Source organism: Nonomuraea spiralis, assembly GCF_014648435.1.
Classification (GTDB): domain Bacteria; phylum Actinomycetota; class Actinomycetes; order Streptosporangiales; family Streptosporangiaceae; genus Nonomuraea; species Nonomuraea spiralis.
Genome location: NZ_BMRC01000010.1, coordinates 1 through 57,671 on the forward strand (window position 1 = coordinate 1; position 57,671 = coordinate 57,671).

The following is a 57,671-nucleotide window of genomic DNA, read 5'->3' on the forward strand; positions in this document are numbered from 1 at the left end:
GTCGGACAGCAGGCCGAAGACGTCGGCCGTGTCGGCCAGGTCCTCGGCGGCGGGCATGCGCTCGTGCACGGCGGCGACCCGGTCGGCGTCGACCACCTTGACGGTACAACCGTCGACGGCCAACACATTCTCGCCTGAAGAGCTGTTCATATGTGTATTGTGTCGTTGATGTGGCAAATGTCAATGAGCGCGCCGGGCGGACGGCACGGTCGCGCCGGACATGGCCGTGCCCATGCCGTGCCGAGGGGCCTCGATCCGGCCGCCGAGGCTGCCGCGCAGGCGCTGTAGCAGGTCGGGCGAGGAGACCACCGTCCAGCGCACGCCCACCAGGTAGGTTCCGCCGTACATCTGGGCGTAGTCGAGCCAGTCGCGGGTGCCCTTGTCGGTGACGAAGGTGACGATGACGTAGCGGCCGGTGGAGGCCGTACAGGCGGCCTGCCGCAGTTCCGCTGCGTCCACCTGGATGGCCGGCGGACAGCCGATCGTCGTCGCGATCTCCTCCAGGCTCAGCGCGCGCGTCGCGGGCACGGGCGGGGCGCCCGCCGGGGCCCCGTGATGGGCCGCCGGGCCGTTCCGGGACGCGCCGCAGCCTGTCAGCGCGACGGCGGCCAGTACGACCACGGCCCACCGCCAGGCCGAGGTCTTCCGGAACACGATGAAGCCGTCCATTGCCAACCTGCCCGACGAAGAGGATTCGCTGCCCTGTCGTGGCGAGGTACGCACGCCGGACGAACAAGGTTCGACGCACGCGGGCAGACCCATCTGAACATATGTACAGATGTTTGAGTCGTTGCGTGGTCGGGGAGTACCAATCTGTCGCCTCTTCAGGAGGTCTCGATGAATCCCAGATTTCTGCGCGCGATCGTGCTGGTCGCCGCCCTTGTCACGATCTCGCCTCCCGCCGCGCCGCCCGCCCCCGCCCTGGCCCGGCGAACCGTCCCCGTCCCGGCCGTCTCCGTGCCGGTCGTCCCCGTGCCGGTTGTCTCCGTGCCGGTCGTCTCCGTGCCGGTCGCCGCCAGGACGCACGCGCAGGGGCGGGTGACGGCCGGTCGTGCCGCGCTGGCCGTACGGGTCGGGCCCGGGGCCGGATTCGCCGTCATCCGCCGATGCCCGCCCGGCAGCCTCGTGGACCTCGCCCGCGAGGTGCGCGGCGGCCGCATCCACGGCGATCCGCGCTGGTACCGCCTCGCCGACGGGCCCGGGTTCGTCCCGGCCTATTACGTTCTCAGCGGTACCCGCCTCCCCGGGGCGCGTACGGACGCCGTCCCCGCGAAGGCCGTCACCGCCGGGAAGACCTCATGGCGCCGCTGAGCCGCCGCGACGCGCTGCGGCTCGGCGCGACCGCCGCGCTCGCCGCCGCGATGCCCCTCTCGCCATCACCCGCCGTGGCGGTGTCGTCCGGGACCGACGCCCAGAGCCTGGACACCGCCGGACGCGTCCTGCTCCGGGGCGGACGCCTCCTGCACAGCACCGTTTTGCAGTCCTTCGCCTTCGACGAGCGGAACGGGCACCTGTACGCGCTGCAACTCATGCAGGGCGGCGTACGCCTGGACGCCGAACGCGGCGCCCGCACCCACGCCCAACGGGCCCGGCGCGGCGACCTGTGCCTGAACCGGCTGACCCTGGACGGCGTCCTCACCGGCACGATGTACCTGCTGGGCTTCGGCCACGGCGGCGCCCTGGGCGTGCAGCGGACCACGGGCGGCGACACCGTGGTGTGGACCGAGTGGGACGCCAGCCCGGCCTCGGGTTACGGCCGCGGCATCTGCCGTTTCCCCTTCGTCGACGGCGCCGTCCTGACCTCCGCCACCCGCGGCCTGACCGTCTACCGGCCGCTGCCGGGGTCGACCAGCAACGCCCCCACCGTCGATCCCGGCACCGGCCGGTTGCTGCTGCGCTACAAGCTCGCGGGCACGCCCCGCTTCCGGCTCCTGGACACGGGCCGCCTGGCCGCCGGCGACCTCCGCCCGCTCGCCGACCTGCCGCAGCCGGGCGCCGGCCTCGGGCTGCCGTTCCAGGGCATGGCCCTGCGCGGGGACCACGCCTACCAGCTCCTCGGCAGCGCGTACGGGCCCGCCAACCCCAGGAGTTCGCGCGGGAACATCCGCCTGTACCGCCTGCACCTGCCCAGCGGGAAGGTGGAGCAGCACTTCCTGGACGCCACCGCCAGGGATCTCGTGCCCCGCGAACCCGAAGGGCTCGCCGTGCTCGTGTCGCCCGGCGCCGGTCCCCTGTTGTGCATGGGCCTGACCCGGGGGCCCGTACGCGACAAGTCCTTCTCCCTCTACGCCCGGCCCGTCGCCTGAGCGCCCGGTCCGGCGTCCGCGTCAGGCGATCCAGCGGGCGGCGAGCAGGCCGGAGGCGGCGGTGAGGACGGCGGCGGCGACGACCGTGGCGTCGAGGCCGAGCGCGTCGGCGAGGACGCCGGCGACGAGGGCCCCGGCGGCGTAGCCGATGTCGCGCCAGAAGCGGTAGGCGCCCAGCGCGTTGGCCCGCCAGGCGGGGTGGGCGTGGTCGGAGACGGCGGCGATGAGGGCGGGGTAGACCATGGCGGTGCCGAGCCCGAGGGCTACGGCGGACAGGATCCCGGCGAGCAAGGGGTTGTCCAGCAGGACGAGGGCGAGGACGAGTCCGGCGGCCTGGACGAGCATGCCGGTGACGATGAGCGGTTTGCGGCCGAGGCGGTCGGCGAGGTGGCCTGCCGGGATCTGGCCGATGCCCCACAGGAGCGGGTACAGGCCCTTGATCAGGCCGACGGCGGCCAGGCCGAGGCCGTGGTCGGTGAACAGGAGGGGGAAGACTCCCCAGGTGAGGCCGTCGTTGAGGTTGTTGACGAGCCCCGCCTGGCTGACGCCGCGCAGCGACCGGTCGCGCCAGGACGTACGGGCGAACGCGGCCGCCAACCCGACACGCTCGCCGGCGGGCGGCGGGTGCCGTTCGAGCTCCAGGGCCACGTGGGCGGCGGTGTCGCGGACCACCAGGGCCAGGGCCAGTCCGGCCGCGACGAAGACGACGCCGACGAGTTCGGGGACGGGACGCAGCCCGTAGCCGGTGGCGAGGTAGCCGGTGAGCAGGGCGGTGGCGCCGACGGCGGTGTACCCGGCGGCCTCGTTGAGACCGGTGGCCAGGCCGCGCCGGGCGGGCCCGACGAGGTCGATCTTCATGTTGACGGTCATCGACCAGGTCAGGCCCTGGTTGAGGCCGAGCAGCACGTTGGCCGCCACGATCCACCCCCAGGAGGGCGCCCAGGCCAGGGCGAACGGGACGGGGACGCCGATCAGCCAGCCGGCGACGAGGAGCTGCCTGCGGCGGAAGCGGGCGGTCAGGGCTCCGGCGGCCAGGTTGGTGAGCGCCTTGGTGAGGCCGAAGGCGACGATGAAGGAGAAGACGGCGAGGTCGCTGGTCAGGCCGAAGGTCTCGGTGCCGATGAGCGGGACCGTGGTGCGTTCCAGGCCGACCAGGCCGCCGACGGCGACGTTGACGACGACCAGCAGGGAGAACTGGAGCCGGTTCTCCCGGAGCCCGAGGCGTACGGGCGGGGCGGACGCGGGGGTGGTCTTCACGGGCGGGTGTTCCTTCGTGCCTGAAGCGAGGTCGAGGGGTGTCCTGAGCGGAGGCGACGTATGACCAGGTCACCATACCCCCCCAGGTATTCTGGTGGGGAACCACGGGATACCTGGGGGGGTATTTGACAGGTTCCTCCAGAACAACCTACTGTCGGGTACGTAGATACCCGAGGGGGTATCACGGCCGGGGCCGCCCACGGCGCGCCGTCCGTATCCGGGCCCCTCTCGCCCCTCCGGGGGGCGCGTTTCCGCACGAAGGAAAGGGACTGCTGTGTTCTTCACCCAGTACTACCTGGACTGTCTCTCGCAGGCGTCGTACATGATCGCCGACGAGCGGACCGGCCGGGCGGTGGTCGTCGACCCCCGCCGGGACGTCTCCGAGTACCTGGCCGACGCCCGCGCGCACGGCTTCACCGTCGTGGGCGTCGTCAACACCCACTTCCACGCCGACTTCGTCGCCGGCCACCTGGAGATGGCCGACAACACCGGCGCCTGGATCGGCTACGGCCGGCGCGCCGAGACCGAGTACCCGACCCGCAAGCTCGCCGAGGGTGAGCGGATCTCCCTCGGGGACGTCACCCTGGAGATCATGGAGACGCCCGGGCACACCCCGGAGTCGATCAGCGTCCTGGTCTACGAACGGGCCGGGGACCCGGTCCCGTACGGGGTGCTGACCGGCGACGCGCTGTTCATCGGGGACGTCGGCCGCCCCGACCTGCTCGCCTCCGTCGGCGTGACCTCCGGGGAACTGGGCGCGATGTTGTACGACAGCGTGCAGAACAAGCTCATGGGCCTGGCCGACGAGGTGCGGGTCTTCCCCGCGCACGGCGCCGGCTCCGCCTGCGGCAAGAACCTCTCGACCGAGCGGCAGTCGACCATCGGCGAGCAGCGGGCCACCAACTACGCCTGCGCGCCGATGGACCAGGACACGTTCGTCGCGCTCGTCACCGCCGGACAGCCGGCCGCGCCCGGCTACTTCGCCTACGACGCCGAGCTCAACCGCAAGGACCGGGCCCGCTACGACGCCTCGGCGGCCCCGCGCCCGCTGGCCCTCGCCGAGTTCACCGGGCTGCGGGCCACCGGGACGGTCGTGGTGGACGCCCGCGACCCGCAGGACTTCGCCGCCGGGCACCTGCGTGGCGCGGTGAACGTGCCCGCCGACGGGCGCTTCGCCGAACAGGCGGGCACCGTGCTCGACCCGGCCGCCGAGCTGGTCGTCCTGGCGCCGCAGGACCGGGAGGAGGAGGTCGTCACCCGCCTCGCCCGGATCGGCTTCGACCGCGTCGCGGGCTACCTGCGCAACCCCGAGGACGCGCTGCGGAGGCTCGCCGACGAGGTCGCCCCGGCCAGCCGCCTGACCGCCGCGCAACTGCGCGCCGCCCTCGCCGGCGACACCCCGCCCGTCGTCGTGGACGTCCGCACCGACGGCGAGCGCGAGGCGAACGGGTTCATCGGCTCGGCCGTGCACATCCCCCTGAGCGAGCTGCCCGCGCGCAGCAGTGAACTGCCCGCCGACCGGCCGCTGGTCCTGCACTGCGCGGGCGGCCACCGGTCCTCCATCGCGGCGAGCCTGCTGCGCCACCGCGGCTTCCGGGACGTCTCCGACGTCCTCGGCGGTTACGCCGCCTGGGCCCTGTCGGCGGCCCCGGCCGCCGCCTGACCGACTCCCACTCCTGGCCCCGCCCTGCCCTGCCCTGCCCGCAGGGGCTTCGCACGATACCCCCCTGGGTATTTTCGTACCATCGAAATGGAATCTCGCATGAGCACCACTCCCTCCCTGTCCCTCTCCCCCGCCGTGCTGCATCGGCTCGTCCAGGAGGGGCGGGCGCCGCGCCTGCTCGACGTGCGCACGCCCGCCGAGTTCCGTACGGCGCACATCCCGGGCTCGTACAACGTGCCGCTGGCGACCCTGCGCGAGCACCGGGCCGAGCTGACGGCCCACCTCGACGAGGACGTCGTGCTCGTCTGCCGTTCCGGAGCCCGCGCCGCCCAGGCCGAGCAGGCCCTCGCCGAGGCCGGCCTGCCGAACCTGCGTGTCCTGGAGGGCGGCGTCGTCGCCTGGGAGGCCGCCGGCGCGCCGGTCGAGCGGGGGCCCGAGCGGTGGGACATGGAACGCCAGGTCCGGCTCGTGGCGGGCTCGATCGTCCTGGTCACCGGCCTCGTCGGGGTGTTCGTGCCCGGCGCGCACCTGATCGGCACCGCGATCGGCGCCGGCCTGACGTACGCGGCCGTCAGCAACTCCTGTGCCATGGGCGTCCTGCTGTCGAGGCTGCCGTACAACCGCGGGCCGCGTCCCGACATCCGCACGGTGATCGCGGAGCTGCGGAGCACCTCGTGACCGCTCTGGTCGTCGCGGCGTCCCTGCTCGTCGGCGTCAGCCTGGGCGTGCTCGGCGGCGGCGGCTCGATCCTGACGGTGCCGATCCTGGTCTACCTGGCCGGGCAGGGCACCAAGGAGGCCATCGCCACCTCGCTGTTCGTGGTCGGCGTCACCAGCCTGGCCGCGCTGGTCCCGCACGCGCGGGCCCGGCGGATCCGCTGGCGCACCGGGCTGCTGTTCGGCGCGTTCAGCATGGCCGGGGCATACGGCGGCGGCCGGCTGGCCGAGTACGTCCCCGGCACGGTCCTGCTCATCGCCTTCGCCCTGATGATGCTGGCCACGGCGGTCGCGATGCTCCGCGGGCCCCGGCGCGCCCGCGAGCGGGCACGGCCCGCCGACCTGCCCCTGAAGCACATCGCGGTGGAGGGCCTGGTCGTCGGCGCGGTGACCGGGCTGGTCGGCTCGGGCGGCGGTTTCCTCGTCGTCCCGGCCCTGGCCCTGCTCGGCGGGCTGCCGATGGGCGTCGCGGTCGGCACCTCGCTGCTCGTCATCGCGATGAAGTCCTTCGCCGGGCTCGCCGGGCACCTGGCGGGCGTCGCGATCGACTGGCCTCTCGCCCTGACCGTGACGGCCGCCGCGGTGGTCGGCAGCCTGGCCGGCGGCCGGCTCGCGGGCCGCATCCCCCAGGACGCGCTGCGCACGGCGTTCGGCTGGTTCGTCGTCGTCATGGGCGTCTTCGTGCTCGTCCAGCAGCTCGACGCCGCCGTCTGGACGCATCCGGTCACGTGGGCGGGGGTGGGGGCCGTACTGGCCGCGGCGGTCGCCGCCCGGTGGCGGGCCGCGAGATCGGCCCGCGCGCACGCGCCGACGACGACACCGGGCTCGCCATGCGGATAGACGACGACTCGACGCGACCTGTCCTGAACCGCCTGCGACGGGCCCAGGGGCAACTCGCCGCCGTGATCGCGATGGTGGAGTCGGGCCGCGACTGCAAGGACGTCGTGACCCAGCTCGCCGCCGTCTCCCGGGCGCTGGACCGGGCCGGGTTCACGATCGTGGCGAGCGGGATGCGTCAGTGCCTCACAGGCGGCCCGGACGGCCCGCCGATGACACAGGAGGAGCTGGAGAAGCTCTTCCTGACCCTCGCCTGATCCGTGCTCATGGAACGACGTCCGGCCGCAACGCCGCCGCGCCGCGCAGGTAGACGTGCCGGATCGCGGAACGCGGGCGTCCGGTCTCGACGTGGGCCGGCAGCCGGACCACCCGGGGCAGCGCCCCCGGCACGGCGATCTCGGTCGCGCAGAGCAGCGGCACGTCGTGGAAGCCGAGCTTGCGCGCCGCCACAGCGGGGAACTCGGCGGTGAGGTCGGCGCGGGCGGCGGCCGGGCCGGACCGCTCCCGTCCGGCGAGCGGGTGGCCGGGGACGTAGGAGGTCAGGTCGCAGCCGAGCCGCCGCGCGTCGGCGATCGGATCGACCTTGACGCTGGCCACGTCGGTGTACGCCCGCGCGGCCCCCCGCCGCTGCAACTCGGCCAGCCGCTCCCCCACGACGTGCGGCGGTACGGCGATCAACGCCAGGTCCACGCCCTGGCCGGTCCGCTCCTGGCCCGCGCCGAGCTCCCGCGCCAGCCGTACGGCATGCGCGTCGACGTCGGAGAGGTGGACCGCGACCCCCTTCTCGCGGAGGGCCGGCGCGACCGAGGTGCCGATCAGTCCGGTGCCGACGACGAGCGCCGTCTCCATGGTCACCGCTCTTTCCTACGCCCGCCCGCCGGGCGATGTCCAGGCGCGGGAGTTGGGCGCCGGGGCCGGCCCCCGGGTCACAGCTGGCCGCCGTTCTCCAGGATGTAGCCGATGCCGGGGTGGGGGCGCCGTGGTGGCGGCGTGCCGCAGGCGTCGGGGCGGTACTCGAAGTGCCACCACTCGTTGTCGTACATGCGGTAGAGGTCGTAGCGGGCGCCGTGCTCCTCCAGCCAGCGCGCCCCCTCGTGCGGGCGGACGTCCAGCGCGATGCCCCTGACGTGGCTGGACTCCGCCGGCGGCAGCACGAGCATCCGTGCCGTGGCCGGGGAGCCGGTGCGGCGCACCTCCTCGTCGAACATGCGCTGCTGGACGACGGCGTCGCGGTACCCCGAGGTGAGGCCGAGGAGCTGGCCGTGACCCCAGAGCGCCTCGGTGCGCGCCGCTTCGAAGGCCGTCCTGGCGCCCGCGTCGAGCCCTCTCAGGTCCTCGGCGGGGAACCGCATCCATAACGCCCAGCGGCAGGCCCGTTCCCTGGCGCGGCCGGGACCGCGGACGAACGCCGCGGGCAGCAGGAGCACGGCGAGCACCAGCGTGAGCGCGGCGTACAGCCGGTCCCTGGGCCGTGGTGGGATGGTCCGTGGTCCGTTCATGCCGACAACGATTGGCGCCGAATGTGCGCGCGTTGTCCCCCGCATGTCATGGTTTGTCGACGGCGAGCACCGTCGGCCGCAACCGTGACACGACCATGACACGGCGCGGACAGTGCGCGGACACAGCGGGCCGACAGTGGATCTGACCAGCGGTGACCTATGGAGCGTGCGGTGAAACTCGGCGGCGTGTCGCGAGTGTTGTTGATCGAGGACGACCCGGCCGTACGGGAGGGCCTCGACCTGGCCCTGACCCGGCACGGCCACCGGGTGCGCACTGCGGAGTCCGGCGAGCTGGGGCTCGACCTGATCCGTATGGACCTGCCCGACGTCGTCGTGCTCGACCTGATGTTGCCCGGCATGGACGGGTTCGAGGTCTGCCGCCGCATCCGGGTCATCGGCGAGGTGCCGATCATCATGCTGACCGCGCGCGGCGACGACATGGACGTCGTGGCCGGGTTGGAGGCGGGCGCCGACGACTACGTGGTCAAACCGGTGCAGCCCAGGGTGCTGGACGCCCGCATCCGCGCGGTGCTCCGGCGGATCGGCCGGGATCAGGCGGAGCTGGAGCGCTACGGGGACCTGACCATCGACCGGGCCGGACTGGTGGTCGCCAACCGCGGCGAGCCGGTCAACCTCGCCCCGACCGAGCTGCGCCTGCTGCTGGAGCTCTCCGGCACGCCGGGCCGGGTGCACAGCCGCCAGCAACTGCTGGAGTCGGTCTGGGAGCACGGATACTTCGGCGACTCGCGGCTCGTGGACGCCTGCGTGCAGCGGTTGCGCGCGAAGATCGAGGACGACTCGACCGCGCCCGTCTACGTGCAGACGGTACGCGGGTTCGGGTACCGGTTCGGGCCGGTGTGAGCCTCCGGTGACGTCTCGGCCGACTCTGGGACTGCGGGCCCGGCTGCTGTTCGCGTTCGCGCTGCTGTCCGTCGTCACCGCGGCGGCGGTGGCCGGCGGGATCTACGTCAAGGCCCGCAACGCCATCCTCCAGGCGACCCAGGACACCGCGGTGCAGGCGATGACGAACCGCCTGGACGCGGTCTTCCCGTTGCGGAGCGCGACGCCGGACCCGGCCGAGCTCGGCGAGATCGCCCGGACCGTGACCGACAGGAACAGCTCCGCGGTCGCCGTCTTCGGCGCGGCGCGCTCACCGGGCGGCCTGGACCTCGCCCTGGTCCCCCGGCAGGTACGGCGGGCCGTGGCCGACGGCGAGGTCGCCTGGCAGCGCGTGATCTGGCAGAACGCGCCCATCCTGATCATCGGCACGCCGCTGCTGATCGTGGAGGGGGACCGGCCGACGCGCCTGTCCGGCATCGAGGTCTACACCGCGCGCAGCCTGCTCGGCGAAGAGCGCAGCGTCGACGGGCTCGCCGCGTCCGCCTGGCTGATCGGCGGGGCGGCCCTGGCGTTCGCGGTCGTCCTCGCGCTGCTGGCCACCCGTGGCGTGCTGCGTCCGGTACGCGAGCTCGGCCGGGCGGCCCGCCTGCTGGGCGAGGGCGAGCTGCGTACCAGGATCGCGGTCACCGGCTCCGACGAGCTGGCCGAGCTGGCACGCACGTTCAACAACACCGCCGCCGAGCTGGAACGGCACGTCAGGCAGCTGCGCGAGATGGAGGCCGACGCCCGGCGGTTCGTGGCCGACGTCTCCCACGAGCTGCGCACCCCGCTGGCCGCGCTCACCGCGGTCGCCGACGTCCTCGACGAGGACTCGACGCGGCTGCCCGAGCCAGCCGGACGGGCCGCCCGGCTGGTCAGCCAGGAGACGCTCGCCCTGACCGGCCTGGTGAACGACCTCATCGAGATCAGCCGGTTCGACTCCGGCGTCGCGGCCCTCGCGCTGAACGAGGTCGACGTCGCCGAGCTGGTCCACGCGACCCTGCGGGCCCGGGGCTGGTCGGACTCGGTCCAGACGGAGCTGCCGCCCGAGGTGACGGCACGGCTGGACCCGCGCCGCATGGACGTCATCCTCGCCAACCTGGTCGGCAACGCCCTGCGGCACGGCGAGCCGCCGGTGTCCGTACGTCTTTCCTCCGGCCCGCGATGGATCGAGCTTGAGGTCCGCGACCATGGCCCCGGCCTGGAGGAGGCGGTTTTGCCGCACGTGTTCGACCGGTTCTACAAGGCCAGCGCGGCCAGGGCCAGGTCCGAGGGCAGCGGCCTCGGCCTGGCCATCGCGCGGGAGAACGCCCGCCTGCACCGGGGCGACCTCACCGTCGCCAACGCCCCGGACGGCGGCGCCAGGTTCACGTTGCGCCTGCCCCGCGTGGCCCAGGAGCCGGACGGGGAACCCGCGTGAGGGCCGGGCTCGCCCGCCGCCTGCTCGCCGCGGGCCTCGTGCCGCTCGCCGTCCTGACCGGCTGCGGCGTACGGCCGAGCGGCGTCATCACCGGCGGCGCCCCTCCGAAGGGGGCCGTCGTGCCGACCTCGACGGTCACCCTCTTCCTGGTGAAGAACGGCCGGGTCAGCGCGGTGACGCGGCTCGGCGGCCGGCTGTCGCAGGCGGACCGGCTCACGCTGCTGGCGGCCGGGGCCACCGACAGGGAGCGGGCGCACGGGCTCACCACCGACGTGCCGCCCGAGGCGGGCCCGTTCTCGGTGTCCTCCGACCCGGCCGGTCAGTTGGTGGTGACCCTGGCGACCCCGGCCGGCGAACTGTCCACGCTGGCCGTCGAGCAGATCGTGTGCACGGCCTCCGTGCCGGCGCCGGAAGGCCCTGTCAGGGTCACCGTCGCCGGCGGCGGCCAGAAGGTCGGCCCCCGGCAGTGCCGGAGCATGGGCCGTCCGGGAGAGCCGGGATGACCAGAAAGTGGACAGCGAATGGGCTGGGAACCGATCAGGCCGAGCATTCAGACTCATCGGGTCCATCGAGGCGGCCGTACCGGCGCCGCCGGCGAACTCCAGGGCAGGAAGGGCTGATCGCGATCATGACAGAACGGCTGCGCGTGGCCGTGCTGGCCGGCGGGCCGTCCCCCGAGCACGAGGTGTCGCTCCAGTCGGCGCAGGCGGTGCTCGACGCCCTGCCGAAGGACCGGTACGCGCCGTTCCTCGTCGTCGTCGACCGGCAGGGCAGATGGCCGCTCGACCTGTCCGCCGACGTGGCCGACGTGGTCTTCCCCGTGATGCACGGCCCGTACGGCGAGGACGGCGTCATCCAGGGGCACCTGGAGGTGCTCGGCCTGCCGTACGTGGGCTGCGGGGTGCTGGCCTCGGCCGTGGCGATGGACAAGGTCGCGATGCGGCGCTCGTTCCTGGCCGAGGACGTCCCCGTCACCCCGCACGTCTGGTTCACCGAGCACGACTGGCGCGGCACGACCGACCCGTGGAGCCTGGTGAAGTCACTGGAATGGCCGATGTACGTCAAACCGGCCAACATGGGCTCCTCCATCGGCATCTCCCGCGTCACCTCCGTCGAGGAGCTGCGCGCGGGCGTCGAGCTGGCCCTCACCTACGACCGGGTGGTGCTCGTCGAGCAGGGCGTGCGGGCCCGCGAGCTGATCTGCGGCGTGCTCGGCGACCACGACGAGCCGGAGGCGTCGGTGGTGGGAGAGCTGCTGGTGAGCGGCGACTGGCTCGACTACGAGACCAAGTACCTCAGCCGGGCCGAGATCGCCACGATCCCGGTGGCGCTGCCCGAACGGGTCGCCGACGAGGTGCGCGAGTTGTCGTTGCGCGCCTACCGGGCGATCGGCGGCTACGGCCTGTCCCGCGTGGACTTCCTCTACCAGGAGGAGACCGGCCGCCTGTACGTGCTGGAGATCAACACCATGCCCGGTTTCACCCCTCGTTCCGTCTATGCCAGGGCCTGGGGGGCGGGCGGCGTCCCGTACCCGGACCTGCTGGGCCGGCTCATCGACCTGGCGCTGGCCAGAAGCGGCGCATGAGCCGCCCCTGCGACCCGGCGCCGACCAGGAGTACTCCATGATCCCCATGACGCTGGCCGAGATCGCGCGTGTCGTCGACGCCGGCCTGCACGACGTGACCGCCCCCGAGGCGCTGGTGACCGCGCCCGCGGCGGTGGACTCCCGCGAGGTGAGGCCGGGCGGCCTGTTCGCCGCCACCGCCGGCGCCCGCGTGGACGGCCACGACTACGCGGGCAGAGCCGTGGCCGACGGCGCCACGGCCGTGCTGGCCACCCGTCCCGTGGGCGTGCCCGCGCTGGTGGTCGAGGACGTGCAGCGGGCGCTGGGCCTGCTGGCCGGGCACGTGCTCGCCCGGCTCGACCCGACCGTGATCGCGCTGACCGGTTCCGTCGGCAAGACCACGACCAAGGACCTGCTGGCCCAGATCCTCGAACCGGACGCCCCGACGATCGCGACCGACCGCTCGTTCAACAACGAGCTGGGGCTGCCGCTCACCGTGCTGCGCGCCGATCCGGCGACCCGCTACCTGGTGCTGGAGATGGGCGCGGGCCGGAAGGGCGACCTGACGTACCTGACGGGGATCGCGCCGCCGCACCTGAGCCTGGTGCTCAACGTCGGCGCCGCGCACATCTCGCGGATGGGCGGCGGGCTGGCCGACGTGGCCGCCGCCAAGGGCGAACTGGTCGAGGCGCTGACCCCCGACGGGTACGCGCTGCTCAACGCCGACGATCCGTACGTCCTGGGCATGGCCGAGCGCACCCGGGCCCGGATCGTGTTGTACGGCACGGCGGCCGACGCCCACGTACGGGCCGAGAACGCGTCGATGGGCGAGCTGGCCAGGCCCGCCTTCGACCTGGTGACACCCTCCGGACGCGCCCGGGTCGAGCTGGGCCTCATCGGCGAGCACCAGGTCGCCAACGCGCTGGCCGCCGCCGCGGCCGCGTACGCGCTGGGGTTGTCCGCCGAGCGGATCGCCGCCAGGCTCACGGCGGCCGGGCCGCGCTCCTCGGGCCGCTTCGAGGTGTTCGACCGGCCGGACGGCGTCACCGTGATCAACGACGCCTACAACGCCAACCCGGAGTCCATGCGGGCCGGGTTACGCGCGTTCAGGGCGCTGGCCGGCGACCGCCGTACCGTCGCCGTGCTCGGCGGGATGGGACAGCAGGCGGACGCCTCGCGGGACCGGCACGCGCAGGTGGGGCGGCTGGTGGCCGAGCTGGGCATCGACGTGCTGATCGCGGTCGGCGACGACGACCCGCGGGCCACGGCCGCGGCGGCCGGGGACGCCGGCCTGGGCGTGAGCGTGTACACGGCGGACGACGTGGCCGAGGCCGTCACCCTGGCCACAGGGTTGATCGAACCAGGTGATCTGGTGTTCGTGAAGGCGTCCAGTGAATACGGCCTGAGTGCTTGTGCGATTGCGCTGGCCGGTTCTTGATCGGACAGCTTGACCCTGTATTGACGGTTGATATATGCCGTTGCAATGGCGCGGGAATCGCCGTACGGGTTAACACCGCATTCGGTGATCTTCTATCGCGACGTGCACCGATACCACGCTTCTCTGATTTATTGCGATTTGCAGCATGACACAGGGAATCTCGCGACTTTCCGGCGCTAGAGTCATCGGTATGCCACCTACCATTGATTCCGGGTCGGGGTTACCGGAATGGCCTCTGGGCTGCCTGGTATGAGATCCGCAGTGATCTGCGAGGTCGGTGAAGAGGGACAACCCGCCGGGCGCTTGGAAGGGCGTCTCCAGGCGGCCAGGCAGCGCGCCTTCGTCGGGCGGAAGGCGGAACTCGCGGCCTTCGACGAGGCGCTGCACAGCGGCGGCAGGGTGCTGTTCGTGCACGGTCCCGGCGGCATCGGCAAGTCGGCGCTGCTGAGACGCTACGCCCAGCGGGCCGCCGAGGCCGGCCGCAATGTGATGACGCTGGACGGGCGGCTGCTCGACCCCTCCCCCGCGGCCTTCCTGGCCGAGACCGGGCCGATGCTCGCCGACGAGCGCGCCGTGCTGCTGGTCGACACCTTCGAACGCCTCCAGGGCCTGGAGGGCTGGCTGCGCGAGCGGTTCCTGCCGGGGCTGCCGGTCGGCGCGCTGGTCGTGGTGACCGGACGGGTGCCCCCGGACATGGTGTGGCAGGCCGATCCCGGCTGGGCCGACCTCCTCCAGGTCATCGCGCTGGGCGAACTGGAGCCCGAGGACGCCGCCGCGCTCCTGGACTCCCGCGGCGTGGCCGGCGACCTGCTCGACCCGCTGCTCGCCTTCGCCGGCGGGCACCCGCTCGCCCTGTCGCTCGGGGCCGCGGTGGCGGTCAGGGACAGCGCCGCCGGGTCCCGCTGGGCGCCCACCCACGACGTGGTCGCGACCCTGCTCGACCAGCTCGTCGGCGAGGTGCCCGGTCCCGCGCACCGGCTCGCCCTGGAGGTGTGCGCGCACACGTACATGACCACGCAGGACGTGCTGCGCACGGTCCTGCCCGACGAGGACGCGGCCGAGCTGTTCTCCTGGCTGCGGCGGCTGCCGTTCGTCGAGTCGAGCCCGCTCGGGCTCTATCCGCACGACGTCGTACGCGAGATCCTCGAGGCCGACCTGCGCTGGCGCGACCCGCAGGGCTACGCCCGCATGCACCGGCTCATCAAGGACCGCCTCACCCGGCAGATCCGCGCCGCCGACGACGCGGACGTGCTCGGAGCCGTCGGCTCGCTGTTCTACCTGCACCGCGGCGAGGGCAGGACCCCCGAGCCGCATTTCTGGCACGGCGAGGACGAGGTGTACGAGACCGTCCTGCACCCCGAGGACGCCGACGACCTGCTGCGCCTGGCCGCCGAGTGGGACCCCGCGACGGTGTCGGCCGTCTCCCACTGGACGTCCGGGCAACCTCAGGCGTTCCGCCTCTACCGGCGCACCGCGACCGGCGAGCTGGCCGGCGCCAGTGCCTGGCTCTGCGTGGACGATCTCTCGAAGACGGACGCGCGGGCGGACCCGGTCGTCGCCGCCGCCTGGGACACCGCCCGCGCCACCGCGCCGCTGCGGCCCGGCGAGCACCTGGCCGTCAACCGGAGCTGGGTGCGCAGGCGCGACCGGGGCGCCTCGCCGGTGACGGACCTCATCCGATGGCGGGCCGTGGGCTGGTGCCTGCGCTCGGAACGCATGGCCTGGTCGTTCATGGCCGTCCGCGGCGACGACCCCTTGAACGGGCACTCCGGGTACTACAACATGCACGACCTCGGCGACCACGCGCGCGAGGGGGACGTCGAGTACGTCCTGCTCGCCCACGACTGGCGGGCCGTACCGGCGCAGGTCTGGCTGGAACGGCTGCTGCCGGCCGGCACGCACGAGGTTCCGGCCAGGCCCGAGCCGGAGCTGGCGGTGATGTCGGAGGCGGAGTTCACCGACGCCGTCCGCAAGGCCCTCCGCCACCTGTCGAAACACCGGGAGCTGGCGGCCAACCCGCTCACCCGCACCAGGCTGCTCGCCGGCCGGGCCGACCCCGTCAGAGCCCTGCGCGAACTGCTCGAAGAGGGCATTCACGACCTGGGCCGGGACCCGCGGGCCGGCAAGCTGCACCGCGCCCTCGACGTCACCTACCTGCGCGGCGCCCCCACCCAGGAGGCCGCCGCCGAACGCCTCGGCCTGTCCTTCACCACCTACCGCCGTCACCTGCTCGCGGGCATCGGCCGCCTGTGCGAGGAGTTGTGGCGCCGCGAACTGCACGGTTCGGCCTGAACGCGGTCGACCCGGCCTGAACGCGGTCGACCGGTCAGCCGATCAACCGGGTCAGCCCGGTCAGCCGATCAACCGGTCAGCCGGTCAGCCGGTCAGGGCGAAACCGGCCGCCGCCTCCGCGTGCAGCCGGGCGCTCGGCAGCAGCGGGATCGCGGTGTCCTTGTCGCTGATCAGCAGCTCGATCTCGGTGCAGCCGAGTATGACGGCCTCGGCGCCCCGGTCGGCCAGACCGGCGATCGTCCGTACGTAGGCGTCCCTGGACGAGGGCCGCAGCACGCCGCGTATCAGCTCCTCGAAGATCACCCGGTGGACCAGCTCGCGCTCCGCGCGCTCCGGTACGAGCACCTCGAAGCCGTGCCCGGCCAGCCGGTCCCGGTAGAAGGGCTCCTCCATGGTGAAACGGGTGCCGAGCAGGCCCACCTTGCGCATGCCCCGCGCGCGGACCTCGGCCCCCACGGCGTCGGCGATGTGCAGCACGGGGACGTGCGTCGCCAGTTCCACCTCGTCGTTCACCCGGCTGAAGGTGTTGCTGCAGATGAGCAGCATCTCGGCCCCCATGGCCTCCAGCCGGACGCCCGCCTCCGCGAGCATCTCACCCACCTCTTTCCACCGGCCGGCGAAGATGAGGTCTTCGACGATCGTGTAGTCGACCGACCAGATCAGGCTGTTGGCGGAGTGACTGCCGCCGAGGCGCTCACGTACGCGCTGGTTGATGATCTGGTAGTAGATGACGGTCGATTCCCAGCTCAACCCGCCGATCAGTCCGATAGTACGCATGGTTCTCCGTCCGTTACCGTCCCGGCAGGCTAGACGGACCCCTTGCTCACTTCGCAGTCCAAAAACTGTCCATTCGTCCGACTTCCCGGGCATTTTGCAACCGCCCAGCGCCCGATCCGCCCGCCGCACCCGTCGCGGGCCGGCCGGACGGCTCGGCGGCTCGGCGGCTCGGCGGACCCGCCATACCGTCGGGGACGATCCGGCGCAACCAGAAGCAGGGGTTCGATGCGCGGGACGCGCCCCGGCACGCCCGGCGGCGAACACACCGGCGGCCACCCGCCCGGCGGACGAAGGACCGGCCGCGATCACCGGCCACGGCTCCCCGTCCCAGGCGGAGCTGTGACAACGGCATCCCCACACGCCCCCCGCGCACGCCCCCTTCACACCCCCGGGGCGCCGGAACGATCTGTCCGGCCATCGTGCCGAGTTACAAAGAAGTAACCATAGAGATACACGGAAGCCGACCCCCGAGAGACCTGATGCACAAATCCTCATATGTCATGAAATATCCCCGGCGTCACGGCGTCCTTCTACCGCGAAGCCGACAACAAGCACGCGCTTCTTAAGCTTTGTCGGGTTACCGTGGATTTCGGGCGGATTAAGCCAGTTAGCTGGCTCCATGTTTCCTGGCAGACAAAGACTCGCCCGTCCTCGGGCCATCCGCCAGGCATATAGTCTGCACCCGTAACCACCGCAGAAAGGCGACAGGCATGAACGACGCGGCCCTTGATCGAGTAAAGCTCATCTTCACCCTGTTCGACGTCAGAGGCGCCGGTTATCTTGAGGCCGACGACTTCGACCTCATGGCCAACCGCGTCGTAGCCGCCTCCCCGCGTTCCACCGAAGCCGCCAAAGGCGCGATCAGAGACGCTTTCCGTCGTTACTGGACGACCCTTGCCTCGGAGCTCGACTCCAACAACGACGGCCGCATCACCTTCGAGGAGTACTGCGCCTGCGTCCTGTCCCCCGAGCGGTTCGACGACGCGCTCGAGGACTTCGCCGAGGCGCTGGCCGAGCTGGGCGACCCCGACGGCGACGGCCTCATCCACCGCACCGACTTCATGGCGCTCATGACCGCCATCGGCTTCAAGCGGCGCAACGTCGACACCCTCTTCGACGCGTTCGGCCCCACCCCCGACGACCAGGTCAAGGTCCCGGTCTGGGCCGAGGGCATCAAGGAGTACTACAGCCCCGAGAAGGCGGAGATCGTGGGCGACCTCCTGGTCGAGGAACCCGACAACTGACGGCCCCGCAGCAGCCGTCGCGTCCGCCTTTCTACGTCATGGGAGCAGCAGCAGTGGAACCAGCCATCGGACTCGCCGTCGGCCGGGGCACCGGCCCCGAGCTCGCGGCCGTCTTCGAGCGAGTGCTGGCCGGGATCTCCGGCGCCTACGGCACGACCGTTGACCTCATCCGGTCGGACCGCACCTACCACTCCTACGTGTCGTTGAAGACCGACGCCGAGGCCGAGAGCGTCCGCGAGATCACCCAGGACGACGCCGACCACTACACGCGGTTCTGCCGCACGCTGGCCGTCGCGGGCGTCCCGGCCGTCTTCCGCACGGCGATCAACGCCCAGTCGCTCTACCTGGTCCGCCGGCGGCTGCAGGCGGCGAAGGTCGACGCCATCCCCACCCCCGAAGGCTCGTTGCTGCTGGTCAGGGATCAGGCCCAGGGCTTCTACACGGGCGAGAACACCCACGTTCCGGGTGCGCTCGTCCGTACGATGGCGTTCAGCAGGGAGATCACCGAGAAGGTCATCACCCTGGCCCTGCGGCGGGCGCGGCAGGAGTGGCCCGACGGCCGGATCGACGAGATCGTCATGGCCTACAAGTTCCACCTGCTCGACGGGGCTCTTGAGGAGTGGGTGTCCGAGAGCGCCGCGCGCCACGGCGTGCACATCGGCCTGTACCAGCCGGACACGGTCAACCGTAACCTCATCGAACGCGGCCCCCGCCCGCGTACGGTGATCATCGCGGGCAACGAGTGGGCCGACATCATGCACGTGGTCCTGCTCGACCGCTTCGGCTCCGAGCGGCAGGAGAACCGCTGCACCGAGAACGTCTACCTCCACCCCGACGCCAACGGCCTGATCGAGTACCAGACCGTCCACGGCTCCGCCGACGACCTGGCCGGGGCCGACAAGGTCAACCCGGTGGCGACCATCCGGGCCGCGGCGGTCATCGCGGAACGGCACGCGGGGTGCGCGGGGGCGGCGCTGATGGTCGAGCGCGGCCTGAGGGCGCTCGGCCGCCACGGCGTCGCCACCCCTGACGCCGGCGGGGCCCATTCCACCACCGCCGTGGTCGACGCCCTGCTCGACGTGCTGGAGCCGGAGAGCAGACCGGTCCTGATGGCGGACTCGTGACCGACGTGCAACACCCGCGGGACCGCGCCGCCCTGGTCGTCGTGGATCTCCAGAACGACTTCTGCGTCGGCCCGACCGCCCGTGCCCGCTACCAGGGTGACCTGGCGACCCTCGACACCGTCGTGGCGAACACCGTCCGAGCCGTCGAGGCGGCGCGGGCGGGCGGCATCGAGGTGGTCTTCGTCCGGTTCACCGGTGACGCCGTGCATCAGGGGGTGAGCTGGCGGCGGCGCGACCTCGCGCTGGGCAAGCCGTCCAAGTGCCTGGAGGGCACGTGGGGCGCCCAGTTCCACGGGGTCGCGCCCGCGCCGGGAGAGGCGGTCTTCACCAAGCGGGCCTGCTTCGACGCCTTCCTCAGCGAGGGGTTCGAGTGGCACCTGCGCGGGCGCGGCATCGACCGCCTGGTGCTCGCCGGTCTGTACACCGACGTCTGTCTCGACTCGACCGCCCGCACCGCGTTCCAGAAAGGGTTCCACATCACGGTGCTGACCGACTGCACCACCAGCCGTCACCTGCCCGACGGCGAGATCCTGCGTTTCATGGCCGCCCTCTACGGCGCCCACCTCACCACCCACGACGCCCCCGCCTCGTGGGTGCCGGAGCAGGCCCGCGTACCCGCCGAGACCACAGCCGGCGAAGGCGCCGCCACCCCGTGAGTCATCCTCACGCAAAGCCCCCGCGAACGGCCGTCCAAACGGCCCCGCGGGCGGCCTTCTAGAACGACCCTGCAGGCGGGCCTTCGGAACGACCCTGCGAACTCCCCTCGAAACAACCCTGCGGACGACCCTCGGACGGTCCTTCGAACCGTCCGGCGTGTCGCCCGCTGTAAGGCTGCAGAAGTGAGCGGACAGGAGAGCAGATGACGCAGACGCGGGACCTCGGTGTCGAAAGCGGGGTCGGCGTGACGGCCCTGATGGTCGCCGCCGCGAGGGCGATCGAGACCCACCGATCCGACTCGCTGGCCGCCGACCCCTACGCCGAGCACTTCGTACGTGCCGCCGCGGCGTCGGTCGCCTGGCCGACCCGTCCGTGGGAGGTGCCCGGCGGCGACGCCGACCCGCTGTGGGGCCGGTTGGGACGGTACTTCGGGCTGCGTACCCGGGTGCTCGACGACTTCCTGCTGCACGCGGCGGCGACCGGCGTCCGGCAGGTGGTCCTGCTCGGCGCGGGGCTCGACACGCGGGCCTACCGCCTGCCCTGGCCCGCCGGGCAGGTCGTGCACGAGGTCGATCGCGGGGGCGTGCTGGAGTTCAAGGATCAGGTGCTCGGCGCGCTCGCCGGCGATCCCTGCGCCCCGGTCCCGATGGCCCCGGCGCCGCGGCGCCGGGTGGTCGCGGCCGATGTGGGCCATGACTGGGCCGGGCCGCTGCTGGCCTCGGGCTTCGACCCGGCCGCGCCGACCGCCTGGCTGGCGGAGGGGCTTCTGCTCTACCTGCCGCCGGAGGTCGAGCTGCGGTTGCTCCGGACGATCGACGACCTGAGCGCCGCAGGAAGTGTCCTGGCCTACGAGGTCAAGTTCGGGTTGGGAACGTTCCAATCCCGCGCCAATCCCGTCTACGCGGCGGCCAGGGAGCAGATCGGCGTCGATCTGCTGGCGTTGTTCGACAGGCGGCCGCGTCCCGACTCCATCGGCCTGCTGGGGAAACTGCGCTGGCATGTCACGGTCCGCACGCCCTACGACTTCGCCCGCTGTCACGGCCGGGGCCCGCGCCCCGAGCCCGACGACGCCCTGGCCACCAACCGCTGGGTATTCGCCGCCAAACCGTAATTCCCCTCCATTTTCACCTTATATCAGACATGCGTCCCTCATGAGGCATCGAAAAGTGCCCCATACTTGCCCGTTGCGAACCGGTCCGACGAACGAGGGAGCGATGGAATTGCGCCACGTCATGGGATTCCAGCAGATCGACTCGACGAACATCGCCGACGTCGGCGGCAAGGGCGTGCATCTGGGCGAGTTGTCGCGGATCGACGGCGTCCGCGTGCCGGACGGCTTCTGCGTCACGACGGACGCCTTTCGCCAGGTCGTGGCCGCGGCGCCGTCGATCGACGCCCGGCTCGACCTGCTGGCGCGGGTCGAACCGGACGACCGCGCCGCGATCGGCACGATCAGCGCCGACGTCCGCCGTGCCATTGAGGGCGTCGAGGTGCCCGGCGAACTGGTGGCGGCGATCGGCGAATCGCTCGCCCGGCTCGGGGAGCACGCCGCCTACGCGGTGCGTTCCAGCGCGACGGCCGAGGACCTGCCGACCGCGTCCTTCGCCGGTCAGCAGGATTCCTACCTGAACGTCACGGGCCTGGAGGCGATCCTGCGGCACGTACGGCTGTGCTGGGCCTCGTTGTTCACCGAGCGGGCGGTGACCTACCGGCGCCGCAACGGCTTCGACGACCGGAAGGTACGGATGGCGGTCGTCGTCCAGCGGATGGTGTTCCCGGACGCGGCCGGGATGCTCTTCACCGCGGACCCGGTGACCTCGAACCGGAAGATCACCACCGTGGAGGCGGGCTGGGGGCTCGGCGAGGCGCTGGTCGCGGGCCTGGCCGCCGGGGACGTCTACACGGTCCGCGACGACCGGGTCAGCACCTCGACGATCGCCACCAAGCCGCATTCCGTCCTGGCCGCGCCGGGCGGCGGCACGCGGGAGGAGCCGGTCGAGCCGGAGCGGCAGAAGAGGCCGGCTCTGACGGACGCGCAGGTCGTGCGCCTGGCGCGGCTGGGCCGGCGGATCGAAGCGTACTTCGGACGGCCCCAGGACATCGAATGGTGCCTGGTCGGCGACGACTTCCACATCGTCCAGAGCAGGCCGATCACCACCCTGTTCCCCGTGCCCGGCACCGATGACGACGACAACCACGTCTACGTCTCGGTCGGGCACCAGCAGATGATGACCGACGCGATGAAGCCGCTCGGGCTCTCCCTGTGGCAGCTGACGACGCCGCGGCCGATGCACGAGGCGGGCGGCCGGCTGTTCGTCGACGTGGCCCCCGTCCTGGCGACGCCGTCGGGTCGCGCGCAGCTCGTCGGGACGCTGGGCAGGTCCGACCCGCTCATCCGGGACGCGCTGCAGACCGTGCTCGACCGCGGCGACTTCGTCCCCTCGCTGCCGGACGACGGTCCGGCCGCCGTACCCGGCGGGAGCCCGGCCGCGCCGATCGAGACCGATCCGGCCGTCGTCACGGAGCTGATCGAACGCGGTCAGGCGTCCCTCGCGACCCTGCGGCGCGAGATCCGGGGCCTGCACGGTACGGCGCTGCTCGACTTCGTCCTGTCCGACATCGGGGAGCTGAAGCGGGTCCTGTTCGAGCCGCGGACCCTCCAGGTGATCATGGCGGGGATGGAGGCGGCCTGGTGGATCAACGATCACATCGAGACCTGGCTGGGCGAGAAGAACGTGGCCGACGTGCTCACGCAGTCCGTCCCGCACAACGTCACCTCGGAGATGGGGCTCGCGCTGCTCGACGTCGCGGACACGATCCGGCCGTACGCGGACGTCGTGGCGTTCCTGCGGCGCGTCGCGGACGAGGGCCGGGAGGGTGACGGCTTCCTCGACGAGCTCGCCGGGCTGCCCGGCGGACCGGCGGCGCGTGACGCCATCCGCGGCTACCTCGACACGTACGGCATGCGCTGCGCGGGCGAGATCGACATCACCAGGACCCGCTGGAGCGAGCGCCCCGCCACGCTCCTGCCCGCAGTCCTCGGCAACGTCAGGAACTTCGCGCCGGGCGCCGGCGAGCAGCGCTTCGAACAGGGACGTCAGGAGTCGCTGCGGAAGGAGGAGGACCTGCTGACGCGGTTGCGCGCCCTGCCCGACGGGGAGCAGAAGGCCGAGGAGACCAAGCGGATGATCGACCGCGTCCGCGCCTTCGCCGGATACCGCGAATACCCCAAGTACGGCATGGTCAGCCGCTACTTCGTCTACAAGCAGGCGTTGCTGCGGGAGGCCGATCGCCTCGTCCGGTCCGGCGTCCTGGGCGAGGTCGACGACATCTACTTCCTCAGGCTGGAGGAGCTGCGGGAGGTCGTCCGCACCGGCGAGGCCGACGCCGAGCTCGTGCGCGGCAGGCGGGAGGCGTTCCGGTCGTACGAGGCGCTCACGCCGCCCCGGGTCCTGACGTCCGACGGCGAGACCGTCACCGGCGACTACCGGCGGGACGACACCCCGCCCGGCGCGCTCACCGGCCTCCCGGTCTCGGCCGGGACGATCGAGGGCCGTGCCCGGGTCGTCATGGACATGGCGCGGGCCGACCTGGAGCCGGGCGACATCCTGGTCACCGCGTACACCGATCCGAGCTGGACCCCCTTGTTCGTCGCCGTCGCCGGGCTGGTGACGGAGGTGGGCGGCCTCATGACGCACGGGGCGGTGATCGCCCGGGAGTACGGCCTGCCGGCCGTCGTCGGGGTCGAGCACGCCACCCGCCTGATCCAGGACGGGCAGCGTATCCGCGTGCACGGCACCGACGGGTACGTCGAACTCCTCACCTGAGCCGCCGCGCCTCCGGCAAGGTCCCGCGCGGGCGGATTCCCAGTGGGTCCTGCCGTGAGCGATGAGTTTCGCGGGCGGGTCCGGTCTGTCCCTTCGTACCGCATGTCGCACCGATCAGTGAGGGATCATGACCGCACACGCCCTACCACCCGTCGTCGACGCCGGCACCTGGCAGCGGCAGCTCGACGAGCTGCGTGCCAGGGAGAAGGCCGCCACGCGGGAGCTCGACGCCATCGCCGCCCAGCGACGCCGGCTGCCGATGGTGCGGATGCCCGACTACACCCTGCGGGGCGAGGACGGGCCGGTCCGGCTGGCGGACGTCTTCGAGGGCCGGCGGCAGTTGATCGTCTACAACCACATGTGGTTCCCGGGCAAGGAGTGGCAGTGTCCGGGCTGCACCGGGTTCACCTCGCAGTTCACCCGGCCGGACTTCCTGGACGCCTACGACGCCCGGTTCGTCGTCGTCACCCAGGGCCCGATCGACGAGGCCCTCGCCTACCGGCGGCGGGTCGGGAACAGGATGACCTGGTACTCGACGGCGGACAGCCCGTTCGGCGCCGACGTGGGCGCGCCGCCCGGGGCCGGGTTCGCCGTGAACGTGTTCCTGCGGGACGGCGACACCGTGTACCGCACCTGGCACACCGACGGCCGGGGCACCGAGCAGCTCAGCCACACCTTCGCGCTGATCGACCTGTTGCCGTACGGGCGGCAGGAGGAGTGGCAGGACTCCCCCGAGGGCTGGCCGCAGTCGCCCGCCTACAGCCGGTGGCCCTCCTCCAAGGACATCGCGAGGCTGTACGGGCCGGACGCCGACCAGGGAATCGGCCCCGCCGAAGAGGTTTAGCGATCTCCGTGCATGTCAGGGGGTAGGGCATGACGGACGACTTACAGCCCATGCCCGATGACTGGACGAGAGCCCTGGCCGTCGTCGCCCATCCCGACGACATGGAGTTCGGCAGCGCCGGAGCCGTGGCCGCCTGGACCGGGGCCGGCAAGCAGGTCGGCTATCTCGTGCTCACCCGCGGCGAGGCGGGGATCGACTCGATGCCGCCGGATCAGGCGCGGAAGGTGCGGGAGGAGGAGCAGCACGCCAGTGCCGCCGTCGTCGGCGTCTCACCGGTCGAGTTCCTCGATCATCCGGACGGCGGGATCGAGCACTCGCCGCGGCTCCGGCACGATCTCGTGGCCGCGCTCCGGCGGCACCGGCCCGAGCTGGTGATCACGTTCAACCATCACGACTTCACCTTCACGGGGAAGTGGAACAGCCCCGACCACCGCGTCACCGGGCGGGCCGTGCTGGACGCGGTCCTCGACGCGGGCAATCGGTGGATCCTGCCCGACGCGGGAGCCGAGCCCTGGGGCGGGGTCAAGTACGTGGCGATCGCCGGTTCCGTCCAGCCGACGCACGCGGTGGACGTGACCGGGTACGTGGACGCGGCGCTGGCCTCGGTCGAGGCGCACGCGGCGTACCTGGCGGGGCTGGGGGTGCCGCCGGGTGGGGCGCGGGTGCCGCTGGAGGGGTTCGTGAACGCCGCCGGGCAGCGGTTCGGCGGGCGTCCGGCGGTTCCGTTCGAACTGATCGCCTGTTGAGGTCCGCGGGCGCGGCGAGGTCGGATGACGTCGCCGCGCCCGGGCGGGTCGTCGCGGAGGGCGGGCGGGGCCGTCAGGTGACCTCGTCGACGTATTCGGCCAGGCGTTCCTCGTCCACGACGAGGAACGGGTCGGAGGTGGGCAGGACCAGGCCGGCGTCCTTGAATCGTTTGAGGAAGAAGCCGACCCGGGAGCGGGTGGTGCCGACCATGCCGGAGAGTTCTTCCTGGGTGATGCGTTCCTCGATGGCGCGCACATTAGGCGCGCGGCGTTTACCGATTTTCCTGGATAAACGTAAGAGAACGGAGGCCAGGCGCTGTTCGCTGTCCATCGTGACCATTGTGGCGATCACTTCCTGCTGTTCCCGCAGGCGCAGCGCGAGATAGTCGATGAACCCGTCCATGAGCTCGTTCTCGGCCATCGCGGCACGGAAGCGGGTGGCCGGGATACGGCGGACCCAGGTGGTCCGCATGGCGGTCGCCGTTTCGCTGCGTTCGGCTCCGAGCAGCGAGGACTCGCCGAAGATGTCGCCCGCGGTGAAGATCGACAGTAGGCACTCCTTGCCGCACCGGGCGTACATCTGGGTCTTGATCTGACCGCTCTCGATCACGTAGATGTTGCTGTCGCGCTGCCCGCAGTTGTAGATGTTGGCGCGCCTCGGCACGCGGACCGAGCAGGCTCCTGACGTGTCGTGCGAAATGAAGGTGCGGAGCCCGTCTCTTAGTCGCGCGACGTCGGATGACTCCATTGACCCGCCCCTCACATTTATGTCACGGCACCTTTGCCCCTACCCATCAATCGACTGATTAACATGGTGCACCACGATTCTCCGAGTTGACCGAGAATCGCCAAGGAGGCGGTGTTTCGGATTTATCGGACCACTGCGGAGTCAATAAAGTCGCGGGCCATATTCATCAACTCCGGATCGTCGCCCTTGAAGAGCGAGATGTGGTCGCCGTGCGCCCTGACGTGCAGGATGGAGTCGGGCAGGGCTCCGGCCACCGCCTTGGAGCCCGCCGGGTGCGCGGTCTCGTCGTCCTGGCTGGTGACGACGAGGACGGGACGGTCGAGGCCCGGCAGCCAGGGGCTCACGTCGGTGCTCATGATCTCGCCGTTCAGGCGGCAGTAGCGGTGCAGGAGGCCGGGGGTCGCGTAGGGGTAGACCACCAGGTGCGCCAGGTCCGGAGGCACCGAGGAGAGCATCGTCTGGCAGAGCACGGGGTGGACGGCGGCGGCCCGGTCGGGGGCGGTCGCGCCCATCTCCATCAGTGCGGCCAGGTTCTGCTGGTGATGGGTACGGTCGGCGCCCGCCATGGCGGCGAAGTCGCCGTGCCAGAGGCTGAGGGAGTCCACGCGGGCGGGGTCGAGGTGCGCCGCGGCCAGGCCGACGACGGCTCCGCCGCACAGGCCCATCAGATGCGCGCGCCGCACGCCGAAGTGGTCCATGACCGCGAAAAGGTCGCCGGCCTGCGCCGTGACCGCCGCGTCCGGAAGTCCGCCGGCTCGGGCGCCGGGGGCGGGGGCCGGATTGCCGGCTCGGATGCCGGGGTCAGGGCCCCGGGGTGTTTCCAGGGCGAACAGGTCGCGGGTTTCCCAGGTGATGACGTGGTGGGTGCGGGACAGGAAGCGCATCCACTGTTCGCACAGGCGGGCCGGCATGCCGCAGGCGGACACGATCACGACGGCCGGGGACGCCGGGTCGCCGGCCGTGTACGCGGGCAGCGGCGGCCCGCCGCCCGCGGGTTCGACCTCGTCGCGTACGCACAGGCCCTCGAAGCCGTCCTGCGCCGCGCCGTCCACGACCTCGTCGATGACGGCCGGCGGCAGGTCCTCCCCCATGCCGTCGCGGAGTGCGAGGTGGTCGCTGACCAGGCGTTCGAAGGTGTCGAGCGCATTGCGGTCGTCCAGGGCGAAGTCCGGTGCGCCCAGCCGTCGGGTCACACGGCCCAAGAGGGAGGCGAGGCCGGGCGGGCCGGCCAGGCGCACCGGATGTCGCAGGACGTCCACCAGCGGCCGCGCGTCCTGCACGGCCCGGGTCAGACGTCTCAGTTCGGCGGCCACGAGATGATCACCGCATTCCGTGGGTTGTGAGAGGTCGCGACGCCGCGGCCCGTCGTGCGCGGCCGGTCGCGCCGCCCGTGGCGAGTGGTCATGAAGGCCGGCCCGGGTGCGTGGTCGTGCAGGTCAGCCTGTGGTGGGCGGTCATGGCGGTCAGCGGGTGGTGAAGGGGTGGCCGGTGGTGGTGGCGGTGGCCAGGCGGTTGCGCGCGTTGTCGTTCCGGCCGGCCACCAGGACCGCGCCGTACCGGTCGAGGCTGACGCGGCCGCCGTACTCCTCGATCTCGTCGGTGTCGGGGTAGACGTCCACCTTGGTCGGTACGTACCGAGCCGCGAACCCGAGGCGCATCTCGTCGGAGAGGCCCTTGTGCGGCAGCGAGGCGTGCATGAGCGTCGACCAGAACAGGATGGCCTCGCCCGGCCGCATGACCATGGAGACGGCCTGCGACTCGTCGGGCTTCCAGTCGGGGTCGATCTGGAGGTCGCGGTAGTCGTAGCCGAAGAAGCCGCGCCGCACGCCGTCCTTGTCCTCCTGGTTGATCTTGTTGGGGTCGTAGTGCATGCGCTTGGTCTCGTCGTAGAACATCGTCTCGTGCGTGCCGGGGATGAACTGCAGGCAGCCGGTCTCCTCGTTCGCCTCGGTGAAGGCGGTCCACACGGTGATGGTGCCGCCGAACTCCTCCGCCTGCGGCCAGACGATCTGCGGTTTGCCCGAGGCGTTGGCGAACGTGTCGGCCTGGTGCCAGTCGGTGCCCTCGTCGCCGGGGTACTTGGGGAAGAACTCGGTGCGCCAGCAGAGCACGTCCGGGCCGAGCACACTGGCCACGCGGTCCACGATCTGCGGACGGCTGATGTGGTCGGCCAGGAAGCCGGAGTCCAGGTGCCGGTCGTAGTTGGAGATGTTGGTGTTGCCCGAAGAGGCGGCTTCGTCCTGGTAGACGGCGTTGCCGCGGTCCATGAGCCGCATACGTTCGCGCCGCCAGTTCCGGCGCATCTCGTCGACCTCGTAGACCTTGAACGGCCCGAAGTACCCCTGGGTGTGGAAGGTCTTCAGCTCCTCGGGGGTCATCGCGTGCGCGCCGCGCACCGTGGTCTCGTGCATGGTCTATCCCCTCACGGTCAGTCGTTCCTCGACGCAGGAGGCCAGGCAGGCGACCGACGCCTCCTCCTCCAGTTCGCGTCCGGTCAGCTCCAGGCCGAAGCGTTCGTTCACCTGGGCGATGATGCGGGTCATCGCCAGCGAGGTGGCGCCCAGGTCGAACAGGTCCACCCGGGGTGGCACCTCGTCGCGTTCGAGCACGTCCTCGGCGATGCGCTGCACGACCTTGGCGGCCGACGATGCCTGCGCGGACCTGGCCAGAGCGGCGCGGTCCGCCTTTCCCTGCGGCGTCATGGGGATCTCCGACACGATGTGGTAGGTGGACGGGCGGGCGTGCGCCGGCAGCCGGCTCGCGGCCCGCTCGGTGAGCTGTCCGGTCAGGTCCGGCCCGGGTTCGCCGTCCGGTACGACGAAGGCCAGCAGCCGTACGTCGCCCTCTCCGTAGTCGCGGTGGGTCACCACCGCGTGGGCGACCCGCGGATGGCCCAGGAGGCACAACTCGATCTCCCTGGGCTCCAGGCGGAATCCGCGCACCTTGATCTGGTCGTCGGACCGCCCGAGGTAGGCGTACTCGCCGCCGGGCAGGCGGGTGACGACGTCGCCGGAGTCGTAGCGGCGGCCGCCGTCCGGCAGGACCGCGAAGCGCTCGGCGGTCAGCTCGGGCCGGTCGAGGTAGCCGCGGGCGAGCCCGGGGCCGGAGACGTGCAGGTTGCCGGTGGTGGCCGGGCGTCCGCGTTCGTCGAGCACGTCGAGCCGGAGGTCCGGGACGGGCACGCCGATCGGGCTCAGCTCCGGGTGGTCGAGGTCGGCCGCGCGGACGCGGCGGTAGGTCACGTGGACGGTGGTCTCGGTGATGCCGTACATGTTGACGAGGTGCGGGCGGTCGTCGCCGTAGCGGGCGATCCACGGCCCGAGCAGGTCGACGTCGAGGCGCTCGCCGCCGAAGACGACCTGCCGCAGCCGGTACGGCGTGGGCCGCTCCTGCCGGGCGTCGGCCGCCACCAGGTGCCGGAAGGCGGAGGGCGTCTGGTTGAGCACGGTGACGCCCTCCGCCACCAGCAGGCGGCGCAGCGCCTCCGGCGACCTGGCCACTTCGGCCGGCACGATCACCAGCCGGCCGCCGTACAGCAGCGCCCCCCAGATCTCCCACACCGAGAAGTCGAAGCTGACGGAGTGGAAGAGCGTCCAGACGTCGTCGTCGCCGAAGCCGAACCAGTGCTCGGTCCGCTCCAGGAGGCGTACGACGTTGCGGTGCTCGACCAGCACCCCCTTGGGCGCGCCGGTCGAGCCCGAGGTGTAGATGACGTAGGCCAGGTCCTCGTCGCGGGCCGTGGCGACCGGGCGGCCCTCGGGCGGCTCGGCGTCGGCGAGCACGATCCGGTCCGGCGGCACGCCGCCGAGCCGGCCGGCCACGTCCGACGTGGTGACGACCGTGCCCACGCCGCTGTCGTCCAGCAGGTACGCGATCCGCTCCGCCGGGTATGCCGGGTCGATCGGCACGTACGCGCCGCCCGCCTTGAGTATCGCCAGCAGCCCCGCCAGCAGGTCGATGCCGCGTTCCGCGCAGAGCCCCACCAGCACGCCGGGACCGGTGCCCGCGGCCTGGAGCAGGCAGGCGAGCCGGTCGGACCGGGCGTCCAGGTCACCGTAGGAGATCTCCTCGGCGCCGCAGGTCACGGCGATCCGGTCGGGCGCCTTCGCGGCCCGATCGGCGAAGATCTCGTGCAGGCAGCGGCCGGTCATGTCGCGTACATCCCCCAGTGGTGCGGGGTGAGGCCGGTGTCGGTCATGCTGCCGGGCACGAACATCCTGGCCCAGGTGCCGCCGCCGCGCTCGGGCGCGATGCGTTCCTGGAAGTACAGGTCCCGCACCTTCTCGTCCTTCACGTGCAGCGCCAGGACCTTGTAGTAGGTGCTCAGCGACTTCATGTGGATGAGCCAGTGGATGCGGTCGGCCGCGCCGAAGGCCTCCTCGTAGACGAAGACGGTCGCCTCGCCGGGCAGGTTCTCGTTGATGGACTCGGCGGCCTCGCGGGCGAACGTGCGCCCCTCGGACCGGAAGTCGTAGTCGAGCTGGGCCGTGCGGTGCAGCAGCAGGCCGCAGTTGCCCGAGTGGACGAGCTGCTCGTAGGGCTGCGGCACCTGCTCGCGGGCGCCGGGCAACCCGGTGATCTCGCCCTGCTGCTGGTAGACCGTGGACTGCTTCTCGCGTTCGCCGTCGACCTTGGTGCCGTACATGCCCCAGAACTGCGGCAGCAGCACGGTCTCGGTCATGCTGCCGTCGACGAAGATCTCGTCCCAGCCGCTGTCGGCGGTGTTGTCACGGTACTCGCCGTCGGAGGTGCCCATGTGCACCATCCGCTCGTACGCGTGCAGCGAGCTGAGGTGGATCAGCCAGTGCAGCCGGTCCTTGGTCCCGAACGTCTCCTCGTACAGGAAGACGCTGGCGACCCCGACCTGCTTGGCGGTCACCATCTCCGCCATCATCCGGGCGAACTTGCGCCCTTTGGCGTGGGAGCCGTTCCTGACCTGTGCGGTCCGCTCGACGATCACGCCGGCCGTGGCCGAGTTGATCAGATCCGCCGCGGGCACCGAGGTCTGGTGCTCGGCGGGCGGGATGACGGGATTCGGGTTGGTCATCATTCCACTCCGTCTGTCGGACTTGTCCGTCACGCTAATGAGAGGGCCGCCGTGCTGCCTGCTCAAAAGTGAGCAGGGGCTTCACAGCGGGATGTTGGTGTGGTCGCCGCGCAGCGGCGCGGCCTTGAGCAGGGCCTCGGCGAGCCGCCGCCGGGTGCCGGCGGGCTCGATCACCTCGTCCACGACGCCGATCTCCACGGCCTTGCCGACGCCGCCGGCCTCCCGCTCGTGCTCGGCGACGAGCCGGCGGCGCAGCTCCTCGCGCCCGTCCTCCGGGCCGTCGCGCAGCTTCCTGCGGTGCAGGATGTCCACGGCCGCCTCGGCGCCCATGACGGCCACCTCGGCGGTGGGCCAGGCGAACACCGCCGAGGCGCCCAGGGCGCGGGAGTTCATGGCGACGTACGCGCCGCCGTAGGACTTGCGCAGCACCAGCGTCACCCGGGGCACGACGGCCTCGGCGAAGGCGTGCAGCAGCTTGGCGCCGCGCCGGACCACGCCGTCCCACTCCTGCCGGACGCCGGGCAGGTAGCCGGGCACGTCCACGAGCACGACGAGCGGCACGCCGAGCGAGTCACACATGCGTACGAACCGGGCGGCCTTCTCGGCGGCGGCCGCGTCGAGGCAGCCGCCCTTGCGCAGGGGGTTGTTGGCGATGACGCCGACCGTCCTGCCGGTCAGCCGGCCGAGCGTGGTGACGAGGTTGGGCGCCCACTTCGGGTGCAGTTCCTCGCCGGGGCCGTCGAGCAGCCGGGCGAGGATGGGATGCACGTCGTACGCGCGGTTGGCGCGTTCGGGCAGCAGGTCACCGAGCCCGGGGTCGGCGGCGGCCAGGTCGGGACACGGCTCGCCCTGGTCGCCGAGCAGGGTCGTGATCCGGCGGGCGGAGCCGATGGCGCCCTCGTCGTCCGGGGCGGTCAGGTGGGCCAGGCCGCTGCGCCTGCTGTGCGGGTCGGGGCCGCCCAGGCGTTCCATGTCGACGTCCTCGCCGGTGACCTTGCGTACGACGTCCGGGCCGGTGACGAAGACGCGCCCGTGCTCGCTCATGATCACCACGTCGGTCAGCGCCGGGCCGTAGGCCGCGCCGCCGGCGGCGGGACCGAGCACGACGGAGATCTGCGGGACGGCGCCGGAGGCCCGGACCATCGCGGCGAACACCTGGCCGACGCCGTCCAGCGCGGTGACGCCCTCGCCCAGCCGCGCGCCGCCGGAGTGCCAGAGGCCGACGACGGGCACCCGCTCGCGTACCCCGATGTCGATGGCCCCGACGATGCCGGCGCAGCCCTCGGCGCCCATCGCGCCGCCCATGCGGCCGGGGTCGGTCGCGTAGGCGACGGCCGGGCCGCCGCCGATGTCGCCCCGGGCGGCCAGCACGCCGCAGCCGTCGTCGCCCGGCAGCGGCCGTACGGTTCCGGGGTCGAAGAGCACGCGGAACCGGTCCCGCGGGTCACGGTTCATCCCCAGGTCACCGGGAGCGCGTGGACGCCGTACACGAACATGTCGGAGCGGAAGGGCACCTCGTCGAGCGGCACCGCCAGGCGCAGCCCGGGAAGCCGGTCGAACAGGACGGACCAGGCGATCTCCAGCTGGGCGCGGGCCAGGAGCTGGCCCATGCACTGGTGGATGCCGAAGCCGAAGGACAGGTGCTCCTGCCGTCCGGCGAGGTCGCCGAACCGGCCGAAGTCGAGCCGGTCGGGGTCGGCCCAGACCTCCTCGTCGCGGTTGGCCGCGGCCAGCACCACGACCACGCCCTCGCCCTGCCTGATGAGCCGGCCGCCGACCTCGACGTCGGTGGTGGCGGCGCGGCGGGCGCCGTAGTCGATGACGGTCTGGTGGCGGATGACCTCCTCGATGGCGGCGGGCAGCGCCTCGGGCCGTTCGCGCAGCTCGGCCAGGCGGTCGGGGCTCTCCAGCAGCGCCACGGTGCCGACGCCGATCTGGTTGGCGATGGTCTCGTACCCGGCCACCATCAGCAGCGTCGCGACGCCGACGACCTCCTCGCGGGTGACCTTGGCCGCCTCCCGGTGCGCGCCGAGGCGGCTGAGCAGGTCGTCCGCGGGCTGCCGTTCGCGCTCGGCCACCAGCCGTTCCAGGTAGTGGCGCAGGTCCTGGCGGACCTTCATGCGCTGCTCGGGTTCCACGTTGCGGTCGCCGATGACCTTGGTGGTCTCGTGGAAGTAGTCGCGGTCCTCGTACGGCACCCCGAGCAGCTCGGTGATGACCTGCGACGGCAGCGGCAGGGCCAGCGCCTCGACCAGGTCCGCCGGCGGCCCCTGGGCGGCCATGTCCTCGACGAGCGTCCCGGCGATGCGCCGGATGGCCGGGCGCAGCGCCTCGACCCGCCGGCGGTTGAACTCCGGCAGCAGCAGGCGGCGCAGCCGCGAGTGGTCGGGCGGGTCCATCCTGATGAAGGTGCCCGGCCCGGGAGGTTGCGAGGTGAGCCGGGCCGGGAAGCCGGGGGTGGCGAAGTCGGAGCTGAACCGGGCGTCGCCGAGCACGGCGCGGGCGTCCTCGTACCGCGTCACCAGCCAGACCTCGCTCCCGTCGAAGTCCAGCCGCACGCGCGTGATGGGCCGCCCCGCCTGCAGCTCCCGGTACTCGGACGGCGGATCCAGCGGGCACGTCCTGGGGATGGGGTAGGAGTCCATGCCAGCAGCCTCGCCCGCGCGCCCGCGCCCGTCTGCTCAACTGTGAGCAGGCGCAGCGAGGGGTAGGGCGGGCACGGCGATGGCGGGGCCGCGTACGGCCCCGCCACCCGTGGAACGGGGTCACGCCCTTGCGGTACGCCCCTGGTTCCGCGCGGCCTGCTGGTCGGCCTTGCCCGCCTTCGACTTGCCCATGGACATGTCGCGCAGCGGGACCTCCTTCAGGAACAGGCTGGCCACCAGGCCGATGCCCACCGCGACGGCGCAGGCGAGGAACAGGTCGCCCAGCGCGTCGGCGAGCACCTGCGGGGACACGCCCTCGCCGCCCTGACCGGCGGCCCCGAGGCGGCCCGACATGATCGAGCCGAGGATCGCCAGCGAGACCGGTCCCGCGATCATGCGCCAGAACTGGATCTGGCTGGTGCCGACGCCCACCTGCTCCATCGGGATCGCGCTCTGCACGACGGCGGTGGCCATCGGGAAGGAGATGCCGATGCCGACGCCGATGAGCACCATGGCGACGATCGGCAGGCCCTGGCCGCTGTCCGGCCCGACGGCCGACAGGATCAGCAGCCCGGCGACGATGGCGGCCATGGCGAACACACCGAGAATCCGGTAGCGCGGCATGGCCGTCATGGCCTTGCCGGCGATCGGCGCCATGAGCATCAGGCCGAGCATCATCGGGATCAGCAGCGTGCCGGAGTGGGTCGCGCTCACGCCGAGCACGCCCTGGTAGAGCAGCGGCACGTAGAAGGCCGTGCCCATCATGGCGAACGCGGAGAAGAAGGCCACCACGGCCATGACGGAGACCTGGTTGCTCCGGAACAACGCGAACGGCACCAGCGGGTTCTTGGCCATCCGCGTCTCCACGAAGTAGAACACGACGAGCAGCACGGCGCCGCCGACCAGCAGCGCGAGCACCTCGGGCGAGGTCCAGGCGTGCCCGTCACCGGTGAGCGTGAGCCCGATCAGGATCGGGACGAGCCCCGCCACGAGCGTGACGACGCCGGCGAAGTCGATGTCGCGCCAGCTCGCGCCGCTGCGCACGAACGGGACGCCGATCAGCACGGCGGCGATCGCGAGCAGGCCGATCGGCACGTTGACGTAGAAGACCCAGCGCCAGCTCCAGTTGTCGGTGATGAGCCCGCCCAGCGGCGGCCCGATCACCATGCTGAGGCCGGAGAAGCCGAAGAAGACACCCTGCATCTGCGTACGGCGCTCGGGCGTGTAGACGTCGGCGAGCAGCGTGAAGACGTTGGCCATCAGCACGCCGCCGAACAGCCCGGCCAGCCCCCGCGCGCCGACGAGCTGGGGCATCGTCTGGGCCGCGCCGCACAACCACGACGCGACCAGGAAGCCCGCCAGGCCGACGAGCAACACCGGTTTGCGGCCGAACATGTCGCCGAGCTTGCCGGCGATCGGCACCACGACGGCGGCCGCGACCGCGTAGGAGACCCCCACCCACGCGTACAGCGACAGGCCGTGCAGATCGGCGGCGATCCGGGGCATCGCCGCCCCGACGACCGAGACGTCGATCGAGGCCAGGGCCAGGGCCAGGAGTGCGCCGATGGTGGCGAACAGCTGGCCGCGCGTACTCGAACCGGTTCGGTTCACGTCACCGGTTTGGTTCATGTCATCGCCTCCCTTTGTTCTTGGCAGCCGTCCCACTGCTTCGCGGACCCATGCCGACTCCAGCCCACACGAAAGCGACCCGCGGGTCTGCTCAACACTGAGCATCCGGGAGGCGCGCGGCTTCCTACCATCGGCCGCATGACGACGAACCCGGCAGAACTGGTCAGCGGCCGCTCGGGCGATCACGTGGCGCTCGTCGTGGACGGCGAGCGCGAGCTGCGCGTGGCGGACTGGACCGCCCGGTCGGAGGAGCTGGCCGCCCGGCTGGCCCCGGCCAGGACGGCGCTGCGGCACGACGGCTGGATCGAGCACGCCGTGGCCGCCCTGGCCGTGCACCTGGCCGGCGGCACCGTGCTCGGCCTGCCGCCCGCGCTGCCGGAGGCCGCGGTACGCGCCCGCCTGGCCGAGTGCGAGGCGACCCAGGTGCTGCCCGGCCCGGTCGGCGACCAGCCGGCCGCGCGGGACGACGACGTGGCCGAGATCCTCTACACCTCGGGCACGACCGGCCGTCCCAAGGCCGTGGCGGTCCCCGCCGCGAACCTCACCTACGGCCACGAGGGCCGCGGGAAGCTGTTCACCGGCGTGTCCGGGGTGCTGGCGGCCGTCCCGCTGGGCACGAACGCCGGGCACAGCGCGCTGATGACGGCGATGACCGCCCCGGCCACCACGCACGTGCTGACCGACCTCGGGCCCGAGAACGTGGCCCGCATGCTGGAGAAGCTGCGGGTGCCGATGGCGATCGTCCCGCCGTCCACCGCGACGCGGATGGTGGCGTACGGGTGGCACGAGCGGTACGACCTGTCCGGCCTGCGGGCGCTCATGCTGGGCTCGGCGCCGGTGCCGATGGCCACGGTGGCCCGGCTCATGGAGGCCCTGCCGGGCGTACGGATCGTCATCGGCTACGGCTCGACGGAGTCGGCTCCCGCGTTCGTGCACCGCCCGGTGGAGACGCCGCCCACCGAGGCGTCCACCGAGGCGTCCATCGAGGTTGACGAGGGGCTGCTGGGCCGGCCGAGCGCGGGCACCGACGTACGGATCACCGAGGCGGGCGAGATCTGCCTGCGCTCGGCCGCCCCGCCCCGCCGCTACCTGACCGACGCCGCCGCGAACGAGCGCACCTTCCGCGACGGCTGGACCCACATGGGCGACCTGGGCGAGCTGGACGGGGAGGGCCGGCTGCGCCTGCTCGACCGTGCCGCCGACGTCATCGTCTCCGGCGGCCGGCGGATCTCCTCGCTGCGGGTCGAGCACGCGCTGCACTGGCATCCGGAGGTGGTCGAGGCCGCCGCGTACGGCGGGCCGGAGGGTGTCACCGCGGCCGTCGTGCTGCGCTCCCCCGTGGCCGAGGACGACCTGCGCGCCTTCGCCGCCGACCGGCTGGACCCGGCCGAACGGCCCACGCGGTACGTCGTCACCGACACGCTGCCGCGCGGCCCGATCGGCAAGACACTCAAGCGCCTGCTGGCGGGTTAGCCTTCGGCGGCCAGTTCGTGCAGTTTAGTGACGGTCTTCCAGTTGCGCGCGGTGGCGGTGACACCGAGCTTCTTCTCCCAGAAGGAGTACGACAGCTTGGTGTTGCGGACCCCGTTGGGGCACCACACGTAGATCTCCTTGCCGACGTGCCGGAAGACGTCCGGTTTGAAGACCTCGGGGTCGAGCGCCTTGATCGGCTTGCCGTCCGGCTCGCCGGACAGGAACGTGACCAGGTAGAAGGCGCCGTCGTGGGCGACGTCGCCGAGCGGGTCGGCCTTGAGTATCGCGCCCAGCTCGGCGCCCGTCCTGGCCAGGACGGGCACCTGGACGCCCAGGTCGCGGGCGAGCGCGGCCTCGATCTCGGCGGCCGCCTCGCCGGGGCTCTTCCCGCTGGTGTAGACGACGTTGCCGCTCTGCAGGTGTGTCCTGACGTCCTCGAAGCCGAGGCCCTTCAGCAGCTCGCGGAGCTCGGCCATGCTCACCATGTTCCGGCCGCCGACGTTCACGCCGCGCAGCAGCGCCACCTGCCTGGACATGTCGCTCAACCCCTCCTGCTCGCCACCGCCTGGGGACGGAACTGCCTGATGCGCTCGACCAGATAGGCCGCGTCGTCCTTTACCCACCAGATGAGCGCCGAACCGTAGGAATGCTGGCACTGCATGCCGAGGACGTAGAGGCCGGGGGCGGCGGTCACGCCGCGGTCCTGCACGATGCCGCCGCCGTCGTCCGCGACGGGCGCGTGCACCCAGGAGTAGTCGTAGCGGAAGCCGGTCGCCCAGACGACGGCGTCGACGTCGGCCGAGCGGCCGTCCTCGAAGCGCATCGTCCGGCCCTCGGCCCCGACCGTACGGCCCACCAGCTCGAAGCCGTGCCGCTTGGCCAGCTTCTTCAGGCTCGGCCCGACCAGGATCGTCTTCTTGTGCAGGCGGTCGCGCTCGCCCATCAGCGGCTTGGCGATCAGCCCGAACTTGTCGCCCCACCAGTGCAGGCCCTTGCCCAGGAAGCGGCGGCCGAAGTGCGGCAGCGGCGAGCCCTGCGACAGCAGCACGCGGCGCCCGTGGGCCAGCTCGGGGGCGATCTGCGCGCCGGAGTTGGCGGCGCCGACCACGACGACCGTCCCGCCCGGCGGCACCTGGGACGGGTTGCGGTAGCGGCCGGTGTGCACCTGGAAGACCTCGGGGTCCAGCCCGTCCGCGAGCCCGGGCAGCTTCGGCACCCGGTAGGCGCCGGTCGCGATGATCACCTGAGGCGCCTCGTACGTGCCCTTCGTGGTCTCCAGCCGGTAGCCGCCCTCGATCGGCTCCAGGGAGGTGACGCGGGTGCCGAGCCTGACCGGCAGGTCGAACTCCTCGCCGTACGCCTCGACGTAGTCGGCCATCTCCTCCTTGGTCGGGAAGCGGTTCTTCCCGCCGGGGAAGCGCAGGCCGGGCAGGGCACAGTACTCGGCGATCGTGAACAGCTCCAGGGAGTCCCAGCGCTGCCGCCACGCCTCGCCGAGGCGGGGTTCCTCGTCGAGGATGACGAAGGGGATGCCGGCCTGCTTCAGGTAGTAGCCCGCGACGAGCCCGCTCTGGCCGCCACCGACGACGATCACTTCAGTGTCCATGCGGCCATCGTTCCGCGCGGGCGCGGGCCGGTCTGCTCAACACTGAGCAGATCCTGACATGCGAGTACGCGGGGCGCCCGGCCCCGCGTACTCGTCGCGTGCGGCGTCTACCCGAGGGTGAAGTTCAGGGTGACCTCCGCCGAGCCGTCGGTCTTGGAGACGTACCCGCCCTTGCCGCTCAGCCCCTTCAGCTCATCGGTGCCGGAGTTCGGCACGACGAACCAGTCGGCCTTGGCCACGCCGCCGTCGAAGGTGCCGTTCGCCTGCAGCACGAAGGAGCCCTTCTTGCCGCGTACGCTCCCGACGACCTTCTGCAGGCCGACGAAGCTGGCCTCGGTGTCGCTGGCGTAGGCCATCAGGTACTCGGCCCGTCCCTCGCCTTCGATGTCGCCGCTCCAGGCGTTGGTGACGTGGGCCTGACTGAGCTTGGGCTGGCCCTTCTTCTCCTCGTAGGGCTTCTCGTCCCATCCGGTGATCTGGTACGAGCCCTTACCTTGGGTGGTCATGTCAGCTCCCTTTTTTTGTCATCTTTTTCGCTACCCCTGACCTTGAGCGCTATGCGTCGGTCCGAGCTCAACGCTCGCGCCCGAGGACTATGCAGGTGTTGAACCCGCCGAACCCGAAGCTGTTGGACAGCGCGTAGCGGATGTCGGCGGCGCGGAGCCTGCCGGGCGCCAGCCGGCAGTCCTGGTTGATCGGATGGCGCAGGTTGAGGTTGGGATGGACGAACCCGCGGCGCATCTGCACCACGGTGGCGATCGCCTCCACCACGCCGGCCGCGCACATGCAGTGGCCGACCAGGCCCTTGGTGGAGTTGACCCACGGCCGGCCGAAGCTGTCGCCCAGCGCCCTGCGCAGCGCGGCCAGTTCGGCGACGTCGCCGCTCGGGGTGGCCGTGGCGTGGGCGTTGACGTAGTCGATGTCGCGCGGTCCCACTCCCGCGTTGGCCATGGCGTTGACCATCACCCTGGCCTCGCCCTCCTCGCGCGGGTCGGGCAGGCTGTTGGCGTCCAGCTTCAGGTCGTAGCCGCACAGCTCGGCCAGGGCCCGCGCGCCGCGGGCGGCGGCCGAGCGCGCGCTCTCCAGCACGACGCAGCCGGCGCCCTGGCCGGGCACGAACCCCTCGTGGTCCTCGTCGAACGGCCGGCACCTGGCCCGCCGCGGCTCCTCGACGCCGGCGACCGCGCCCAGCGTGGCCAGGCCGCGCTTCTCCATCGGCGACAGGTCGGTCATGGCGCCCACCACCAGGCAGACGTCCACGGCACCCGCCTCCACCAGCCGGCTGGCGTTGATGATGCCCACGTTCCCGCTGGCCGAGGCGCCACCCACGGTGTAGCCCTCGCCCCTGATGCCGAACACCTGGCTCAGCGTGCCCACGCGGTCGGTGTCCATGAAGTGCAGGGCGAACCTGGCCGGCAGGTGGGCGGGGTTGTCCTCGTACTTGGGGTGCAGGTCGTGGGCGTAGCCGGAGCTGAGGTTGTGCCCGGCCACGACCAGGCCCATCCGCTCCGGGTCGGCCCGCGCCTCGTGCAGCCCCGCCTGCTCGTACGCCTGCATGGCGGCGACCAGGTCCATCTGGAGCGGCTGGGGCGAGCGGCCGGCGGCGCGCAACGCGGTGCGCACGGTCTCCTCGGGCAGGCGCCGGCGCGCCGCCACCGCCTCCTTGAAGCGGAAGCCCCTGACCGGGGCGGCCAGCCTCGGGCCGCCGTCGCCGGGGTCGGCCACCTGCCCGATCCCGCACCGGCCCGCGCGCAGCGCCCTGGTGAACGACGGCACGGTGGAGGCGATCGAGCAGACGATGCCCATGCCGGTGACGACGACCTTCATGCATGCCTCGCCAGCAGGTTCACCAGGGACCGGATGTCGTGCACCTCCTGGAACTCCGACACCGGCACGGTCAGGCCGAGGTCCTCCATGCTCATGGTGACCACGTCGGCCCGGTCGACGCTGTTGGCGCCCAGGTCGGTCAAGGTGCCCTCGGTCGTCACGTCGCCGGGACGCAGATCCGGCAGCACCTTCAGGACGTTCTGCTTGACGGTCTCGAAAATCTCCGTGTCGGTCATCGTGCCAGCCATTCGTAGGTTCGGTGGTAGTCCTTGGTCCCGGTGTTCACCAGGAGATCCCGGTCGACGCGGGCCCGGCCGAGCAGGTGCTCGTACGCGCCCACGTCGACCTGCCGGTCCCGCTCCGGCACGAGGCAGGTGAGGGTGTCCGGCAGCAGCGCGGCGTACTCGTCGAAGCCGAGTTCGCAGCGGCCGTCCAGGTGCTCGCCGATCCGCATCGCGGCCAGCGTGCGCGCCGACTCCTCGTCCACCAGGCCGCTGAAGAACTCCGAGGAGCAGCCCGAGCCGTAGGAGTAGAGGCCGACCCGGGCCGGGCCGTCCAGGGCGGCGTTGTCGATCAGGCTGGCCAGCGCCAGATAGACCGAGCCTGAGCACAGGTTGCCCACCTGCCGCGGGTAGGCCAGCGACGGCAGCACCCGCCGTTCGAAGTCCTGCTCGACCGAGGCCGTGCCGCCGCCCGACTCGCGCATCAGCTTGCGGTGCGCGGCCTTGACCATCCCGGCGAACGGGGTGTGCATGGCCAGATGGTCGAAGGTGGTGGCGAAGTCGGCGTCCTCGACCCTGGACCGGTAGCCGGCCAGGCAGCTCGTGAGGCAGTCGAGGTAGGCGAACAGCGAACGGTCGGAGTCGGCGACGTCGAACGTCGGCCCCGGCCGCGCCGAGTCCATCGTCTCGTAGCTGTGGTTGCCGAACGCCCCCAGGTCGAGGTCCAGGACGCGCGGCCGGTCGCCGATCAGCACGGCTGCGGCCCCGGCGCCCATCGCCGGCTCGGCGTAGGCGGCCCGTTCGTCCACCAGTGCCACGTCCGTCGCGATCACCAGCGCCTTCGCGCCGGGTGACACCCCCGAGGCGACGTACGCGGCGGCGAGCTGGACGGCGGCCGTCGCCGCGTAGCACGCCTGCTTGACCTCCACCACCCGGCAGCTCCTGGGCAGGCCGAGGTATTCGTGCACGTAGGAGGCCACCGACTTGCTGTAGTCCAGGCCGGACTCGGTGGAGGTGATCAGGATCTCGATGCGGTCGTCGCCGGCGATCGGCCGGGCGGCGTTGACGGCGTTCGTCACCGGGTCCTCGAACGGCAGGCCGACCGAACGGTTCGTCATCATCAGGTTGCCCAGGCGCTCGGCGTCGAGCCCGCGCCCTTCGAACAGCACCGGCACCGGGATCTGAGCCAGGCCGCAGTAGACGTTGAGTGCCTCGATTCCGACGTTCACCTCACACGCTCCCACAGGAAGTCGACCAGGGCGTCGACACTGGGCACGCCGCCGAAGGAGGACAGCGGCTCGCGGACGCCGAGCCGGTCGAGCACGGCCATGATGATCTCGACCCGGTCCACGGAGTCCGCGCCCAGGTCCTTCAGGTGCGCCCGGCCGTCGATCTCGACGCCGGGCAGGATCTCGTCGATCGCCTTGTGCACGATGCCTTCGACGTGCTCACGTGTCGCCATCGGTCTCTCCCCTCCTCAGCACGCGCAGGGTGCTGACCGCGATCGTGCGGCCCCGGTCCTCCATGACGAGGTTGACGATCTCCTCGTTCTCGTTCTCCGGCGCCGGCCAGCACTCCAGGCTCACGCGCAGCACCGAGTCGGCGTTCGCGTTGCCCAGGTAGCAGAGCCGCTGGTCGAGCACGACGCGGCCGAGGAAGTCGGCGACGCTGAACCCCCGGTGCCGCCAGAAGCGCAGCAGCACCCAGTCGGCGATCGAGAAGTAGGAGGCGAAGTAGAGCAGGCCCACGCCGTTGAGATCCCTGGACGGCTCCACCGGGTAGTCGGCGGTGAACGTGATCGGATCGTCCGGCTTGCGGGCCAGGAAGGTGCCGGTGCTCCGCGCGTGGCCGTAGACCCGCCTCGGTGAGTACGCGCCGGGCAACTCCGGCAGGTGCTCGTGCCTGAAGTCCACCGGCGACGACTTGACCAGGCCCTCGTTGCTGCCCGGGGCGCTCCTGGAGATCCACCGGTTGAAGGTCTCCACGTAGATGCAGCCGGGGTCGTCGAAGGCGTAGAAACGGTCCGGGTCGAGCTCGCCCGCCCGGCCGCCGTCGCGGCCGATCCGGTGCAGGGCCAGCACGGACTCGCTGCCGAAGCCGAACAGCCTGGAGGTGACCTCCAGCTCGTCGCCGAACGTCAGCGCGTTGACGTGCAGGTCCCGGCTGCCCCGGACGTGGAAGTAGTAGAACGACAGGTACGTGGGATCGCCGGCCGCGTTGCGCGCGTCGAAGGCGTTCGTGCCGCACAGCGCGCTGACCGTGTCCCAGGTCCAGTCGCCGACCTCGCCCATGAACAGCGAGTTGGGCCCGCACATACCGGGTTTGACCAGCTCGGTCCTGGTCACGGTGCTTTCGTCAATTCTGTTCATCATGGAACTCGCAGATGAGCCGGTTGACCTCGTCGGGGCTGGTGAGCTGCGGGAAGTGGCCTGCGTCGGGGACCTCCTCGTAACGGGAGTCGGGGATCAGGGCGTGCAGCAGGTGCGCGGTCTTGGCCGGGATGACGGTGTCGTACCGGCCCTGGACGATCAGGGTGCGCGCCCGGATCTCCGCCAGCCGGTCGCCGAGATCGGGACGCTCGGCGAACACGTCCAGGTAGCGCAGGCCGACCTGCGGGGCCATGCTCTCCGCGCGCAGCAGCAGCCGCATCAGGGCGGCCCGCCGCTTGCGCAGCCGCTTCGAGCCGCTGCCCTCGATGACCCGGTCGAAGTCCTGGGTGGCCACCACCTCCAGCTTGTCGATGTCGCCGACGCGGTTGCCGATGCGGCAGGAACTGCCGATCAGGATCAGCGACCCGGTGTCGTCCGGATGGGCCAGCGCGTACGCCAGGGCCACCAGGCCGCCGAACGACGCCCCGGCCACGTGCGCGGGGCCGCCCGCCACGTCGTGGCAGAGCCTGGCCAGGCCGTCGAGGGACAGGTCGGCGGCGGCCGTGGTCGCGCCCACCCCCGGATGGTGCACGGTCGTCACCCGGTAGCGGTGTGCCAGGCCCTCGAACTGCCGGGCGTAGACGCCTGCGCCGATGTTGAACGGGTGCATGAGCAGCAGCGGCGGTCCCGAGCCCGCGCTGAACAGCTCGACATCGCCGTCCCTGGTGGTGATGATCTCGTGCTCGACGTCGGGGTTGTGCTCGCGCAGGATCGCCAGGTTGGGGTTGTCCGCCGTCTTCCGACGGGTGTCCGTCTTCGTCCGGGTGGTGCCGGTGGGGGTGTCGTCGCCGAGGAGCGCGCCCAGGCGGGCGGCGGCGTCCTTGGCCTCCTCGACGCTGAGGCCGACCGGGACCGCCAGCCGTACCACGCCCTCGCGGCCGAAGTGCGGAGCACCCCTGATGCCCGTCTCGCGGGAGATCCGTACGTGGTCGGCGTCCTTGAGCAACACGCAGTGGCCGCCGGCCGGGCCCTCCAGCGGCACGCCCGACTCCGCCAGGCCCTGCCGGAGCGCCGCCACCGCCTCGGCGCGGGCGCGTACCTGCTCGACCACCGTCTCGCGGTCCTCCAGCGCGGCCGCGATGATCCGGCGGTTGGCCAGGCCGACGTCCCTGCCCCACGTCTCCAGCCGCTCGGCGACCCGTTGGCGCAGGGCCTCGTCGCGGGTGGCGAGCAGGCCGCCGAACGGCACCCCGAAGTTCTTGGACAGGCTGATCGTCGCGCTGTCGGCCGGTTCCAGGATCTCGCGGACGACCTCCCACACGTCCCGGCCGTCCGCGATCGCGACCGCGTTGTCCACCACGCGGGCGCCGTCGATCACCAGCGGCACGCCGTGCGCCGCCGCGACCTCCTTGACCGCGCGCAGGTTCGCCAGGGAGGTGGGCGCGCCGCCGGCCGCGTTGTTGCTCACCTCCACGCAGACGAACGACACCGGTTCGTCCCCTTCCAGTTCGGCCCGGAGCGCGTCGACGTCCATGTCCGGGCCGCCGGGGATCTCGACCGGTTTGAACCCGTTGTCGGTCAGGTTCAGGTACCAGGTGGGGAACAGGCCGTTGTGCGGCACCCGTCCCCGGCGGCCGGGCCACGAGCGGCACAGCAGCGCCTCGGCCGAGCGGCCGGAGCCCGTCGGGACCACGTGGGGGAACGGCAGGCCGTCGATCTCGGCGTCGGGGCGGGCGGCCGACCGGTCGGTCAGCCGCCGCAGCCGGTCGGCGATCCAGGGGGCGTCCAGCTCGGCCCAGGAGTCGGTGATCAGGTCGGTGGTGACCCGGTGGGCCTGGGCACGGGCGGGCTCGTCGGCGGGGGGCTGGTCGGCGGGGGACTCGTCGGCGGGGGGTCTGAGGTCCGGGTCGGCGATCATGAGGATGATCTCGGAGACCGGGGTGCGGTCCCGTCCTTCCGGCTGGCACAGGTAGATGGGCACGTTCACCGGCCGGAACTTGTTCTTGAACTGGAAGTTCCCCTCGCCGAAGATGCCCGCGGAACGCAGCTCGTCCAGCGCCTGCCGCACGTCCGGGGCGGCGTTGGCCGACTCCTCCGTCTCCACCCCGAAGCTCGCGCCGAAGCTGAACATCGTGCAGCCCTCGTCCACCAACTGCTCGACGACGCGCACGATCGCGAACTCCAGCCCGCCGAGCGGCATGCCCTGCGGGTAGAACTCGACGTCCAGCAGGTAGCCGTTCTCCGACGGGATCTTCGTGATGACGACGGCGTTGGCCACCTCGTCGTCCACGTAGGTGACGAAGACGCGGTGCCTGCGGTCCAGGCGGCCCTCCTCGATCTCCCGCCGGACCACCGACACGTACGGGTTGACCATCTGCTTGTGGCCGGACCACTCGTCCACCAGCCCGGCCAGCCTGCGGTCCATCGCGGGGTCGTCGCCCGAACGGTACTCGACCGTCCGGCACTCGCCCGCCTTGCCGAAGCGCCGCACCATGTAGCGCAGGCGTTCCATCCGCCCGCCCTTCAGGGTGAAGGAGCCCAGGTCGTCGAGCCGCTGTACGGCCCCGAACGGCGTCGCGCTGAACGGCTCCCCCGCCACCTCGCGCACCGGGAGGAGGGACAGGAAGTTCGGCCGCAGGCGGTGCGCCCTCGCGTACCGGGTGTACTCCTCGACCAGCTCGTGGAAGTACTCCTTGGAGCCCGCGTAGCTCCAGGCCAGCAGGTTGCCGCCGTGCTCGGAGACGTGCAGGTATCCCTTCCTGGCCGAGCCGACGAAGGCCAGCGGCGCGATGTCGCGCCCGGCCAGGCCGCCTTCCTTGGCATGGCGGCGGTCGATGTCGGCCACCAGCTCGCGCAGGTCCGGATGCCGGTACAGGTCCCGCTTCAGGACCACGGCCGGCTCGCCGTCCCGCGCCTGCGGCTCATGCGGGGCCGGTCCGTCCGGTTCCTCCGGGAGCCGTACGGACTCGGCGCCGTGCTCGTCGCGCAGGTGCGCGGCCAGCTCCGGGAGCGTGGGGTGGTCGAACAGCAGGGTCTTCTTCAGCGCGCCGACCTGCTTCTCCAGGACGCTCACCACGCGCAGCATCTCGAAGGAGGTGAGGCCGTTGTCGGCGAAGCTGCGGGCGGGGGTGAGCGGGCGGTCGGCGATCGAGCCGATTAGCCCTGTGAGCTGCTCCTCCAGCCCGTCCGGGGTCTCGTCCCGCACGCGATCGTGATCCTGACCCTGCTCGGGCTCGGGCTCGGGCTCGGCCTTGGCCTTGGCCTTGGCCTTGGCCTTGGCCTTGGGGGCTTCGATGGCGGATTCCACGGCGCGGGACAGGCGGTCCACGGTGTCGTACTCGTACAGTTCGGCTGCCTGGAGGTCGAGGGAGAAGACGGTGTTGATCGCCTTGACCAGTTCCATCCGGAAGATGGAGTCGAGTCCCAGTTCCTCGAAGGGGGTGTCCACGTCCACGCCGGCGGGGTCGGCGTCCAGGATCGTGGAGAGCCGTTCGCGCAACATCTCCTCCACCCCGGCGGGGGTTCCGGAGGGTGCGGGCGACGCTTCGGCTGGTTTCGGGGCCTTCGTCCGGTCGGCGGGGGCGGGGGCGGCCGGTGTGCCGCCGTTCTTGGTGGCGCGCAGGCGTACCCTCCCGTCGCCGGTCCGGTGGACGGCCCCGCCGTCCTGAGGGGCGGACCGGGCGGGGGCTGTGAACCAGTGCTCGACGCGGGCGAAGGGCGGGCCGGGCAGGGAGGCCCGTACCGGGCGCGGGCCCTGCCACAGCCGTGGCCAGTCCACCTCGCTGCCGGACACCCACGCCTGCGCGACGTCCTCCGGCGCGGTCCCCCACGGCGCGGGGGCGTCCTTGCGGGCGGTGCCCCTGTGCACGGTCCCGTCCGGCTCGCCGCTCAGCGCGCGGATCGCCTGCTCACGGTCCCGTACGACCACGGCGAGCCGTTCGGGCAGGTGGCGGCGTCCGATCTGGAGCGTCCAGACGACGCGGTCGAGGCCGATCTCCGGATGTGCCCGGAGGTACCGGGCGAGGCTCGCCGCGTACTCCTCCAGGGCCTCCCGGCCGGACGCCGACAGGACCAGCAACCGCGGCTCCTCCGCCGTCTCCGCCGGGTTGTCCTGCCGGTACGCCTCCAGCACGACGTGCGCGTTCGTGCCCCCGAAACCGAACGAGCTGACCCCCGCCACCCGGTCCGCCGCGTCCCACGGCGTGAGCCTCGTGTTGACGGCGAACGGCGTCCCCTCCAGTCGCACGTACGGGTTGGGGCGCTCGTAGTTGATCGTCGGCGGCAACGCGCCGTGGCGCATGCAGAGCAGCACCTTGAGCAGCCCGGCGATGCCGGCCGCCGCCTCCAGGTGGCCGATGTTGGCCTTCACGGAGGCGAGGGCGACGTGCGGGGCGTCCGGCGCGGGCCGTCCCCGGTCGGCGTACAGGCGGGCGAACGCCTTCTTCATGCCCTCGACCTCGATCGGGTCGCCGAGCCTGGTGCCGGTGCCGTGCGCCTCGATGTAGGTCACGCGGGCCGGATCGACGTCCGCCTTGCGGTAGGCGTCGTACAGGACGCGGGCCTGCGCCTCGGGGTTGGGCGCGGTGAGCGAGCTGGCCCGGCCCCCGTGGTTGACCGCGCTGCCCCGGACCACGGCGAGGATCTGGTCGCCGTCCTCCAGCGCCGCCTTCAGCGGCTTGAGCAGTACGGCTCCGCAACCCTCGCCCCGGCCGTAGCCGTCGGCGCGCTCGTCGAACGTCTTGCAGACGCCGTCCTGGCTGATCATGCCGGACTTCGCGAACGCGATGTAGAGCCCCGGGCTCAGCGTCAGGTTGACGCCGCCGGCGATAGCCGCCTCGCATTCGCCGTCCTCGATGGCGCGTACCGCGTGGTGCAGGGCGACGAGGGAGCTGGAGCAGGCGGTGTCGACCGCCTCGCTCGGGCCACGCAGGTCCAGCAGGTGCGAGACGCGGTTGGCCAGGATGCAGTCGGCCACGCCGCTGGCCGTGTGCGCCTCGACCGGTACGCCGTGCTCGCGCAGCAGGTCGTCGTAGTCGCACGCGGACACGCCCGCGAACAGGCCCGTACGGGTGCCGGCCAGGTCGGAGGGACGGTAACCGGCGTCCTCGACGGCCCGCCAGACGGTCTGCAGGAACAGCCGCTGTTGCGGGTCCATCATCGCCGCCTCCTTGGGCGAGATGCCGAACAGCGCAGCGTCGAAGGAGCGCACGTCGTCGATGAACCCGGCGCGGACGTTCGCCGTCGCGGGGTCGTCGCGCAGCTCGCGCCGGTCCTCGGGGACCGGGCGGGTCAGGTCGTGCCCTTCGGCCAGGTGGTGCCAGAAGTCGTCCAGGTCGGCGGAGCCGGGCAGGACGCCGGCCATGCCGACGACGGCGACGCCGTCGCGGGCCGGTGGGGAGGCCCCGGCGCCGGGCCGTGGGAGGGGGGCCACGGTCTCCGGCGCCGGGCCCGGCTCGTCGGCCCGCTCTGCGGCCCTCTCCACGGGCTTCTCGGGCTGTACGGGCTTCTCGGCGGGGGCGGGTGGGGTGTGGGCGGCGGCGATCTCGGACGGGTGCTCGGCGAGCAGGTGGTCGCAGAAGGTGGCCAGGTCGGTGGCCTCGAAGAGCACGGTCGGCAGCAGGTCCAGCTTGTACCGTTCGTTGACCTGGTCCACCAGCTCGGCCATGGAGATGGAGTCGAACCCCATGTCCATCAGCTCGGCGTCGAGGTCCACGTGCTCCTCGCCCACCAGCAGGAATCCGGCCGCCGCCCGGCGCAGCTCCGCCCGGACCGCCTCGATCAGATCGTCGCCGTCGCCGGATCCGGTCGTCTCCGGCGCGGACGCGGGCTCGCTCATCTCCATAACCTCGGATTCGGGGGTCGCGGGCGGCTGGGAGCGTTCGGCGGGGCCTTCGACCACCGCGAAGCTCGTCTCTGATCCGGCCAGCCCTCTGGTGAAGGCGGTGAGACCGGCGGCGGTGCCCAACGGGACGCTGCCCCACCGGCGTTCGAACAGGCGGCGGGTGGCGTCGTCCACCGTCATGCCGCCCTCCTCCCACAGCGGCCAGCCGACGGCGAGCGTCCGGCCGTGCCCGAGCCGCTCGCGCCGCTCGGCGAACCGGTTGAGGAAGGCGTTGGCGTAGGCGTAGTCGATCTGCCCGATGTTTCCGGTCTCGGCCGCCACGGACGAGAACAGCGCCAGGAAGTCCAGCGGCTGCCCGCGCAGGGCCTCGTCGAGCAGGACGGTGCCGAGGATCTTGGGGCTCAGGACGGCCCGCGTGTCCTCCGGACGTTTGCGTACGGCCCGGGCGTCCCGGTGGATCCCGGCGGCGTGGATGACGCCGTGGAAGGGGCCGTACCGGTCGAGCAGGTCGCGCAGCTCGTCGGCCGAGCAGACGTCGGCGCGCGTGTACACGGCGGGCAGCCCGGCGATCCGGCGGGCGATGTCGTCGCCGGGGTCGGAACGTCCCGTCAGGACCAGTCGCGCCGCGCCGCGCGCGGCGAGGAAGCGGGCGAAGGCCAGCCCGATGGCGCCCGCGCCCCCGGTGATCAGGTACGTGCCGTCCTGCCGGACGTCCAGCCCGGCCGGGGGCGGCTCGTACGGCTCCATGCCCTTCAGCAGGCGGGTGCCGTCGCGGTAGGCGACCTCGGAGACCCGCTGCTCGGGTACGGTCCCGGCGGCGGGGGCCCGCAGCTCGGCCGCGACCTGCGCCGGATCGGCCCCGGTGACGCACACGCCGGTGAACCCGGTGTGCTCCAGGGCCAGCGTTCGCAGCGCGGCGGCCAGGGCGGTGTGGTGCGGCTCGCCGGTCGAGGCCGACCCCACCACCCGCAACGGCCCCCCTTCACGCAGAACGGCCGTGGCCGTCCCGAGCAACACCTCGAACGCGGCCGTCCCGGGGAACGGGTCCGACGGCGCGATCACGATCGCGTCGGGGACGCGCGCCGGCCCGGCCTCCGTACGAGCGACACGCCCGGCCGACCCGCTGTCCTTCTCCCCATCCCCGGCTCGGACGTCGGCAGGAAGCGCGTCGCCGGGCCGGACCCGCACGCCTCCCAGCGCCTCGGCCAGCCGGTCGTCCTCGGTGATCACCAGGAGGGCGTCCGGCTCCCATGTCCCCTCGGGGAGGGGGGCCGGCGTCCAGGCGGGACGCAGGTAGGTGCACCGCGCATCCGCGTCTTCCCGGCCCGGCGACTCGCTCAGAGGATCCGGCACCGAACCCGGCCCGGGGCCGTGCTCGGGAACGTCCGGCTCGGGGCTGTGCTCGGTGGCAGGTGCGGCCACCACCCCAGGACCGGCCTCCGGGGCCGCCACCAAGGACGGGGTGGTCGTTGGGGGTGGCTGGTCGGAGGGGAGCCAGTAGCGGCGGCGGTCGAAGGGGTAGGGGGGCAGGGTGACGCGGCGCGGATGGGGGGCCGGCCATCTGGTCGCCCAGTCCACCCGGTCGCCCGAGACCCACCTCACCGCAAGCTCCCGCACGCCATCCGCCGCAGGCTCCCGTACGTCGTCCGCCGCACGCCCCCGTACGTCGTCCGCCGCACGCCCCCGCACGCCATCCGGCCCAGGCTCCCGTGCGTCGTCCGCCGGCGGGTCCGCGTCAGGCGTGCCCGCCCGCCGTACCCCGTCCTCCGAGGGGGCCTCGGGCTTGGGAGGGGCGGTAAGGGCGTTCTCGGCGTTGCCTTGGGTGGCGAAGGTGCGGAGGGTGGTGGTGAGGTCGTTCAGGGTGGTGGCGTGGACGGCCAGGCGTTCGGGGAGCTCGGCTCGTCCGACCTGGGTGGTGTAGGCGAGGTCCGCCAGCCCGGCCCGGCCGCTCGCCGCGAGGTCGGCGACCCGGCCCGCCATCGTACGGAGCTGGTCGCGGGTACGCGCCGAGAGCAGGATCACGTGCTCCCCCTCGTCGGCGGGCTCCGGCGTCGGCCCGGCGGAGGGCACGTACTCCTCCAGGACGACGTGCACGTTCGCCCCACCCGCGCCGAACGAGCTGACCCCCGCCCGGCGCGGGAACGTCTCGTCGCCCAGGACCGGACGCCGCCAGTCGGTCAGCCGCTCCGGCGGCCGGAAGGGCGACGCGGCGAAGTCGATCTTCGAGTTGGGGGTCTCCAGGTTCGCGCAGGGGGCCACCTGCCCGTGCTGGAACTGCAGCAGCACCTTCGTCAGCCCGGCGATGCCCGCCGCGCCCTCCAGGTGCCCGATGTTGGCCTTGACGGACCCGACCAGCCGCTCCACCCCGTCCCCGGGTCCGGAGCCAGGGGCGGGACCGAATGCTCGGGTCAGGCTGGCGATCTCGATGGGGTCGCCGAGTGCGGTGCCCGTGCCGTGCGCCTCGACGTAGGAGATGGTCCGCGGGTCCAGGCCGGCCCGCCGTACGGCCTCCGACACCAGGTCGGCCTGCGCGCCCGGGTTCGGCACGGTGTAGCCCGCGGTCTTCCCCCCGGCGTTGGCGAAGGCTCCCTTGATGACGCCGTAGATCCGGTCACCGTCCGCCTCGGCGTCGGCCAGGGGCTTGAGCAGCACCGCCCCGACGCCCTCACCCGGTACGAACCCGTCCGCCGCCTCGTCGAACACCTTGCAGGCGCCGTCGGCGGCGAGCATGTTCAGCGAGCAGAGCGCGACGAAGTGGGCGGGATGCAGGATCAGGTTCACGCCGCCCGCGATGGCCTGCGAGCATTCGCCGCGCCGCAGGCTCTCGCAGGCGAGCTGGACCGCGGTCAGCGAGGACGAGCAGGCCGAGTCGACGGCCAGGCTCGGCCCGCGCAGGTCGAAGAAGTACGACACCCGGTTGGCGATCGACCAGTACGCCGAGTGCGCCCCGGCGTACCGGCCGTGCGGCCAGCCCTCGGCGGCCGCCATCCGGCCGTAGGAGCCGTACATGGTGCCGACGAAGACGCCGGTGCGCGGCTGCTTGGTGTGCTCGCTCAGGTAGCCGGCGTCTTCGAGCAGGGTCCAGGCGGTCTCCAGGAACAGGCGTTCCTGCGGGTCGGTGATCTCGGCGTCGCGCGGCAGGATGCCGAAGAACGACGCGTCGAACTCCTCCACCCCCTCGATGAAGCCGCCCCACTTGCTGTAGGTGCGCTGCTTGCGTCCGCGTTTGGGGTCGTACAGGGCGTCCAGGTCGAAGCGGTCGGCCTCGGTGATGCAGTTCGCGCCGTTCGCGAGGTTGCGCCAGAAGGCGTCCAGGTCGGGGGAGGCCGGGTAGCGGCCGGTCACCGCGACCACGGCGATGTCGAGGGCCTGCGAGGCGGGTTCGCGCCGCGGCGCGGCCCGTGCGGGCTCCTCCCGCGCGGGCTCGTGTCCGAGGGCCGCGCGCAGGCGGTCGCCGTGCTCGTTCTCCAGGTACGTGCCCAGTTCCTCGATCGTCAGGTTCTCGAACAGCAGGGTGGACGGCAGCGGGCCGAGGTCCTGCTCGAAGCGGTGGATGACGTTCTGGCTCACCAGCGAGTCGATGCCGAAGGTCTCGAACGTGGCGCGTTCGTCCAGGTCGGCGGTGCCGTACTTGAGCACCTCGGCGAACACCCGCTTGACGTAGTCGCGGGCGCCGCCGGCGGAGGCCGTCTCGCCCACCAGGACGCACTGGTCGAGCTCGGCGACGGGCGTGCCGGGGATGCCCAGCGTACGGGCGGGGGTGAGCCCGGCGTCCCTGAACGCCTGCTGCCACTGGACCGCGCCGAGCAGCGGGCTGTGCGGCAGGCGCCGCTCCTCGTCGGCGAAGCGCCACCAGCCCGGCGTCAGCCCGAACGTGAGGGTCAGGAAGTCGGCCGCCCGCGTCACCTCGTTGACCAGCAGCCGCCCGCCGGGACGCAGCAGCGCCGCGGCGTTGCGCAGCGTCCGGCCGACGTCGGCGGTGGCGTGCAGCACGTTCGTGGCCAGCACGACGTCGTACGCCCCGGTCTCGAAGCCCTGCTCGGACGGGTCCCGTTCCACGTCGAAGAGGGCGAGGACGACGTCCGGGCGGTGGCGTGCGCCGAACTCGCGCTCGCCGTGGCGCAGGAACCCGGCCGAGATGTCGGTGTAGGTGTACTCGACGTCCTGGCCTTCGAGGGCGTCCAGGACGAAACCGGTGCTCGCCCCCGTACCGGCCCCGATCTCCAGGACGCGGCGGGGGGCGCCGCGGGCGACCTCGCCGGCGAGCAGGCGGTTGAAGTGGTCCGAGACCGCCTGTCCCTTGTAGACCTGTTCGACCAGGCTCATCGAGCCGCCGGGGAACAGCACCTCCATGGGGTCGCGCTCGCCCGCCAGCACGCCGGGCAGCGCCTCGACGCACGCGGTCAGCAGCCTGACGTGCGGCTCCAGGTCGGGGAACCTGGCCGTCACCTCCTCCGGCTCGGGCGTCCGCGCCGGGCGTTCCAGCAGGTCGAGCACGGCGGCGTGCAACCGGCCGCGGTCCGGCCGGACGTCCCGGACGGCGCGCACCCGGTCCGCCGAGCGGCGCAGCAGTCCGCGGGCCAGCTCGTCCAGCGCGGCGAACGCCACTCGCGCCCGATCGAGCTCCCCACGCCCCGCATCGGAAGCGTGACCGTCATCGGGAGCGCGGATGCCGATGCGGGCCAGGCCCTCCGGTTCCGCCTTGACGACGAGCGCCTGCCCGGCCCCCGCCCTGAGGACCGCCGCCAGCGCCGCCATGCCCTCCTCGGGCTCGATCGAGGCGATGCCCAGCTCGGCGAACCTGTCGTCGTAGCCGCCGCCCGACACCGCGCCGACACTCCCCCAGTACCCCCAGTTGATCACGCTCACCGGCAGGTCCCGCAGGCTCAGCGCGTAGGCGTCCTCGAACGTGCTGGCGGCCGCGTAGTTCGCCTGCCCGCCCACCTCGACGAACGAGGCCGCCGAGGAGAAGTAGGCCAGGAAGTCGGGCGTCCGGCCGGCGAACTCCTCGGTGAACTTCTCGGCGAACACGGCCGCCCCGGCGACCTTGGGCGAGAGCACCTCGGCGAACGCGTCGTCGTCCATGTTGGCGAGCGTCATGTCGCGCAGCACCAGGGCGGCGTGGAAGGCGCCGTGGATCTCGCCGTACCGCTGGCGTGCCGCCTCGACGGCCCTGCCGAACGCGGCCCGGTCGGCGACGTCGGCCCGCAGGTACACGGCCTGCCCGCCGAGCGAGTCGATCTCGGCGAGCTGCGCGCGGATCTCCGGCGTGAGCTCGCGGCGGCCGACGAGCGCCAGCCGGGCGCCGACGGTGGCGGCGAGGTGCCTGGCCAGTGTGCGGCCGAGCCCGCCCGTCCCGCCCACGATCAGGTACGTCCCGCCGTCCCGGTACGGGCCGCCGCCCTCCAGGTCCAGGGGCAGGGGTTCCAGGGTGCGGACGTACCGGTGGCCGTCGCGCAGCGCGACCAGGTCGTCGGCGCAGCTCTCGGCTCGTACCAGGCGGGCGAGGTCGGCCAGGTCCGCCGGGTCGGTCGGGTCGGCGGGGGCAGTCGGGTCGGCGGGAGGCGGCGGCGCGGCGCCCACGTCGATGGCGGCGACGGTCCAGTGCGGGTGCTCGGCGGCCACCGCCCTGGTCAGGCCGATCACGCCCGCCGCGTGCGGGACGATCTTCTCGTCCCCGACCCGTACGGCTCCGGCGAGGACCACCTTCACCGTCGGCGCCCATCCGCCCCCGCCCTGCTCCGACAGCCGCTTGAGCAGGCGGAACACGTCGCGGGTGGTCGGGTCGCCGGCCGGTGGGCCGTCCGGGCCCGTCGTGGCGAGGATGTAGACGGTGTCGTACCGTCCCTCCGGGGGGACGGGGGAGGCCAGCGGCGCCAGGCGGCCGTCCGTGTGTGTGGCCAGCAGCGCGCGGGCCAGCGGCTCGGCGGCGGGCGTGTGCGACACGAGCGCCCGCCCACCACCGGCTCCGGCAGTCGCCGCCGTTTCCGGGGTCGCCGCCCTCCGCCAGACCGGCGCGTAGATCATGCCTTCCGCCGTAGCGCGGGGGGTGGCGCCGGCCGGTCGGGGGCGTAGGACGACCCCCCGGAACTCGGCTCTGACCTTCCCTTCCGCGTCGGCGAGCCGGACCGTGTACCCGTCACGGCCGCCGTCGGTCACATGGGCGTGGGCGGGGCCGGTGAACGGCCCGTCCAGCTCGGCAGACTCCACGCTGAACGGCATCGCGGGCCCGGCGTCCTCGGTACGCAACACCGCGATGGTCTGCAGGGCGCCGTCCAGCAACGCTTCCCAGTCCGCTCCGGCACGCAGGACGCCGAGGGCCTCGCCGTCGCCGACGCGGACCTCGCGCAGCACCCGGAACCCGGGCCCGTAGTGCAGCCCGGCGCGGTCGAAGGCCCGGTAGAGGTCGTCGGCCGAACGGCTGCCCGTGCAGCGCGCCCCGATCTCCCCGAGGTCCAGCCGCCGCCGTGGGCCGTCCGCGCGTACCAGGGCGCCACGCGCGTGACCGTCCAGCTCGAAGCCGCCGTCGTCGTGCAGCGTGACCTCCAGGGGACGGGCCTCGCGCACCTCGTACGGACGCAGCCACCGAACCCGCTCGAACCGCACCGGCCCGGACACCCCGCCGCGCCGCGCCGCGATCGTCAGGAGGGCCACGCCGGGCAGCACGGGGACGCCGTCGATCAGGTGATCGGCCACCAGCCGGTCATCGGGACGGATGTGCTCCTGCCGGGCGGCCCGCGCCGGACGGCCGTCGCCCCCGACCCAGTGACGCCGGTCGCCCGCGAACGGGTACACCGGCAGCGGCACCCGCCGCCCGCCCGACGTCAGGTCGTCCCAGCGGAGGTCGTCCCCGGCCGTGTAGCGGTCGGCGCGGCGGCCCGCCTCGCCGCGTGCGGGGCGGGGGCCGTCGCGGAGCTGGGCGCGCAGATCAGCGAGGTCCCCGGTCACGTATGCGATCCGGGCCCCGGCCAGGTGCGGCCTGCCGACGGCGAGCGTACGGGCGACGTCGCGCACGTCCAGCTCGGGGTGGGCGTCGAGATGGCCGGCCAGGTCGGTGCGCAGCCGTGCCAGCGCGGGTTCGTCCGCGGCCGACAGGGGGACGACGACGTCCTCGCCGCCGCCGGTACGCGGTTCGCGGGCGGGCGCCTCGGCGACCACGAGGTGGCAGTTGGTGCCGCTGAAGCCGAAGCTGCTCACGGCCGCCACCCGCTCGCCGGAGCCGCCGGCCGTCCAGGGCGACAGTTCGGTGACCACTTCGAGCGCGCCGTCCGCGAAGTCGATCTTCGGGTTGGCCCGGACGAACCCCGGCGAAGGCGGCAACTGCCGATGCCGCAACGCCAGCAACGTCTTGAGCAGCCCGCCGATCCCGGCCGCCATCGTGGTGTGGCCCACGTTCGCCTTGAGCGACCCGATGCGGCACGGGCGTTCGCGGTCCGTGCCGAACACCTTCGCCAGCGCCTTGACCTCGATCGGGTCGCCCAGTTCGGTGCCGGTGCCGTGCGTCTCGACGTAGTCGACCACGCCGGGATCGATCCCGGCCCGCCGGTGCACCTCGGTGAGCAGTTCCGCCTGCGAGGAGGCACTGGGGGCGGTGATGCCGTTCGTCGCGCCGTCGCCGTTGACGCCGCCGGCCCGGATGACGCCGTGCACGTGGTCGCCGTCCGCCAGCGCCCGGTCCAGGCGCTTCAGCACGACCACGCCGACGCCCTCGCCCAGCACGATGCCGTCGGCCGACTCGTCGAACGGCGCGCAGGTGCCGGTCGGCGAGAGCATCCCGGCCTTGCTGCACCAGATGTGCATCCTCGGGGTGTTCATCACCGCCACCCCACCCGCGATCGCCGCCTCGCACTCGCCGCGCCGGATGCTCTCGCAGGCCAGGTGCACGGCCACCAACGAGGACGAGCACGCGGTGTCCACCGCCATGGTCGGCCCGCCGAAGTCCAGCAGGTACGCGATCCGCGCGGGCAACACCGACGAGGCGTTGCCGAGGAAGGCGTGCCCGGTGTCGTCGCGCCCGGCCGCGGCGAGCAGGCTCGCGTAGTCGCCGGCGCCGCAGCCCACGAAGCATCCCCACGGCCTGCGGCCGGATCTGCCGGCGTAACCGGCGTCCTCCAGGGCGTGCCACGCCTCCTGGAGGAAGAGGCGTTGCTGCGGGTCCATCGTCTCGGCTTCCAGGGGCGAGATGTTGAAGAAGCCCGCGTCGAAGGCGTCGACGTCGGTGAGCATGGCCGCCCACTTGCTGTACGTCCTGCCCGGGGCCATGCGGTCGGCGTCGTACACCGCCGACACGTCGAACCGTTCGGGGGGCACCTCCCGGATGCTGCACCGTCCCTCCGCCAGGTTGTCCCAGAACGTCCGGAGGTCGGGGGCGTCCGGGAAACGGCCGGCCATGCCGATGACGGCGATCTCCGTGCCGTCCCCGTCCCGCGCCGGAGGCTTCCCCGCGGGACGCACCTCCTCCAGGGTGACCGTGCCGGGTCGCGCGGGCGCCTTCCGGGCCTCCGTTCCCGGTTCGGTACGGTCACCGTCGAGCGAGGGCAGCCGCACCTGCCCCTCCCGCTCCGAAGTCTCGACCTGCTCGGCCTGCTCGGGCGGGGCGGTGGGTTCGGCGGCGGGCGGGACGTTCAGGCTGTCGGCCGCGGCGGCGTCGCGGACGGCGTCCACCAGGGCGGGGACGGTCGGGTGGTCGTAGACGGCGACGGAGTCCAGGTCGAGGCCGAAGCTCCGGTTCAGGTCGCGGACGATCTCCACGGCCCCGATCGAGTCCAGGCCCATCTCGCTGAAGCTCAACGCGTCGTCCACCTCGTGGGCCTCCAGGTAGAGGTGGTTCATGAGCGTCCCCTCGATGACCCGTCGCACCTCCACCGGCTCAGGCCCGACGCCCGCGGGAGCGGGCGAGGCAGGCGCGTCCGCGGACCTGGCGTCCGTAGCCGCAGGGCGGACGGACGTGGCAGCGGGGCGGGCAGGCGTGGGGTGGGGCTGCCCGAGCTGGATGCTGCCGGGCCCGTCCTTGGTGGCGGGCGGTTTGGGGGAGTCGGCGCGGAAGGTGTCCACCTTGGTGAAGTAGTCGTCGACGCGGGCCAGCGACTCCTCCCCCAGCACGCGTTCGTGCATCCCCGACTCCCCCGCGATGACGCCGGAGAGCCGGTCGAGCACCCGTCCGGCCAGCTCGGA

At 72.4% G+C, this 57,671-nt stretch carries 42 protein-coding genes (1 of these 42 running past the window's edge); 20 read left to right on the forward strand and 22 right to left on the reverse strand.

The window, feature by feature from the left end:
- Positions 1-180 precede the first annotated feature (180 nt).
- Positions 181-669 carry a hypothetical protein gene (locus IEZ27_RS24825; RefSeq protein WP_189649440.1) on the reverse strand — a complete coding sequence of 163 codons (489 nt, stop codon included), beginning with the start codon at positions 667-669 and terminating at the stop codon, positions 181-183.
- A gap of 168 nt (positions 670-837) precedes the next feature.
- On the opposite strand from IEZ27_RS24825, the gene IEZ27_RS24830 reads away from it, so the two are divergent.
- Positions 838-1,311 (forward strand): hypothetical protein, encoded by a 474-nt coding sequence (locus tag IEZ27_RS24830; protein ID WP_189649441.1) that lies wholly within the window; start codon positions 838-840, stop codon positions 1,309-1,311.
- The gene (locus tag IEZ27_RS24835) at positions 1,299-2,306 is read left to right on the forward strand and encodes a phage baseplate protein (RefSeq protein ID WP_189649442.1); all 1,008 of its coding nucleotides are present in this window, start codon (positions 1,299-1,301) and stop codon (positions 2,304-2,306) included. The genes IEZ27_RS24830 and IEZ27_RS24835 overlap by 13 nt, the downstream gene beginning before the upstream one ends.
- A 21-nt stretch (positions 2,307-2,327) precedes the next feature.
- Here IEZ27_RS24835 and IEZ27_RS24840 read toward each other — a convergent pair whose 3' ends face one another.
- On the reverse strand, positions 2,328-3,563 hold the full coding sequence (locus IEZ27_RS24840; protein ID WP_189649443.1) for an MFS transporter: 1,236 nt from the start codon (positions 3,561-3,563) through the stop codon (positions 2,328-2,330).
- Positions 3,564-3,837: 274 nt separating this feature from the next.
- Here IEZ27_RS24840 and IEZ27_RS24845 point away from each other — a divergent pair, with 274 nt between their 5' ends.
- From IEZ27_RS24845 to IEZ27_RS24860, 4 genes are all read left to right on the forward strand, one after another.
- A complete protein-coding gene (locus IEZ27_RS24845) occupies positions 3,838-5,226 on the forward strand; it encodes an MBL fold metallo-hydrolase (RefSeq protein WP_189649444.1) in 1,389 nt (462 codons plus the stop codon).
- 99 nt (positions 5,227-5,325) lie between these two features.
- Complete coding sequence (locus IEZ27_RS24850) at positions 5,326-5,904, forward strand: rhodanese-like domain-containing protein (protein ID WP_189649445.1); 579 nt, start codon at positions 5,326-5,328, stop codon at positions 5,902-5,904.
- The gene (locus tag IEZ27_RS24855) at positions 5,901-6,782 is read left to right on the forward strand and encodes a sulfite exporter TauE/SafE family protein (protein WP_189649446.1); all 882 of its coding nucleotides are present in this window, start codon (positions 5,901-5,903) and stop codon (positions 6,780-6,782) included. The genes IEZ27_RS24850 and IEZ27_RS24855 overlap by 4 nt, the downstream gene beginning before the upstream one ends.
- Complete coding sequence (locus IEZ27_RS24860) at positions 6,773-7,036, forward strand: metal-sensitive transcriptional regulator (RefSeq protein WP_125645144.1); 264 nt, start codon at positions 6,773-6,775, stop codon at positions 7,034-7,036. The genes IEZ27_RS24855 and IEZ27_RS24860 overlap by 10 nt, the downstream gene beginning before the upstream one ends.
- Before the next feature lie 7 nt (positions 7,037-7,043).
- On the opposite strand, the gene IEZ27_RS24865 is transcribed toward IEZ27_RS24860, so the two are convergent.
- Both IEZ27_RS24865 and vanY-N read right to left on the reverse strand, forming a co-directional pair.
- Positions 7,044-7,628, reverse strand: coding sequence for a chorismate mutase (locus IEZ27_RS24865; RefSeq protein ID WP_229824348.1), 585 nt, complete (start codon positions 7,626-7,628; stop codon positions 7,044-7,046).
- 77 nt (positions 7,629-7,705) lie between these two features.
- On the reverse strand, positions 7,706-8,278 hold the full coding sequence (gene vanY-N, locus IEZ27_RS24870) for a D,D-peptidase/D,D-carboxypeptidase VanY-N (protein ID WP_189649448.1): 573 nt from the start codon (positions 8,276-8,278) through the stop codon (positions 7,706-7,708).
- A gap of 186 nt (positions 8,279-8,464) precedes the next feature.
- On the opposite strand from vanY-N, the gene IEZ27_RS24875 reads away from it, so the two are divergent.
- The 6 genes from IEZ27_RS24875 (at position 8,465) to IEZ27_RS24900 (ending at position 15,871) form a co-directional block, all read left to right on the forward strand.
- Positions 8,465-9,139, forward strand: coding sequence for a response regulator transcription factor (locus tag IEZ27_RS24875; RefSeq protein ID WP_185845168.1), 675 nt, complete (start codon positions 8,465-8,467; stop codon positions 9,137-9,139).
- Positions 9,140-9,146: 7 nt separating this feature from the next.
- Complete coding sequence (locus tag IEZ27_RS24880; protein WP_189649449.1) at positions 9,147-10,577, forward strand: sensor histidine kinase; 1,431 nt, start codon at positions 9,147-9,149, stop codon at positions 10,575-10,577.
- Complete coding sequence (locus IEZ27_RS24885) at positions 10,574-11,080, forward strand: hypothetical protein (protein WP_189649450.1); 507 nt, start codon at positions 10,574-10,576, stop codon at positions 11,078-11,080. The genes IEZ27_RS24880 and IEZ27_RS24885 overlap by 4 nt, the downstream gene beginning before the upstream one ends.
- A 125-nt stretch (positions 11,081-11,205) precedes the next feature.
- On the forward strand, positions 11,206-12,162 hold the full coding sequence (locus IEZ27_RS24890) for a D-alanine--D-alanine ligase family protein (RefSeq protein WP_189649451.1): 957 nt from the start codon (positions 11,206-11,208) through the stop codon (positions 12,160-12,162).
- Between the two features lie 37 nt (positions 12,163-12,199).
- The gene (locus IEZ27_RS24895; protein WP_189649452.1) at positions 12,200-13,579 is read left to right on the forward strand and encodes a UDP-N-acetylmuramoyl-tripeptide--D-alanyl-D-alanine ligase; all 1,380 of its coding nucleotides are present in this window, start codon (positions 12,200-12,202) and stop codon (positions 13,577-13,579) included.
- Positions 13,580-13,828: 249 nt separating this feature from the next.
- On the forward strand, positions 13,829-15,871 hold the full coding sequence (locus IEZ27_RS24900; protein ID WP_189649453.1) for an ATP-binding protein: 2,043 nt from the start codon (positions 13,829-13,831) through the stop codon (positions 15,869-15,871).
- 84 nt (positions 15,872-15,955) lie between these two features.
- Here the strand turns inward: IEZ27_RS24900 and IEZ27_RS24905 are convergent, their stop codons facing one another.
- Entirely contained in the window at positions 15,956-16,648 is a 693-nt protein-coding gene (locus IEZ27_RS24905) for an aspartate/glutamate racemase family protein (protein WP_189649454.1), read from the reverse strand.
- Positions 16,649-17,358: 710 nt separating this feature from the next.
- Here IEZ27_RS24905 and IEZ27_RS24910 point away from each other — a divergent pair.
- The 7 genes from IEZ27_RS24910 to IEZ27_RS24945 all read left to right on the forward strand — a co-directional run bounded on the left by IEZ27_RS24910 (position 17,359) and on the right by IEZ27_RS24945 (position 25,090).
- Complete coding sequence (locus IEZ27_RS24910; protein WP_125645217.1) at positions 17,359-17,892, forward strand: EF-hand domain-containing protein; 534 nt, start codon at positions 17,359-17,361, stop codon at positions 17,890-17,892.
- Positions 17,893-17,945: 53 nt separating this feature from the next.
- The gene (locus IEZ27_RS24915; RefSeq protein WP_189649455.1) at positions 17,946-19,016 is read left to right on the forward strand and encodes an isocitrate/isopropylmalate family dehydrogenase; all 1,071 of its coding nucleotides are present in this window, start codon (positions 17,946-17,948) and stop codon (positions 19,014-19,016) included.
- Positions 19,013-19,672, forward strand: a complete 660-nt coding sequence (locus tag IEZ27_RS24920; protein WP_229824299.1) for a cysteine hydrolase family protein — start codon at positions 19,013-19,015, stop codon at positions 19,670-19,672. Before IEZ27_RS24915 ends, IEZ27_RS24920 begins: the two co-directional genes overlap by 4 nt.
- Before the next feature lie 203 nt (positions 19,673-19,875).
- Entirely contained in the window at positions 19,876-20,784 is a 909-nt protein-coding gene (locus tag IEZ27_RS24930) for an SAM-dependent methyltransferase (protein WP_189649456.1), read from the forward strand.
- A gap of 103 nt (positions 20,785-20,887) precedes the next feature.
- Positions 20,888-23,500, forward strand: coding sequence for a rifamycin-inactivating phosphotransferase (gene rph / locus IEZ27_RS24935; protein ID WP_189649457.1), 2,613 nt, complete (start codon positions 20,888-20,890; stop codon positions 23,498-23,500).
- Between the two features lie 127 nt (positions 23,501-23,627).
- Entirely contained in the window at positions 23,628-24,344 is a 717-nt protein-coding gene (locus IEZ27_RS24940; protein WP_189649458.1) for a DUF899 domain-containing protein, read from the forward strand.
- Between the two features lie 29 nt (positions 24,345-24,373).
- On the forward strand, positions 24,374-25,090 hold the full coding sequence (locus IEZ27_RS24945; protein ID WP_189649459.1) for a PIG-L deacetylase family protein: 717 nt from the start codon (positions 24,374-24,376) through the stop codon (positions 25,088-25,090).
- A 73-nt stretch (positions 25,091-25,163) separates the two neighbouring features.
- On the opposite strand, the gene IEZ27_RS24950 is transcribed toward IEZ27_RS24945, so the two are convergent.
- The 8 genes from IEZ27_RS24950 to IEZ27_RS24985 all read right to left on the reverse strand — a co-directional run bounded on the left by IEZ27_RS24950 (position 25,164) and on the right by IEZ27_RS24985 (position 35,159).
- The gene (locus tag IEZ27_RS24950; RefSeq protein WP_229824300.1) at positions 25,164-25,754 is read right to left on the reverse strand and encodes a Crp/Fnr family transcriptional regulator; all 591 of its coding nucleotides are present in this window, start codon (positions 25,752-25,754) and stop codon (positions 25,164-25,166) included.
- A 206-nt stretch (positions 25,755-25,960) separates the two neighbouring features.
- Positions 25,961-27,151 (reverse strand): alpha/beta fold hydrolase, encoded by a 1,191-nt coding sequence (locus IEZ27_RS24955; protein ID WP_189649461.1) that lies wholly within the window; start codon positions 27,149-27,151, stop codon positions 25,961-25,963.
- Positions 27,152-27,301: 150 nt separating this feature from the next.
- On the reverse strand, positions 27,302-28,249 hold the full coding sequence (locus IEZ27_RS24960) for a chlorinating enzyme (protein ID WP_189649462.1): 948 nt from the start codon (positions 28,247-28,249) through the stop codon (positions 27,302-27,304).
- Between the two features lie 3 nt (positions 28,250-28,252).
- On the reverse strand, positions 28,253-29,989 hold the full coding sequence (locus IEZ27_RS24965; RefSeq protein WP_189649463.1) for an amino acid adenylation domain-containing protein: 1,737 nt from the start codon (positions 29,987-29,989) through the stop codon (positions 28,253-28,255).
- A complete protein-coding gene (locus IEZ27_RS24970) occupies positions 29,986-30,885 on the reverse strand; it encodes a DUF6039 family protein (RefSeq protein WP_189649464.1) in 900 nt (299 codons plus the stop codon). The genes IEZ27_RS24965 and IEZ27_RS24970 overlap by 4 nt, the downstream gene beginning before the upstream one ends.
- 81 nt (positions 30,886-30,966) lie before the next feature.
- Positions 30,967-32,340, reverse strand: coding sequence for an acyl-CoA carboxylase subunit beta (locus IEZ27_RS24975; RefSeq protein WP_189649465.1), 1,374 nt, complete (start codon positions 32,338-32,340; stop codon positions 30,967-30,969).
- Positions 32,337-33,530 carry a cytochrome P450 gene (locus IEZ27_RS24980; protein ID WP_189649466.1) on the reverse strand — a complete coding sequence of 398 codons (1,194 nt, stop codon included), beginning with the start codon at positions 33,528-33,530 and terminating at the stop codon, positions 32,337-32,339. The genes IEZ27_RS24975 and IEZ27_RS24980 overlap by 4 nt, the downstream gene beginning before the upstream one ends.
- A 120-nt stretch (positions 33,531-33,650) precedes the next feature.
- On the reverse strand, positions 33,651-35,159 hold the full coding sequence (locus tag IEZ27_RS24985; protein WP_189649467.1) for an MFS transporter: 1,509 nt from the start codon (positions 35,157-35,159) through the stop codon (positions 33,651-33,653).
- 138 nt (positions 35,160-35,297) lie between these two features.
- Here IEZ27_RS24985 and IEZ27_RS24990 point away from each other — a divergent pair, with 138 nt between their 5' ends.
- Complete coding sequence (locus tag IEZ27_RS24990) at positions 35,298-36,632, forward strand: class I adenylate-forming enzyme family protein (protein WP_189649468.1); 1,335 nt, start codon at positions 35,298-35,300, stop codon at positions 36,630-36,632.
- Here IEZ27_RS24990 and IEZ27_RS24995 read toward each other — a convergent pair.
- The 9 genes from IEZ27_RS24995 to IEZ27_RS25035 all read right to left on the reverse strand — a co-directional run.
- Positions 36,629-37,168 (reverse strand): DUF1697 domain-containing protein, encoded by a 540-nt coding sequence (locus IEZ27_RS24995; RefSeq protein WP_125645244.1) that lies wholly within the window; start codon positions 37,166-37,168, stop codon positions 36,629-36,631. The genes IEZ27_RS24990 and IEZ27_RS24995 overlap by 4 nt on opposite strands.
- Before the next feature lie 5 nt (positions 37,169-37,173).
- Positions 37,174-38,238: a flavin-containing monooxygenase gene (locus tag IEZ27_RS25000; protein WP_189649469.1), complete on the reverse strand. Its 1,065-nt coding sequence runs from the start codon at positions 38,236-38,238 to the stop codon at positions 37,174-37,176.
- A gap of 107 nt (positions 38,239-38,345) precedes the next feature.
- A complete protein-coding gene (locus IEZ27_RS25005; protein WP_189649470.1) occupies positions 38,346-38,744 on the reverse strand; it encodes a DUF3224 domain-containing protein in 399 nt (132 codons plus the stop codon).
- 67 nt (positions 38,745-38,811) lie between these two features.
- Entirely contained in the window at positions 38,812-40,065 is a 1,254-nt protein-coding gene (locus IEZ27_RS25010) for a beta-ketoacyl synthase N-terminal-like domain-containing protein (protein ID WP_189649471.1), read from the reverse strand.
- Entirely contained in the window at positions 40,062-40,301 is a 240-nt protein-coding gene (locus IEZ27_RS25015; protein WP_221762609.1) for a phosphopantetheine-binding protein, read from the reverse strand. Before IEZ27_RS25015 ends, IEZ27_RS25010 begins: the two co-directional genes overlap by 4 nt.
- Positions 40,298-41,515, reverse strand: coding sequence for a hydroxymethylglutaryl-CoA synthase family protein (locus IEZ27_RS25020; protein WP_189649472.1), 1,218 nt, complete (start codon positions 41,513-41,515; stop codon positions 40,298-40,300). Before IEZ27_RS25020 ends, IEZ27_RS25015 begins: the two co-directional genes overlap by 4 nt.
- Positions 41,512-41,748: a phosphopantetheine-binding protein gene (locus tag IEZ27_RS25025; protein ID WP_189649473.1), complete on the reverse strand. Its 237-nt coding sequence runs from the start codon at positions 41,746-41,748 to the stop codon at positions 41,512-41,514. The genes IEZ27_RS25020 and IEZ27_RS25025 overlap by 4 nt, the downstream gene beginning before the upstream one ends.
- A complete protein-coding gene (locus IEZ27_RS25030; RefSeq protein ID WP_229824301.1) occupies positions 41,735-42,631 on the reverse strand; it encodes an LnmK family bifunctional acyltransferase/decarboxylase in 897 nt (298 codons plus the stop codon). Before IEZ27_RS25030 ends, IEZ27_RS25025 begins: the two co-directional genes overlap by 14 nt.
- Positions 42,632-42,641: 10 nt before the next feature.
- A protein-coding gene (locus IEZ27_RS25035) for an SDR family NAD(P)-dependent oxidoreductase (protein ID WP_189649475.1) crosses the window boundary here: on the reverse strand, positions 42,642-57,671 show its 3' portion. 5,106 nt of this gene lie beyond the right edge of the window; 15,030 of the gene's 20,136 nt are visible here — the last part of the coding sequence; its start codon lies beyond the right edge, outside the window; the stop codon is at positions 42,642-42,644.

Bases quoted from the DNA above. Each gene is read 5' to 3' on its own strand.
- IEZ27_RS24945 (WP_189649459.1), top strand. From the start codon at position 24,374: ATGACGGACGACTTACAGCCCATGCCCGATGACTGGACGAGAGCCCTG.
- IEZ27_RS24970 (WP_189649464.1), bottom strand. From the start codon at position 30,885: ATGACCAACCCGAATCCCGTCATCCCGCCCGCCGAGCACCAGACCTCG.
- rph (WP_189649457.1), top strand. From the start codon at position 20,888: ATGGAATTGCGCCACGTCATGGGATTCCAGCAGATCGACTCGACGAAC.
- IEZ27_RS24900 (WP_189649453.1), top strand. From the start codon at position 13,829: ATGAGATCCGCAGTGATCTGCGAGGTCGGTGAAGAGGGACAACCCGCC.
- IEZ27_RS24965 (WP_189649463.1), bottom strand. From the start codon at position 29,989: ATGACCGGCCGCTGCCTGCACGAGATCTTCGCCGATCGGGCCGCGAAG.
- IEZ27_RS24895 (WP_189649452.1), top strand. From the start codon at position 12,200: ATGATCCCCATGACGCTGGCCGAGATCGCGCGTGTCGTCGACGCCGGC.
- IEZ27_RS24830 (WP_189649441.1), top strand. From the start codon at position 838: ATGAATCCCAGATTTCTGCGCGCGATCGTGCTGGTCGCCGCCCTTGTC.
- IEZ27_RS24860 (WP_125645144.1), top strand. From the start codon at position 6,773: ATGCGGATAGACGACGACTCGACGCGACCTGTCCTGAACCGCCTGCGA.
- IEZ27_RS24910 (WP_125645217.1), top strand. From the start codon at position 17,359: ATGAACGACGCGGCCCTTGATCGAGTAAAGCTCATCTTCACCCTGTTC.
- IEZ27_RS25015 (WP_221762609.1), bottom strand. From the start codon at position 40,301: ATGACCGACACGGAGATTTTCGAGACCGTCAAGCAGAACGTCCTGAAG.
- IEZ27_RS24890 (WP_189649451.1), top strand. From the start codon at position 11,206: ATGACAGAACGGCTGCGCGTGGCCGTGCTGGCCGGCGGGCCGTCCCCC.
- IEZ27_RS24980 (WP_189649466.1), bottom strand. From the start codon at position 33,530: ATGGACTCCTACCCCATCCCCAGGACGTGCCCGCTGGATCCGCCGTCC.
- IEZ27_RS24990 (WP_189649468.1), top strand. From the start codon at position 35,298: ATGACGACGAACCCGGCAGAACTGGTCAGCGGCCGCTCGGGCGATCAC.
- IEZ27_RS24940 (WP_189649458.1), top strand. From the start codon at position 23,628: ATGACCGCACACGCCCTACCACCCGTCGTCGACGCCGGCACCTGGCAG.
- IEZ27_RS24985 (WP_189649467.1), bottom strand. From the start codon at position 35,159: ATGAACCAAACCGGTGACGTGAACCGAACCGGTTCGAGTACGCGCGGC.
- IEZ27_RS24825 (WP_189649440.1), bottom strand. From the start codon at position 669: ATGGACGGCTTCATCGTGTTCCGGAAGACCTCGGCCTGGCGGTGGGCC.
- IEZ27_RS24850 (WP_189649445.1), top strand. From the start codon at position 5,326: ATGAGCACCACTCCCTCCCTGTCCCTCTCCCCCGCCGTGCTGCATCGG.
- IEZ27_RS24960 (WP_189649462.1), bottom strand. From the start codon at position 28,249: ATGCACGAGACCACGGTGCGCGGCGCGCACGCGATGACCCCCGAGGAG.
- IEZ27_RS24905 (WP_189649454.1), bottom strand. From the start codon at position 16,648: ATGCGTACTATCGGACTGATCGGCGGGTTGAGCTGGGAATCGACCGTC.
- IEZ27_RS24995 (WP_125645244.1), bottom strand. From the start codon at position 37,168: ATGTCCAGGCAGGTGGCGCTGCTGCGCGGCGTGAACGTCGGCGGCCGG.
- IEZ27_RS24975 (WP_189649465.1), bottom strand. From the start codon at position 32,340: ATGAACCGTGACCCGCGGGACCGGTTCCGCGTGCTCTTCGACCCCGGA.
- IEZ27_RS25025 (WP_189649473.1), bottom strand. From the start codon at position 41,748: ATGGCGACACGTGAGCACGTCGAAGGCATCGTGCACAAGGCGATCGAC.
- IEZ27_RS24835 (WP_189649442.1), top strand. From the start codon at position 1,299: ATGGCGCCGCTGAGCCGCCGCGACGCGCTGCGGCTCGGCGCGACCGCC.
- IEZ27_RS25005 (WP_189649470.1), bottom strand. From the start codon at position 38,744: ATGACCACCCAAGGTAAGGGCTCGTACCAGATCACCGGATGGGACGAG.
- IEZ27_RS25000 (WP_189649469.1), bottom strand. From the start codon at position 38,238: ATGGACACTGAAGTGATCGTCGTCGGTGGCGGCCAGAGCGGGCTCGTC.
- vanY-N (WP_189649448.1), bottom strand. From the start codon at position 8,278: ATGAACGGACCACGGACCATCCCACCACGGCCCAGGGACCGGCTGTAC.
- IEZ27_RS24930 (WP_189649456.1), top strand. From the start codon at position 19,876: ATGACGCAGACGCGGGACCTCGGTGTCGAAAGCGGGGTCGGCGTGACG.
- IEZ27_RS24865 (WP_229824348.1), bottom strand. From the start codon at position 7,628: ATGGAGACGGCGCTCGTCGTCGGCACCGGACTGATCGGCACCTCGGTC.
- IEZ27_RS25010 (WP_189649471.1), bottom strand. From the start codon at position 40,065: ATGAAGGTCGTCGTCACCGGCATGGGCATCGTCTGCTCGATCGCCTCC.